This is a genomic window from Pinirhizobacter soli (assembly GCF_015905305.1).
GTDB classification, from domain to species: Bacteria; Pseudomonadota; Gammaproteobacteria; order Xanthomonadales; family Rhodanobacteraceae; genus Pinirhizobacter; species Pinirhizobacter soli.
The window spans coordinates 1,220,209-1,274,828 of record NZ_JADZLQ010000001.1 but is presented as its reverse complement, the minus strand read 5'-3'; the positions used below and the strand labels follow the sequence as shown (position 1 = coordinate 1,274,828).

At 65.5% G+C, this 54,620-nt stretch carries 60 protein-coding genes and 5 tRNA genes (1 of these 65 running past the window's edge); 45 read left to right on the top strand and 20 right to left on the bottom strand.

All coding sequences use genetic code 11. The features are described 5' to 3' along the window. The first annotated feature begins 55 nt into the window (after positions 1 to 55). Positions 56 to 1,051 (top strand): JmjC domain-containing protein, encoded by a 996-nt coding sequence (locus tag NDK18_RS05410; protein WP_250625328.1) that lies wholly within the window; start codon positions 56 to 58, stop codon positions 1,049 to 1,051. Here the strand turns inward: NDK18_RS05410 and NDK18_RS05405 are convergent. The 4 genes from NDK18_RS05405 to fliK all read right to left on the bottom strand — a co-directional run bounded on the left by NDK18_RS05405 (position 1,048) and on the right by fliK (position 4,707). Beyond that, positions 1,048 to 2,124 carry an alpha/beta hydrolase family protein gene (locus NDK18_RS05405; protein ID WP_250627263.1) on the bottom strand — a complete coding sequence of 359 codons (1,077 nt, stop codon included), beginning with the start codon at positions 2,122 to 2,124 and terminating at the stop codon, positions 1,048 to 1,050. The genes NDK18_RS05410 and NDK18_RS05405 overlap by 4 nt on opposite strands. A gap of 35 nt (positions 2,125 to 2,159) precedes the next feature. Then, positions 2,160 to 2,975, bottom strand: a complete 816-nt coding sequence (locus tag NDK18_RS05400; RefSeq protein ID WP_250627262.1) for an AraC family transcriptional regulator — start codon at positions 2,973 to 2,975, stop codon at positions 2,160 to 2,162. A gap of 83 nt (positions 2,976 to 3,058) precedes the next feature. Continuing rightward, positions 3,059 to 3,322, bottom strand: coding sequence for a flagellar biosynthesis protein (locus NDK18_RS05395; RefSeq protein WP_250625331.1), 264 nt, complete (start codon positions 3,320 to 3,322; stop codon positions 3,059 to 3,061). Continuing rightward, entirely contained in the window at positions 3,319 to 4,707 is a 1,389-nt protein-coding gene (gene fliK, locus NDK18_RS19400) for a flagellar hook-length control protein FliK (RefSeq protein ID WP_250625332.1), read from the bottom strand. Before fliK ends, NDK18_RS05395 begins: the two co-directional genes overlap by 4 nt. A 155-nt stretch (positions 4,708 to 4,862) precedes the next feature. On the opposite strand from fliK, the gene NDK18_RS05385 reads away from it, so the two are divergent. The 15 genes from NDK18_RS05385 to NDK18_RS05315 all read left to right on the top strand — a co-directional run bounded on the left by NDK18_RS05385 (position 4,863) and on the right by NDK18_RS05315 (position 18,002). Further along, on the top strand, positions 4,863 to 5,156 hold the full coding sequence (locus NDK18_RS05385) for an STAS domain-containing protein (RefSeq protein ID WP_250627261.1): 294 nt from the start codon (positions 4,863 to 4,865) through the stop codon (positions 5,154 to 5,156). A gap of 24 nt (positions 5,157 to 5,180) precedes the next feature. Then, positions 5,181 to 5,543, top strand: coding sequence for a response regulator (locus NDK18_RS05380; protein ID WP_250625334.1), 363 nt, complete (start codon positions 5,181 to 5,183; stop codon positions 5,541 to 5,543). A 4-nt stretch (positions 5,544 to 5,547) separates the two neighbouring features. After that, on the top strand, positions 5,548 to 7,527 hold the full coding sequence (locus tag NDK18_RS05375; protein WP_250625335.1) for a chemotaxis protein CheA: 1,980 nt from the start codon (positions 5,548 to 5,550) through the stop codon (positions 7,525 to 7,527). 83 nt (positions 7,528 to 7,610) lie between these two features. After that, entirely contained in the window at positions 7,611 to 8,117 is a 507-nt protein-coding gene (locus NDK18_RS05370) for a chemotaxis protein CheW (protein WP_250625336.1), read from the top strand. A gap of 11 nt (positions 8,118 to 8,128) precedes the next feature. Continuing rightward, on the top strand, positions 8,129 to 9,853 hold the full coding sequence (locus NDK18_RS05365; protein ID WP_250625337.1) for a methyl-accepting chemotaxis protein: 1,725 nt from the start codon (positions 8,129 to 8,131) through the stop codon (positions 9,851 to 9,853). After that, the gene (locus NDK18_RS05360) at positions 9,854 to 10,732 is read left to right on the top strand and encodes a CheR family methyltransferase (protein WP_250625338.1); all 879 of its coding nucleotides are present in this window, start codon (positions 9,854 to 9,856) and stop codon (positions 10,730 to 10,732) included. It abuts the gene before it with no gap. Further along, positions 10,729 to 11,388, top strand: a complete 660-nt coding sequence (cheD, locus tag NDK18_RS05355) for a chemoreceptor glutamine deamidase CheD (protein WP_250625339.1) — start codon at positions 10,729 to 10,731, stop codon at positions 11,386 to 11,388. Before NDK18_RS05360 ends, cheD begins: the two co-directional genes overlap by 4 nt. 57 nt (positions 11,389 to 11,445) lie before the next feature. Beyond that, a complete protein-coding gene (locus NDK18_RS05350) occupies positions 11,446 to 12,549 on the top strand; it encodes a protein-glutamate methylesterase/protein-glutamine glutaminase (RefSeq protein WP_250625341.1) in 1,104 nt (367 codons plus the stop codon). 17 nt (positions 12,550 to 12,566) lie between these two features. Beyond that, positions 12,567 to 13,739 carry a methyl-accepting chemotaxis protein gene (locus NDK18_RS05345; RefSeq protein ID WP_250625343.1) on the top strand — a complete coding sequence of 391 codons (1,173 nt, stop codon included), beginning with the start codon at positions 12,567 to 12,569 and terminating at the stop codon, positions 13,737 to 13,739. 16 nt (positions 13,740 to 13,755) lie between these two features. Further along, entirely contained in the window at positions 13,756 to 14,061 is a 306-nt protein-coding gene (locus tag NDK18_RS05340) for an STAS domain-containing protein (RefSeq protein WP_250625344.1), read from the top strand. A 62-nt stretch (positions 14,062 to 14,123) separates the two neighbouring features. Further along, positions 14,124 to 15,110, top strand: a complete 987-nt coding sequence (moaA, locus tag NDK18_RS05335) for a GTP 3',8-cyclase MoaA (protein WP_250627260.1) — start codon at positions 14,124 to 14,126, stop codon at positions 15,108 to 15,110. A gap of 21 nt (positions 15,111 to 15,131) precedes the next feature. Continuing rightward, on the top strand, positions 15,132 to 15,380 hold the full coding sequence (locus NDK18_RS05330) for a MoaD/ThiS family protein (protein ID WP_250625346.1): 249 nt from the start codon (positions 15,132 to 15,134) through the stop codon (positions 15,378 to 15,380). Positions 15,381 to 15,383: 3 nt separating this feature from the next. Beyond that, entirely contained in the window at positions 15,384 to 15,866 is a 483-nt protein-coding gene (locus NDK18_RS05325) for a molybdenum cofactor biosynthesis protein MoaE (protein WP_250625347.1), read from the top strand. Beyond that, positions 15,863 to 16,792, top strand: a complete 930-nt coding sequence (moaCB, locus tag NDK18_RS05320; RefSeq protein ID WP_250627259.1) for a bifunctional molybdenum cofactor biosynthesis protein MoaC/MoaB — start codon at positions 15,863 to 15,865, stop codon at positions 16,790 to 16,792. Before NDK18_RS05325 ends, moaCB begins: the two co-directional genes overlap by 4 nt. Beyond that, entirely contained in the window at positions 16,785 to 18,002 is a 1,218-nt protein-coding gene (locus NDK18_RS05315; RefSeq protein ID WP_250627258.1) for a molybdopterin molybdotransferase MoeA, read from the top strand. The genes moaCB and NDK18_RS05315 overlap by 8 nt, the downstream gene beginning before the upstream one ends. Before the next feature lie 4 nt (positions 18,003 to 18,006). Here the strand turns inward: NDK18_RS05315 and NDK18_RS05310 are convergent, their stop codons facing one another. The 4 genes from NDK18_RS05310 to NDK18_RS05295 form a co-directional block, all read right to left on the bottom strand. Beyond that, positions 18,007 to 18,369: a hypothetical protein gene (locus tag NDK18_RS05310; RefSeq protein WP_250625350.1), complete on the bottom strand. Its 363-nt coding sequence runs from the start codon at positions 18,367 to 18,369 to the stop codon at positions 18,007 to 18,009. A gap of 89 nt (positions 18,370 to 18,458) precedes the next feature. After that, a complete protein-coding gene (locus NDK18_RS05305) occupies positions 18,459 to 19,040 on the bottom strand; it encodes an NUDIX hydrolase (protein WP_250625351.1) in 582 nt (193 codons plus the stop codon). Positions 19,041 to 19,083: 43 nt separating this feature from the next. After that, a complete protein-coding gene (locus NDK18_RS05300; RefSeq protein ID WP_250625352.1) occupies positions 19,084 to 19,986 on the bottom strand; it encodes a 5'-3' exonuclease in 903 nt (300 codons plus the stop codon). After that, the gene (locus NDK18_RS05295; protein WP_250625353.1) at positions 19,974 to 20,543 is read right to left on the bottom strand and encodes a nitroreductase family protein; all 570 of its coding nucleotides are present in this window, start codon (positions 20,541 to 20,543) and stop codon (positions 19,974 to 19,976) included. Before NDK18_RS05295 ends, NDK18_RS05300 begins: the two co-directional genes overlap by 13 nt. A gap of 61 nt (positions 20,544 to 20,604) precedes the next feature. On the opposite strand from NDK18_RS05295, the gene NDK18_RS05290 reads away from it, so the two are divergent. Then, positions 20,605 to 21,699 (top strand): NAD(P) transhydrogenase subunit alpha, encoded by a 1,095-nt coding sequence (locus tag NDK18_RS05290; protein ID WP_250627257.1) that lies wholly within the window; start codon positions 20,605 to 20,607, stop codon positions 21,697 to 21,699. A gap of 45 nt (positions 21,700 to 21,744) precedes the next feature. Here NDK18_RS05290 and NDK18_RS05285 read toward each other — a convergent pair whose 3' ends face one another. From NDK18_RS05285 to NDK18_RS05275, 3 genes are read right to left on the bottom strand one after another with little or no spacing between them, the layout of a single operon-like run. Then, positions 21,745 to 22,380 (bottom strand): DUF3106 domain-containing protein, encoded by a 636-nt coding sequence (locus NDK18_RS05285; RefSeq protein WP_250627256.1) that lies wholly within the window; start codon positions 22,378 to 22,380, stop codon positions 21,745 to 21,747. Continuing rightward, the gene (locus tag NDK18_RS05280) at positions 22,380 to 22,757 is read right to left on the bottom strand and encodes a hypothetical protein (protein WP_250625358.1); all 378 of its coding nucleotides are present in this window, start codon (positions 22,755 to 22,757) and stop codon (positions 22,380 to 22,382) included. Before NDK18_RS05280 ends, NDK18_RS05285 begins: the two co-directional genes overlap by 1 nt. After that, complete coding sequence (locus tag NDK18_RS05275) at positions 22,754 to 23,392, bottom strand: RNA polymerase sigma factor (protein WP_250625359.1); 639 nt, start codon at positions 23,390 to 23,392, stop codon at positions 22,754 to 22,756. The genes NDK18_RS05280 and NDK18_RS05275 overlap by 4 nt, the downstream gene beginning before the upstream one ends. A 95-nt stretch (positions 23,393 to 23,487) precedes the next feature. On the opposite strand from NDK18_RS05275, the gene NDK18_RS05270 reads away from it, so the two are divergent. Together NDK18_RS05270 and NDK18_RS05265 are read left to right on the top strand one after the other, a co-directional pair. Continuing rightward, positions 23,488 to 23,787, top strand: coding sequence for an NAD(P) transhydrogenase subunit alpha part 2 (locus tag NDK18_RS05270; RefSeq protein WP_250625361.1), 300 nt, complete (start codon positions 23,488 to 23,490; stop codon positions 23,785 to 23,787). Then, positions 23,787 to 25,217, top strand: a complete 1,431-nt coding sequence (locus NDK18_RS05265; protein WP_250627255.1) for an NAD(P)(+) transhydrogenase (Re/Si-specific) subunit beta — start codon at positions 23,787 to 23,789, stop codon at positions 25,215 to 25,217. The genes NDK18_RS05270 and NDK18_RS05265 overlap by 1 nt, the downstream gene beginning before the upstream one ends. On the opposite strand, the gene NDK18_RS05260 is transcribed toward NDK18_RS05265, so the two are convergent. Continuing rightward, on the bottom strand, positions 25,198 to 25,671 hold the full coding sequence (locus NDK18_RS05260; RefSeq protein ID WP_250627254.1) for a hypothetical protein: 474 nt from the start codon (positions 25,669 to 25,671) through the stop codon (positions 25,198 to 25,200). The genes NDK18_RS05265 and NDK18_RS05260 overlap by 20 nt on opposite strands. A 174-nt stretch (positions 25,672 to 25,845) precedes the next feature. Between NDK18_RS05260 and sufT the strand changes: the two genes are divergently transcribed. The 3 genes from sufT (at position 25,846) to NDK18_RS05245 (ending at position 30,372) form a co-directional block, all read left to right on the top strand. Next, positions 25,846 to 26,403 (top strand): putative Fe-S cluster assembly protein SufT, encoded by a 558-nt coding sequence (gene sufT / locus NDK18_RS05255; protein ID WP_250627654.1) that lies wholly within the window; start codon positions 25,846 to 25,848, stop codon positions 26,401 to 26,403. 178 nt (positions 26,404 to 26,581) lie between these two features. Continuing rightward, the gene (locus tag NDK18_RS05250) at positions 26,582 to 28,102 is read left to right on the top strand and encodes a M4 family metallopeptidase (protein WP_250627253.1); all 1,521 of its coding nucleotides are present in this window, start codon (positions 26,582 to 26,584) and stop codon (positions 28,100 to 28,102) included. A gap of 431 nt (positions 28,103 to 28,533) precedes the next feature. Then, entirely contained in the window at positions 28,534 to 30,372 is a 1,839-nt protein-coding gene (locus NDK18_RS05245) for a M4 family metallopeptidase (protein WP_250627252.1), read from the top strand. 49 nt (positions 30,373 to 30,421) lie between these two features. Here NDK18_RS05245 and NDK18_RS05240 read toward each other — a convergent pair whose 3' ends face one another. The 4 genes from NDK18_RS05240 to wrbA all read right to left on the bottom strand — a co-directional run bounded on the left by NDK18_RS05240 (position 30,422) and on the right by wrbA (position 33,604). Next, on the bottom strand, positions 30,422 to 30,910 hold the full coding sequence (locus tag NDK18_RS05240; RefSeq protein WP_250625369.1) for an asparaginase domain-containing protein: 489 nt from the start codon (positions 30,908 to 30,910) through the stop codon (positions 30,422 to 30,424). An 89-nt stretch (positions 30,911 to 30,999) separates the two neighbouring features. Beyond that, complete coding sequence (locus NDK18_RS05235) at positions 31,000 to 32,607, bottom strand: acyl-CoA dehydrogenase family protein (RefSeq protein WP_250627251.1); 1,608 nt, start codon at positions 32,605 to 32,607, stop codon at positions 31,000 to 31,002. Between the two features lie 47 nt (positions 32,608 to 32,654). Further along, positions 32,655 to 33,005, bottom strand: coding sequence for a DUF2069 domain-containing protein (locus NDK18_RS05230; protein WP_250625371.1), 351 nt, complete (start codon positions 33,003 to 33,005; stop codon positions 32,655 to 32,657). Continuing rightward, a complete protein-coding gene (wrbA, locus tag NDK18_RS05225) occupies positions 33,002 to 33,604 on the bottom strand; it encodes an NAD(P)H:quinone oxidoreductase (protein WP_250625372.1) in 603 nt (200 codons plus the stop codon). Before wrbA ends, NDK18_RS05230 begins: the two co-directional genes overlap by 4 nt. 106 nt (positions 33,605 to 33,710) lie before the next feature. On the opposite strand from wrbA, the gene NDK18_RS05220 reads away from it, so the two are divergent. Further along, positions 33,711 to 34,997, top strand: coding sequence for a YihY family inner membrane protein (locus NDK18_RS05220; RefSeq protein ID WP_250625373.1), 1,287 nt, complete (start codon positions 33,711 to 33,713; stop codon positions 34,995 to 34,997). Beyond that, positions 34,994 to 35,467: a TlpA family protein disulfide reductase gene (locus NDK18_RS05215; protein ID WP_250627250.1), complete on the top strand. Its 474-nt coding sequence runs from the start codon at positions 34,994 to 34,996 to the stop codon at positions 35,465 to 35,467. Before NDK18_RS05220 ends, NDK18_RS05215 begins: the two co-directional genes overlap by 4 nt. Here the strand turns inward: NDK18_RS05215 and prfA are convergent. Beyond that, positions 35,464 to 36,543, bottom strand: a complete 1,080-nt coding sequence (prfA, locus tag NDK18_RS05210; RefSeq protein ID WP_250625376.1) for a peptide chain release factor 1 — start codon at positions 36,541 to 36,543, stop codon at positions 35,464 to 35,466. The two genes, NDK18_RS05215 and prfA, sit on opposite strands and share 4 nt — an antisense overlap. 31 nt (positions 36,544 to 36,574) lie before the next feature. Next, on the bottom strand, positions 36,575 to 37,846 hold the full coding sequence (gene hemA / locus NDK18_RS05205) for a glutamyl-tRNA reductase (RefSeq protein WP_250625377.1): 1,272 nt from the start codon (positions 37,844 to 37,846) through the stop codon (positions 36,575 to 36,577). A gap of 265 nt (positions 37,847 to 38,111) precedes the next feature. Here hemA and NDK18_RS05200 point away from each other — a divergent pair, with 265 nt between their 5' ends. The 8 genes from NDK18_RS05200 to ychF all read left to right on the top strand — a co-directional run bounded on the left by NDK18_RS05200 (position 38,112) and on the right by ychF (position 45,453). Then, complete coding sequence (locus NDK18_RS05200; protein WP_343219679.1) at positions 38,112 to 39,704, top strand: tetratricopeptide repeat protein; 1,593 nt, start codon at positions 38,112 to 38,114, stop codon at positions 39,702 to 39,704. Next, a complete protein-coding gene (locus NDK18_RS05195; protein WP_250627249.1) occupies positions 39,701 to 40,300 on the top strand; it encodes an outer membrane lipoprotein LolB in 600 nt (199 codons plus the stop codon). The genes NDK18_RS05200 and NDK18_RS05195 overlap by 4 nt, the downstream gene beginning before the upstream one ends. Positions 40,301 to 40,335: 35 nt before the next feature. After that, positions 40,336 to 41,787, top strand: a complete 1,452-nt coding sequence (gene ispE, locus NDK18_RS05190) for a 4-(cytidine 5'-diphospho)-2-C-methyl-D-erythritol kinase (RefSeq protein WP_250627248.1) — start codon at positions 40,336 to 40,338, stop codon at positions 41,785 to 41,787. 9 nt (positions 41,788 to 41,796) lie between these two features. Then, positions 41,797 to 41,873 (top strand) — tRNA-Gln (locus tag NDK18_RS05185). A gap of 125 nt (positions 41,874 to 41,998) precedes the next feature. Then, positions 41,999 to 42,937, top strand: a complete 939-nt coding sequence (locus tag NDK18_RS05180) for a ribose-phosphate diphosphokinase (RefSeq protein ID WP_250625900.1) — start codon at positions 41,999 to 42,001, stop codon at positions 42,935 to 42,937. A 73-nt stretch (positions 42,938 to 43,010) separates the two neighbouring features. Beyond that, a complete protein-coding gene (locus NDK18_RS05175; protein ID WP_250625381.1) occupies positions 43,011 to 43,667 on the top strand; it encodes a 50S ribosomal protein L25/general stress protein Ctc in 657 nt (218 codons plus the stop codon). 51 nt (positions 43,668 to 43,718) lie between these two features. Further along, positions 43,719 to 44,309, top strand: coding sequence for an aminoacyl-tRNA hydrolase (gene pth / locus NDK18_RS05170; protein WP_250625901.1), 591 nt, complete (start codon positions 43,719 to 43,721; stop codon positions 44,307 to 44,309). 55 nt (positions 44,310 to 44,364) lie between these two features. Further along, the gene (gene ychF / locus NDK18_RS05165; protein WP_250625383.1) at positions 44,365 to 45,453 is read left to right on the top strand and encodes a redox-regulated ATPase YchF; all 1,089 of its coding nucleotides are present in this window, start codon (positions 44,365 to 44,367) and stop codon (positions 45,451 to 45,453) included. A gap of 63 nt (positions 45,454 to 45,516) precedes the next feature. Here ychF and NDK18_RS05160 read toward each other — a convergent pair whose 3' ends face one another. Further along, on the bottom strand, positions 45,517 to 45,906 hold the full coding sequence (locus NDK18_RS05160) for an STAS domain-containing protein (RefSeq protein WP_250627247.1): 390 nt from the start codon (positions 45,904 to 45,906) through the stop codon (positions 45,517 to 45,519). A gap of 10 nt (positions 45,907 to 45,916) precedes the next feature. After that, complete coding sequence (locus NDK18_RS05155) at positions 45,917 to 48,148, bottom strand: SpoIIE family protein phosphatase (protein ID WP_250627246.1); 2,232 nt, start codon at positions 48,146 to 48,148, stop codon at positions 45,917 to 45,919. Positions 48,149 to 48,279: 131 nt separating this feature from the next. On the opposite strand from NDK18_RS05155, the gene NDK18_RS05150 reads away from it, so the two are divergent. From NDK18_RS05150 to rpoB, 13 genes are all read left to right on the top strand, one after another. After that, positions 48,280 to 48,783: an acyl-CoA thioesterase gene (locus NDK18_RS05150; protein ID WP_250625392.1), complete on the top strand. Its 504-nt coding sequence runs from the start codon at positions 48,280 to 48,282 to the stop codon at positions 48,781 to 48,783. Between the two features lie 58 nt (positions 48,784 to 48,841). Next, positions 48,842 to 48,927: transfer RNA gene (locus NDK18_RS05145), tRNA-Tyr, on the top strand. 40 nt (positions 48,928 to 48,967) lie between these two features. Then, a tRNA-Gly gene (locus NDK18_RS05140) sits at positions 48,968 to 49,041 on the top strand. A gap of 22 nt (positions 49,042 to 49,063) precedes the next feature. Continuing rightward, positions 49,064 to 49,139 (top strand) — tRNA-Thr (locus NDK18_RS05135). Positions 49,140 to 49,190: 51 nt separating this feature from the next. Beyond that, complete coding sequence (gene tuf / locus NDK18_RS05130; protein ID WP_250625393.1) at positions 49,191 to 50,381, top strand: elongation factor Tu; 1,191 nt, start codon at positions 49,191 to 49,193, stop codon at positions 50,379 to 50,381. 97 nt (positions 50,382 to 50,478) lie between these two features. Further along, a tRNA-Trp gene (locus NDK18_RS05125) sits at positions 50,479 to 50,554 on the top strand. Between the two features lie 61 nt (positions 50,555 to 50,615). Continuing rightward, a complete protein-coding gene (secE, locus tag NDK18_RS05120) occupies positions 50,616 to 51,002 on the top strand; it encodes a preprotein translocase subunit SecE (protein ID WP_250625394.1) in 387 nt (128 codons plus the stop codon). A gap of 8 nt (positions 51,003 to 51,010) precedes the next feature. After that, complete coding sequence (gene nusG / locus NDK18_RS05115; RefSeq protein WP_250625395.1) at positions 51,011 to 51,571, top strand: transcription termination/antitermination protein NusG; 561 nt, start codon at positions 51,011 to 51,013, stop codon at positions 51,569 to 51,571. Between the two features lie 213 nt (positions 51,572 to 51,784). After that, complete coding sequence (gene rplK / locus NDK18_RS05110; RefSeq protein WP_250625396.1) at positions 51,785 to 52,213, top strand: 50S ribosomal protein L11; 429 nt, start codon at positions 51,785 to 51,787, stop codon at positions 52,211 to 52,213. Positions 52,214 to 52,216: 3 nt separating this feature from the next. Next, positions 52,217 to 52,924, top strand: coding sequence for a 50S ribosomal protein L1 (gene rplA / locus NDK18_RS05105; protein WP_250625397.1), 708 nt, complete (start codon positions 52,217 to 52,219; stop codon positions 52,922 to 52,924). 284 nt (positions 52,925 to 53,208) lie between these two features. After that, positions 53,209 to 53,736, top strand: coding sequence for a 50S ribosomal protein L10 (gene rplJ / locus NDK18_RS05100; RefSeq protein ID WP_284691513.1), 528 nt, complete (start codon positions 53,209 to 53,211; stop codon positions 53,734 to 53,736). Positions 53,737 to 53,797: 61 nt separating this feature from the next. Next, positions 53,798 to 54,166, top strand: a complete 369-nt coding sequence (gene rplL / locus NDK18_RS05095) for a 50S ribosomal protein L7/L12 (protein ID WP_250625398.1) — start codon at positions 53,798 to 53,800, stop codon at positions 54,164 to 54,166. A 244-nt stretch (positions 54,167 to 54,410) separates the two neighbouring features. Next, positions 54,411 to 54,620, top strand: partial view of a DNA-directed RNA polymerase subunit beta gene (gene rpoB / locus NDK18_RS05090; RefSeq protein WP_250625399.1) — the beginning only. 3,960 nt of this gene lie beyond the right edge of the window; only the first 210 of its 4,170 coding nucleotides appear in the window; it begins with the start codon at positions 54,411 to 54,413; its stop codon lies beyond the right edge, outside the window.

Here is a 54,620-nt window from a genome sequence, read left to right as displayed (position 1 = left end):
CCCAATCATGTCCACGCGGCCCGGGGAGGGTCGGGCAACGGCGGGGTCAAAAGTCTTGAATATCCAGCGTTCGGGTGCCGTGGAACTTCCGGCCCATCGCGTGCAGCCGATGGACGGGAAGGCATTCTCGACTTTCCGCATTAACCGGCTTCGCCACGACTTCCACCAGCATCCCCTGTTGCAACTGCCCGAACTTGCCAACCTGGCCCGCGAAATGATGCCCATGGGCAAGTGCCGTTTCGTTCGGCCGGGCATGCAGCAGGATTCGAAGTTCGACCATGCCGGCGAGCATCCCGACGGCCGGGGCATCGACGAGGTGTTCAGCCGCATCGAAGAGACAGGCTCCTGGATCGCGCTATACAACATCGAGTCGGTGCCGCGTTACGCGGCGTTGCTTGATCAGATCCTCGACACCGTGCGCGAGATCGTCGAGCGCGAGCAACCGGGCGTGTTCAACCTTTCCGGTTTCCTGTTCATTTCCGCGCCGCCGTCGGTGACGCCGTTCCATATCGACCGCGAGAATAATTTCTGGCTGCAGCTGCACGGACGCAAGGTTCTGTCGGTGTGGGATGACTACGACCGCGTGGCGGTACCAGCTGATTCGGTCGAGGATTTCATCGTCAACCACACGTTGAAGAAAGTGAAGTTGACCGATGCCAGCCGGCATTCGGCGCATGAATTCGACAGTGGCCCGGGTGATGGCGTGTATTTCCCCAGCACCTCGCCCCATGCCACGCGCACGGACAACTCATGGGTGACGGCGGGCGACGGCGTCTCGGTGTCGCTGGGCGTGACCTTCTACACCAGCCACACGCGGCGCATGGCCCGGGTTCACCAGGTCAACCGCGCATGCAGGAAATACCTGCACATGGATCCGGCATATCCCGGCACCGCACCGGTCCGCGACCGGATCAAGGCGCCACTGGGGTTTGGCCTGGCCATGGCCAGGCAGTTCGCACTGCGCCAGCTGCACGCCCTGCGCGCGCTGCGCGAAGGCGTGCGGCCCGCCGAAGGCTGGTGGGGCGAGAAGGCCCCACCCGGTTCCTATTAGCGAAGGTTCGCGGCGAAGAAGTCCGACGCCTGCTTGATGGCGGCGGCGTGCGTCTTGTCCTGCGCTACCGCATGCTTGCACAAGGGCCCCAGTTGCTCGCGGCCTGCCTGGGTGCAGGTGGCCAGGAAATCGTAGTGCCCGACCTTGTCCAGTTCATGGATGGATGCATGCGGCAGTAGCTTGGCCGCCAGCTCGCCGTTGGTGGCCGGCTGCGCCACGTCGTCTGCCTTGCCCAGCAGGATCGATACCGGTTGCTGCACGTTCTTCAATCCTTCCGGATCGAAGGCTTCGATGATCCCCGGGGCCATCACGAATATCGCGCGGACACCCGGTACCGCGTGGTTGTCTTTCGCCTGGCGCATGAACGGGGCAAGCTCCGGCGTGGACGCGGCCTTCAGGTGGTCTTCGAAGGTTATCCCTGGCGACTCCTTCTGAGGCTTGCAGGTGCTGTCGTCGGGATGGGCGCGGCAGAAGGCGATGAAGTGGTTGATGTCCACTTGCGCGCCCAGGGCGGCAAGGGCTGCAAATCCCCCGGCCGAGAAGCCGGTGGCGCCCAGTCGCGCGGTGTCCACGTGAGGTGCCAGGTCGCCATCATCCAACACGGCTTTCAATGCGGCCTTGAGGTCTTCAGCACGTTCCCAGATCAACGTGCCTCCCGCTACCGTCATGGGATCCATGCCGTTGTTGCCCGGATGGTCCACCGCGATCACCACATAGCCTGCGCGTGCCATGGCGATACCGAACCAGCCCATCATCCGCGCACTGCCGCCGTTGCCGTGCGACAGCAGCAAGGTGGGAAACCTGCCGAGGGCTATGGCAGCGTCCGCAGCCGCGGAACCGATATTGAACAGCGGTGCGTCGGGTGGTCCGACGGTGATCGGTGTTTCTTTTGAGCCCGCGGCCGCCGGGTACCACACGGTATAGCGCACGACATCGCGGTGCGCGTTATCGCGTGCGGCGGCGCCGGGCGTGTGCGCGGCGCCGTGGCGTTCGCCAACCGGCGTTGAAGCCTGTGCACAGGTGGCCATCGGAACGCCTGCAACGAAGATCGCCAGGGCCAGCCATCGAATCATTGATCGCATCATTTTTACCTTCGATTTGGATTAAATCAGACCAGCGGCAGCCAGATCTCGACGCCGCCGTTGCCCGTGGTGTCGTTAAAGCGCTCGTCGTAGCGCTCGAATTCCGGCGCATCGGCCAGAGCGAAGCCCGAGTTGGGCAGGTAGTCGTTCAACAGCCAGTACCAGGTAGAACGGATGCTGCTGATGTGCCCCTCGTGCCAGCCCACCAAATAGCGCCGCGCCGGTATGCGCACGGTTTGCCATCCGGCGCGGATATTCGAGAACGACGGCACGGAGAAACCGGCGATGTAGTCGAAATTGCCGTCCTCGTCGCTGTTGCAGCACACGCCATAGGCGATGGGGCCGGCACCCTGGCATTCGCCAAGCAGCCGCTGCCATTGCGAAGGTATCGACGCTACCGACGGACCCCGGTGGCGCGCGCCGATGCCCGCGATCAGCAAAGTATCGGCGTCGGCCACGCGCGGGTCGCGGGCACAGGCGGTGGATGGATCGTCGAGCTTGACCGCCTCCACCAGCCGCAGGCCATCCAGGCCGCGCTCGCGCACATCGTCGGGGGTACGGCCGAACTGTTCGCCGAAGGCACGGGTAAATGCGCCGTGGGAGGAATACCCCGCGGCAAGCGCTACATCAAGGATGTCGCTGGCCCCGCCAGCAAGCTTGCGCGCAGCCTCGCTCAGCCGGCGCCCGCGCAGGTAGCGCACGATCGGGCTGCCGGTGCTCGCCTGGAACAGGCGCGACAGATGGAAAGGCGAAACGCCGACCACCTGAGCGATGTCCGCCAGGGCCAGGTCCTGCTCGTAGTGGCTTTCGATGTACCAGAGGGCTTTACCGGCGGCACCCATGCTTTGGTCTTTTTTCGCGTTGGCCAGGATTCGGGCGAAGGTTAGCCCAGGGTCAGCCATCGGCGTTTGACTGTTCTTGCTATCTAGCTTTCACCGGCGCCGTGGATGGCGCCAAGAACCGCGGCCAGCAACGTATAAAGCTGGTCGGGAATATCCTCGCGTAGCCGCACCGCGGCGAGCACGGCGGCCACCTGCGGATCGACGTTGGGTGCCAGCCCCCGGGCGTGGGCACGCGCCAGCAGGCCCTCGACGTCTTCCGGGCTGAGTTTCTGCGATGCGGCACTGCGCGCGGAGCTGGAAAGGCGAAGCGTTACCTTGCGCCGTGGCGAGGGCAGGGCCTGGGTCATGCCATGGCCTGCAGGAATACGGCGCTGCGCTGGCTTGTCACCTGGGGCAGGCCTTGCACGATGGCCAGGTGCTCCACCTGCATGCCGGCATCCTCGATCAGGCGGTGAAGCTTCGGTGCCTGCGCCTCGAGCTGGCGAACGGCCGGTTCGAACTGGGCATGCAATCGCACCGTCGCCCGCGAGCCACGCAAGTGAATGTCGCCCTGCAGGGGTCCGAGGCTGGGCAGGTCGATGGTGAAGCCCAGCGTCCAGCTGTCGCTGGAGGATTCGCCCGGTGCACCCGGTTCGCGCTCCAGTTTCAACTGCAGCACGTCGTAACCGCGCACGCCGCGAACCGGCAGTTCCAGCATCCACGCATTGGCTTGCGGTTGCGATTCGAGCTGGCTCACTTCCAGCCGGGCCACCGCGCCGCGCACGTTCGCACGCAGGTTCTCGACCAGGCTGTCGACGTCGGCCTCGGCATCGACCACCATCCGCGCCTGCGTCAGCAGCGCGCGCTGCCGCAGTGGCGGAGGCACCTCCTGCGAGTCCTGCGCGGCCACGCGGGTGCCGGGCACCGGTTGCCGTGCGAGCGCGGCAACGAGCTTGAGCAGGGCGGCCTTCCAGTCGTCGCCTTCTGCAGGTGCCGTCCCTTCCGGCAGTGGCAGCGGCGCCAGTCGCGGTACCGGCGTATCGGCCTGGCGGGGCGGTGTGCCGGTGGTCGTTCCTGGGCCCTGTCCCAGCAGCTGTCCAAGCGAACGGCCAAGGGACTGGCCGAGCGCCTGGCCGAAGCTTGGCGCGGGACTGGCATTGCCACCTGCGCCCTGCGGCGTGCCGGCCGGCGTTCCCGATGATGTCGGCCCGCTATTCACAGGCGCGCCGCCGTCCTGTCCGCGGGCTTCGTCAAGCAGGGTCGATTCGAAGAACAGGCCGCTGCGGGCGATGGCCTGCTGCAATTTGTCCGGCACGGAAAGCTCATCAGGCGTGGGGATGGCCTGTTCGAGGTTCGCCAGGGCCGTGCGTAGCTCCGGCGGCAAATTCCTTGAGGCGGGACGACGCGAGAGTGCATCGAGGGTACCGAGCAAGGGCGCGTAGCCTGCCTGTTGCGGCAGCCGGTCGCGCAGGGCCTGCATCAGTACCTCGTCGTTGGCGGCATCGAGCACCACTTCGAGCTGGGGCAGGGGGCCATTGCTTGCCACGCGCACGGTGAATTGCGAGGGCAGCGGCACGGACGTCGCATCAGCCTCCACCGTCATGCCGGCGATCTGCAGTACCAGCAGCCCCTCGTCGTTCAATCCCAGCAACTGCGCCTGCATCACGGCGCCAAGGCGCAGGGCTTCACCGACGCTGCTCGCGGCAGCGCCGGCCCAGACCTGGGCGGCGATCGTGGTGGGTTGGATGATCACCGTCGCAAGTTCCTGCATGGGGTGAAGGGTTGTCCCCCACGGTATCGGCGGACCGGTCGCGGTCTTTAGTGCTTGTCGGGGCTAAAGCTTCACCCCGGCGCGCCGATAAGCCCTCCAAGAGAAGCCCGGGTGCCGCCCGGGACGCACGGATTCCCATGGCCTCGCGCAAGTCCTTAGCCCCGATCGCCCTCGATGCCGACCTCCGCCTGTCCCAGGCGCCGGCCTTGCGCGAGCGTCTGCTCAAGGCGCTGGCGGCCCGAAGCCCCGTGACGATCGATGGCGGCGACGTGGCCCAGGTGGATACGGCGGCCCTGCAGGTGCTGTGTGCTTTCACGCGCGATGCCACCGGACAGGGCCTGTCGTTTAGCTGGGGCGGCGTAAGCGGAGTTCTGCGTGATGGCGCCGCGATGCTTGGGCTGGACAAGACAATGAACTTGCCGGTGGCTTGATGCCGGCTTTTGACGAGGTAGCAGATGGCTAGGATTCTTGCGGTAGACGATTCAGCTTCGATGCGCAGCATGGTGGCCTTCACCCTGCGTGGCGCTGGCCACGACGTGGAAGAAGCCGAGAACGGACAATTGGCCGTGGACGCGGCCAAAGGCCGCAAGTTCGACCTGGTACTGGCCGACGTCAACATGCCGGTGATGGATGGCATCGCCATGGTGCGTGAGCTGCGCAGTCTTGCCGAATACAAGGGAGTGCCGATCCTGATGCTCACCACCGAGTCGCATCCTGAGCGCAAGCAGGAAGGCAAGGCCGCCGGGGCCACCGGCTGGCTGGTCAAGCCGTTCGATCCCGACCAGCTGCTGGCCACCGTCGGCCGCGTGCTGGGCTGATCTCATGGCAAAGGTGGATCTGGCCCAGTTCCATCGGGCATTTTTCGACGAGAGCAATGAAGGCCTCGCGGCCATGGAAGCCGCGTTGCTGGCACTCGATGCCGGTTCCGATGACGGGGAGCTGATCCACACGATCTTCCGCGCCGCCCATTCGATCAAGGGCGGCGCTGCCACGTTCGGCTTCGCGGACGTGGCCGCCTTCACCCACGTGGCCGAATCGCTGCTCGAGGAAGTACGCTCGGGCCGTCGGGCTATCGATGCCGCCACGGTGGAATTGCTGCTGCGCTCGGTGGACGTGGTGCGCGTGATGCTGGAGCGCTCGGCCGCCGGCGTACCTGCCGCCGATGCCGAGAGCGAGGCACTGCGATCCGCCCTGGCTGCCATGGTCGGGGGCGCCGTTGCCGCCACCGCGGGCCCGGCCAAGGCGGCCGCCGCGGGCGTCGCCGGCTGGGACATCGCGTTTCGCCCCTTCGATTACCTGCTCAAGACCGGCAACGAGCCGCTGCGCATGTTCCGCGAACTGGCGGCCTTGGGAAGCTTCGAAAGCGTTGCTGGTCTCGACGCCCTGCCGACGCTTGCCGCGATGGATGCCGAATCGGCTTACGTATCGTGGCAGCTCACCCTGCACGGGGATATTCCCCGCGCCAAGGTCGATGCCGTGTTCGACTGGGTCGATGGCGACTGCGAGCTCACCGTCACCGAGCGCAAGAATGAATTGCCAGCCGCGCCCCCCGTGGCGCAGCCGGCTCCTGCTGCCGGAACGCCAGACGCGCCGCGCGCCGTGCGTGAGGTGGCTTCCAATCCCGATGCCCAGTCCATCCGCGTGGGCACGGAAAAGATCGACCTGTTGATCAACATGGTCGGCGAGCTGGTGATCACCCAGTCGATGCTCAGCCAGTTTGCCGACGGCGTGGATGCATCTGGGCTCGAGCAGTTCCGCGCGGGACTTGCCATGCTGGCGCGCAACACGCGCGAGCTGCAGGAGAGCGTGATGGGCATCCGCATGCTGCCCATCAGCCATGTCTTCAACCGCTTCCCGCGACTGGTCCGCGATCTGTCGCAGAAGCTGGACAAGAAAGTAAGCCTGGACCTCCGCGGCGAAACCACGGAGCTGGACAAGAGCGTGCTGGAGAAGATCGGCGATCCGCTGGTGCACCTGGTGCGCAATGCGATCGACCACGGCCTTGAATCCACCACGCGCCGCCGCGAGGCGGGCAAGAACGAAACCGGCACGTTGCGCCTGGAAGCCTTCCACCGCGGTGGTTCGATCGTGGTGGAAGTAGCCGACGATGGCGCCGGACTCAACCGCGCGGCGATCGTTGGCAAGGCCATCGAACGCGGCTTGCTGACCTCCGGTGAAGGCCTTTCCGACGATGATGTCTCCGAGCTGATCTTCGCCCCCGGATTCTCCACCGCTGCCGCCACCACCGATCTTTCCGGTCGCGGCGTGGGCATGGACGTGGTGCGCCGGAACGTCAACGACCTGGGCGGATCGGTGGCGATCCGCAGCGTGGCTGGGAAGGGAACCACCTTCACCATCACCTTGCCGCTGACCCTTGCCATCATCGATGGCCTTACCGCCAGCGTCGCAGGCGAGACGTACATCGTGCCGCTGGTGTCGATCGTCGAATCGGTGCAGGTGCAGGCGGAAAGCGTGAAGTCCGTGGCCGGCGGTGGTGAATTGTTCCGCTTCCGCGATGCATGGCTGCCGATCGTGCGTATCTCCGACGCCTTCGGCTGCGCTGGCGCACGCCGTGGCATCGGCGAGGGCATCGTGATCGTGGTCGAGGGCGAAGGTGCGCGCCTGGGCTTGTTCGTCGACGAACTGATCGGCCAGCAGCAGGCGGTGGTGAAGTCGCTGGAAGCCAACTACCGGCGCGTGTCGGGCATTTCCGGCGCCACCATCCTCGCCGATGGCTCGGTGGCACTGATCGTGGATATCGCGGGGCTGGTTCGCCAGCAGTCGCGGCGCAAGGCGGCATGAATATTCAAGGGCAGCCCTTAGGCTGCCGATAGCTCGATGGACGAACTAGGGGCGGGGCAAACAGCTTCCGCAGGTGACGAACGATGAACGATGCAGCAAACCAGGCCATGGATGCCACGCAATACCTCACCGTGAACCTTGCCAACGAGGAATACGGCGTGGACATCCTGGCCGTGCGCGAAATCCGCGGATGGACACCCGTCACGCGCATCCCGCAGGCCCCGTCGTACGTGCTTGGCGTGCTGAACCTGCGCGGCGCCATCGTGCCCGTGCTTGACCTGCGTCTGCGCTTCGGCCTGGTGCGCGAGGAATACACCGCCACCACCGTCACCGTGATCGTCACCGTCGCCGGCAAGAATTTCGGCGTGGTGGTGGATGCGGTGTCCGATGTGGTCGACGTCGACGCTGCCGCGATTCGCCCGGTGCCCGACATGGGTACGGCGGTGGATACCGAATACCTCAAGGGATTGACCTCCGTCGGCGAGCGCATGGTGTTGCTGCTCGACGTGGACCGCTTGTTGCAACCGCAGGATGCACAGATGCTCGAGGCCGCGCTGCCCGCGTTGGCCGACGTGAAAGCAGTGGCATAACAGGATCCATCATGAAGAAGCCGAAGTTCAAGTTGAAGATGCCCGCGTTGTCCGTGCGTAACCGCCTGATCGGCGTGCTCGGCTTGCTGGTGGTGATGCTCGTCGGTGGCGCTGCCATCGGCCTTGGCTCGATGTACCGCCAGAACGAAGGCACGCGGCAGATCTACGAGGAAGAACTCGAGCCCGCGCAGCTGGTAAGCCAGATCAATACCGCCACGTTGCAGGAATTCATCGTGCTGGGCGAGGCCGCCGTCGTGGTCGCCAAGCCCGACCAGGTCAAGCAGAAACTGGCCGAATTCGAAAAGCTGCAGGCGAAGCAGGCCGACCTCAAGAAGAAGTTCGAGACCTATCCCAAGTCGACGACGGTTGCCGCGGCGCTGAAGGAATGGCATTCCACCGACCAGGACTACGCCCAGGCCAAGTCGGATGTCGTCGATGCGCTCAAGCAGGGCGATGCCGGTGCCAGCGACTCGCTGGAACTGGAAATGCGTCCCCTGCTGATGCAGCGCCAGGAAACGCTGGCCAAGCTGGTCGAGGCGCAGCGCGCCGATGCCCAGGCGATCTTCGATGCCCAGGTGGCGACCTACAAGAAGATCCGCGTGGTTTCCATCGCCGCCCTGGCGCTGGGCCTGTTGGTGTCGCTGCTGGTGGCGGGCCTGTTGATCCGCTCCATCGTGCGTACGCTTGGCTACGCGGTGAAGGTGGCCAACGAGATTGCCGAAGGCAAGCTCGGCCATGTCATCGAAACCCGACGTGATGATGAACTGGGCCGCCTGCTCGAGGCCTTCCGCAGCATGGACCAGCGCCTGGTGGGTATCGTTGGCGAAGTGCGTCATGGTTCCACCGCCGTCTCCAGCGCTTCGCAGCAGATCGCCCGTGGCAATGACGACCTTTCCCAGCGCACGCAGGAACAGGCTTCCAGCCTCGAAGAAACGGCCTCTTCCATGGAGGAAATGACCTCCACCGTGAAGCAGAACGCCGAGAACGCCAGCCACGCCAACCAGTTGGCCCGCGGTGCCCGTGAACAGGCCGAGCGCGGCGGCGAAGTGGTGGCCCAGGCTGTCACCGCCATGCGCGAGATCAATACCTCCAGCCGCAAGATCGCTGACATTGTGAGCCTGATCGACGAGATCGCCTTCCAGACCAACCTCCTGGCGCTCAATGCCGCCGTGGAAGCGGCGCGTGCCGGCGAGCAGGGCCGCGGCTTCGCCGTAGTGGCCACGGAAGTGCGCAACCTCGCCGGACGCAGCGCCGGCGCGGCCAAGGAAATCAAGGGCCTGATCAACGACAGCGCCGAGAAGGTGCGTACCGGCTCGGAACTGGTGGACCAGTCGGGCAAGGCACTGGCCGAGATCGTCGACAGCGTGAAGAAGGTCACCGACATCGTTGCCGAGATCGCCGCGGCCAGCCACGAACAGTCCGCGGGCATCGACCAGGTCAACCACGCCGTGCTGCAGATGGACGAAATGACCCAGCAGAACGCAGCCCTGGTGGAAGAAGCTGCCGCCGCCGCCCGTGCGATGCAGGAACAGGCCGGCGAGCTTTCCCGCCAGGTCGGTTTCTTCCGCTTCGGCAACGAGGCCGAGGCCGCCGTGGCGGTGAGGAGCCCCGTGGTGCGTGCGAACGCCCAGGCCAACGAAGTCAGCGCCATCCTCGAAGCAGTACGGCAGTCGCAGCCGACCCGTGCCACGCGCGCGGCCGAGACGGCCGACAGCGGCGCCTGGAAGGAATTCTAAGTGAGTGCCCGCCCCGTGGATGACGGCGATTTCGCCGCGCCCCCGGGCGTGGGCGGCCCCGTGCTGGGCGATGCCGAGTTCGAGTTCCTGCGTCAGTTCGTGCATACCCATTGCGGCATCAGCCTGGGCGACCACAAGCGCCAGTTGGTGCAGGGCCGCCTGTTGCGCCGCCTGCGAGCACTGAAGCTCGATGGCTTCGCCGCGTACTGCCAACTGTTGCGTTCGGATCCCGATGCGGAAATGGGCGAACTGGCAAGCGCGATCAGCACCAACGTCACCTCGTTCTTCCGCGAGGTGCACCACTACGACTTCATTGCCAACGAGCTGTTGCCCCGTTGGCTGAAGGAAAAGCGCAACGGTCGCCTGCGCATCTGGTCGGCCGGCTGTTCCACCGGCGAGGAGCCCTACGCCATGGCGATGGTGCTGGCCGAGGCGCTGGAAAAATTCGACGGCCCCATCGACGCCAAGATCCTTGCCACGGACCTTTCGCCCCAAGCCCTGCGCACCGCGCGGGAGGGCGTGTACCCGATCGATCGCCTGGCGGGTGTCGAAGAAGCGCGCCGCCAGCGCTGGTTCCAGCGCGGCGAAGGCAGCTACGCCGGGCTCGCCCGCGTGCACCCGCGGCTGCGCGAACTGGTGACGATACTTCCACTGAACCTCTTGCATGAGTGGCCGATGCAGCATCGCTTCGATGCGATCTTCTGCCGCAACGTGGTGATCTATTTCGACAAGCCGACCAAGCAGCGGTTGTTCGCGCGCTATGCGCAGCAGCTGGTGGACGACGGTTACCTTTTCCTCGGGCATTCCGAATCCATGTATGGCCTCTCCGAGGACTTCGACCTGGTGGGACGCACCATCTACCGGAAGCGCACCGCATGACCACCGTGCCCCAGTCGCCGCCCCGCACGTTCGTCGGTTTCGACCCACAACGGGTGCTGCCCGGTTTCGAGCACGTGCGGCGGTTCTGGGACCCGGCGCAGGACTGCGTGACGGTGAAGATCCTTCCCGGCGAGTTTTATGTCAGCGCCCAGCAGGAGATGGTCTCCACCGTGCTGGGTTCGTGTGTCTCCGCCTGCGTGCGCGACAAGCGCCGCGGGATCGGCGGCATGAACCATTTCATGCTGCCCGAGCCCACCGGCCCGCGCGATGGCTGGACGGCGACCGTCAGCCGCGGCGCCCGCTACGGCAACGACGCCATGGAACAGCTGATCAACGCCATCCTGCGGGCCGGCGGCCAGCGCCAGGACCTGGAAGTGAAGATCTTCGGCGGCGCCCGCGTGCTTGCCGCGATGACCGACATCGGCCAGCGCAACATCGATTTCGTCCGCAAGTACGTGGCGGCCGAGGGGCTGGACCTGTGCGCCTCGGACCTGGGCGACGTCTATCCCCGCCAGGTGCAGTTTTTCCCCCATTCGGGAAAAGCCAGGGTCCGGCACCTGCGGGCAGTCCACGACACCACCCTGGTCGAGCGCGAGCGGCGTTACCTCAAGCGTTTGGCCAACGATCCGATAAAGGGGGAAGTGGAGCTTTTCTAAGAGCTCCCTTCGCCAGGGCAATCCATAAGCTGCAACAGGCACAGGCACCGGTAACCCATGCAAAAAGTCCGCGTCCTCATCGTCGACGACTCCGCCCTGGTGCGGCAGTTGCTGACGACCATGCTCTCCTCCGATCCCGCGATCGAGGTGGTGGGCGTGGCTGCCGATCCGTTGATCGCACGCGACAAGATCAAGGCACTTTCGCCGGACGTTCTGACCCTGGACGTGGAAATGCCGCGCATGGACGGCCTGACCTTCCTTGAGAACCTCATGCGGCTGCGGCCGATGCCCGTGGTGATGGTGTCCAGCCTCACCACGGCCGGTGCCGATGTCACCCTGCGCGCGCTGGAGCTGGGCGCGGTGGACTTCTTCGCCAAGCCTGACAACGACCTGGCCAACAACCTGCCCGAGAACACCCAGGCGATCTGCCAGAAAGTCCGGCTGGCAGCCGCCTCGCGGCCCAAGGCCCGTTCGACGGACGTGGCCAGGCTCGAGGTGCCGCCGCGCCTCTCCGCCGATGCGGTATTGCCGATGACCCAGGCCGCCGGCAGCCGCGGTGGCCAGCGAATCATCGCCATCGGTGCATCCACCGGCGGTACCGAAGCGATCCGCGTGGTGCTGGAGGCGATGCCGCCGGATGCTCCGCCCATCGTCATCACCCAACATATTCCCGCGGCGTTCTCAGGCCCCTTCGCCGAACGCATGGACAAGTGCTCGGCCATGCGCGTGGTGGAAGCCCGCGATGGCCAGCCCGTGCAGCCGGGCCACGCGTATATCGCGCCAGGCAGCCACCACCTCCTGGTGGTGTGGAACGGCGCGAGCTACGTCTGCCGCCTGCACGATGGCCCGCCGGTGAACCGGCACAAGCCAAGCGTGGATGTGCTGTTCCGCTCGGTGGCCGCCGGCGTCGGCGCCGCCGCCATCGGCGTGCTCTTGACCGGCATGGGCGACGACGGTGCCCGCGGCCTGGGCGAGCTGCGCCAGGGCGGCGCGCCGACCCTGGTACAGGACGAGGCATCCTCGGTGGTCTGGGGCATGCCCGGCGCCGCTTTCAAGGCGGGTGCCGCCGACCAGGTACTGCCGCTGGACCAGATCGCCTCGCGAATCCTGGCGCTCTCCCATCTTCCCATTGCCGCCGCGCCCACGCGCGTGGCGAGCTGAACTGCAAAGGCAACATCATGGACGTCAATCATTCCCGCGACAGGCTGGTTGGCCTTGTCATCAGCGCCCTGGCCATGGTGGCCGTGCTGGCCTTCCACGGCGCCTGGGTGGCGCCGCTGGCGGTGGCCGTGCTGGCCGGCTGCTGGATCGTGCTCTTCCACCGTCGCGGGGCCGCCGTAGAGGTCGTTGAAGCTTCCTCCAACGACCCGGTTGCCGTGCGCGAGGCCATGGAAGAAGTGCGCAGCGCCATCGTCGACGAACTGGGCCACGCCAGCCGCGAGCTGCACCAGGCGCTGGATCTGCTGCGTGACGCCGTGGCGGAACTAGGCGGTGGCTTCGACGGCCTTTCCCGCAAGACCGGCATGCAGCAGGCGTTGCTGCGCCAGATCATCGAAGCCTCGGGCAAGGGCATTTCAGTCCAGGACTTCGCTTCCCACACGGGCGACCTGCTCGAGCACTTCGTCGGCCTGATCGTGCAGCTGTCGCGCGAGAGCCTGCGCATCGTCTACCGCATCGACGGCATGAGCCGCGAGATGGACGCCGTCTTCGCGCTGCTGAAGAACGTCAACACCATCGCCGAGGAAACCAACCTGCTGGCGCTCAACGCCGCCATCGAGGCCGCGCGCGCCGGTGAGTCCGGCCGCGGCTTCGCCGTGGTTGCCGGCGAGATCCGCAACCTCGCCCAGCATTCGAATCAGTTCAACGAGAAGATCGGCACCCACGTCGAGCGTTCGCGCAAGTCCATGGAACAGCTGCGCGAGCTGGTTGGCGCCATGGCCTCGCAGGACATGAGCGTGGCCCTGGCAGCCAAGGGCGGCATCGACGGCATGATGGTGCACCTGACCGAGAGCGATGCGCGCACCAATGCCGCCGCCGACGAGGCCGCCACCATCAACCGCGGCCTGGGCGCCGACGTATCGACCACCATCCGCTCGCTGCAGTTCGAAGACATCCTCAGCCAGCTCCTGCACCAGACGCGCACGCGCCTGGTGGAACTGCAGGAGATCACCGCCGACTGCACCCGCGACATCGAGGAGCTCGCCTGCGCGTCCACCGATGCCTCCGAGCTTGGCGCCCGTGCCCAGAAGATGCGCGCCCGCCTGGCCGAACAGCGCGAGAAGGCCCGCCTTCGTTCGCGCGGCCCGGCGCTGCAAACCTCGATGAGCGCCGGCGACATCGACCTGTTCTAGACATTAGGAGAACCCCATGTCGCTCGACGTCCACCACGATCCGGAACACAACTGCCTCACCCTGCACCTGGGCGAGCGCTTCGATTTCTCCATGCACCGCGCCTTCCACGACGCCTGCCTTGCCGAGGGCAGCAGCGCCCGCAGCTACGTGGTGGACCTGGGCGAAGTGGGGACGATGGATTCCTCGGCCTTAGGGATGCTGATGCTGCTGCGCGAACACGCCGGGGGCGACCAGGCCGAGATCCGCATCGTCAATGCAAGCTCGGACCTGCGCAACACCCTGCGCATCGCCGGCTTCGACCGGCTGTTTACCGTCCACTGAGCCCTTAAACGGCCAGCCTTACCCCACGGCGATCATGTCGCCGTGACCGAAGTTGTGCGTTAATGAACGCGATGAACGCCCAGCTGCCCGACCAACACGGCCGCATCAAGCGCAAGTTGCGGATTTCCCTGACGGACCGCTGCAACTTCCGCTGCACCTATTGCATGCCTGAACACCCGGCATGGCTGCCCAGGGCGCAACTTCTTTCCGGGCCGGAACTGCTGCGGCTGGCGGGCCTCTTCGTCGACCAGGGCATTACCCAGATCCGCCTCACCGGCGGCGAGCCCCTGCTGCGGCCGGACCTCATGGCCGTGGTGGATCAATTGCAGGATCTGAAATCCCGTGGACTGAAGCGGATTTCCATGACCACCAACGCCTCGCGCATGGCGCCGGTGGCGTCGCGCCTGGTCCAGGCCGGCATCGACGATTTCAATGTCAGCCTGGACGCCATCGACGGCGATACGTTCGCGCGCATGACCGGCCGCGGCATCGCGCCGGTATTGAAGGGCATCGCGGCACTGCAGGACGCCGGCGCCCCGGTGAAGATCAACGCCGTGGTGGTGCGCGGGCAGAACGAACACCAGGTGCTGCCCCTGCTTCAGTGGTGCATGCAACGCGGCCTGTCCCTGCGTTATATCGAATACATGCCGCTGGACGCGCCCGGCCATTGGCAGCGCCAGAACGTGGTGGGCGAGGACGATATCCTCGCCGCCATCGGCGCAGCGCATACAGTGGAAAAACTCCCGCGCGGGCCAGATCCGGCAAGTCCCTACTTGGTGGACGGCCATTTCCCCATGGGCATCATTTCAACCGTGACGCATCCATTCTGTGCATCGTGCGACCGGCTGCGCATCACCGCCACGGGTGAGCTTTATACCTGCCTGTTCTCCCGAACCGGTACCCCGCTCGGCGCGAGCCTGCGCGCAGGCGACGACGACCCTGCGATCGTCCACCTGCTTCGCCGCGCGGTATGGAACAAGGAGCCCGGCTACGCGTCGACGCCAGGGCCGGTGGAGCGGCCCTTGCTGATGCATGCGATGGGTGGCTGACGAACGCAACATGGAACACGCATGACTGCCGTGACCTTCGAATTCTTCGCCAACGTGGCCCGCCTGGCGGGCACGTCCGAGCTGGCCGTGGAGACGGGCGCCGCCGCCACGGTGGGCGAGGCCATTGCGGCGCTTGGCGCCTTGCGCCCGGACCTGGCTGGTGCCGTGGATGCCTGCGCCTGCGTCAGTGGCGATGCCATCGTGCGCCGCCGCGATCCACTACCGGCCGATCGGCGCATCGCCCTGTTGCCGCCCGTGGCGGGAGGCTAGGCCATGGCCTTCCTTTCCCACCAGCCGCTGTCCATCGATGTCCTGCTGGAACTGGACGACCACCCTGAATGTGGCGGCCTGGCCCTGTTCGTCGGCACCGTGCGCGACGAACACCTGGGACGTAAGGTCACCGGCCTTACCTACACCGCGCATGAAGCCGTGGCGGCTCGCCTGATCGGCGAGATCGAAGAGCGCACGCGGGAAAAATTCGGCGTGCCTTACTGCCGCATCCAGCACCGGCTGGGCAAGCTTGCCATTGGCGACCTGGCAATCATCTGCGTGGTGCGCGCGCCGCATCGCGCCGAGGCGTTCGAGGCATGCCGGTGGGCCGTGGATGCGGTCAAGCATGACGTGCCGGTCTGGAAGGAAGAATTCTATGCCGATGGCAGCAGCGCCTTTGTCGAAGGCTGTTGCATCCGCGACGATTTCGACGACGACCCGGCGCATCGCCATGGGCATCCCCACGAGGATCTGAAAACAGCATGAAAGACGTCGGCATGAAGCCCGATTCGCTGCGCCTGGCGCAGGCGACCGCCACCCTGCATGCGCCGGCGCACTGTATCGAGTTGCTCAGAAGCGGCAACACGGAAAAGGGCGATGCCCTGAAGACCGCGCGCGTGGCAGGCATCCTTGCCGCCAAGCGTACCGATGAACTCATCCCACTTTGCCATCCGCTGCCGATCCATCGCGCGGAGGTGACCTTCGAACTGGGTGACGGGCACGTGGTGGTCACTGCCGAAGTGCAAACCATCGGGCCGACGGGCGTGGAGATGGAGGCGCTGACCGCGGCAAGCCTGGCGGCGCTCACGCTGTACGACATGTTGAAGCCCTACGCCGAAGCCGAGCAATTGCACATCGAGGCATGCCGGTTGCTTCAGAAGAAGGGCGGCAAATCGCACTACCGTCGCCGCCTGCGTGCACCGAAGGCGGCCGCCATCGTGGTGCTTTCCGATACCGTGGCGCGGGGTGACAAGCCCGACACGGCCGGTGTGGCGGCGCGGCAGGTGCTGCAGGATGCCGGCTTCGATCCCATCGACTACCGGCTGCTTGCCGACGACGCCACCGCACTGGGCTCGGTCCTGGCCGAACTGACCGGCGCGGGTGTACCGCTGGTACTGACCGTGGGCGGCACCGGTGCGGGCACCCGCGACATCACCGTGGACGTGGTCGCGCGCATGCTCACCATGGAGCTCCCCGGCATCATGGAAGCCGCCCGTGCCTTCGGCCAACAGCGCATGCCCTTCGCCATGCTCTCGCGCGGTACGGCGGGCTATGTCGGTGAGACCCTGGTGGCCACCCTGCCTGGCAGCCGTGGCGGAACGGAACAATCGCTGGCGGCGATCCTGCCTGGCCTCGTACACCTGCTCGACGACGCCCGCGCCGGCCATGCCCACCCCGGCGGCTATGCCTGAGCATCGCCTGCTATCCCTGGCCGATGCGCTGGCCATGTATGAGGGCGTCGGCGCGTTGCCTGCGTTCGAGCTCGACCTTGCCCGTGCCCTGGGCCGCGTACTGGCCGCGCCATGCCTGGCGGCGGTCGACCTTCCCGCGTTCACCCAGAGCGCCATGGATGGTTATGCCATCCGTGGCGGCGAGACCGGTGGCGCCAGCGCGACGCACCCGGTGGTCATGCCGGTGGCAGGCATCATGGCTGCGGGCGAAGCCACCATTCCACCGATGCTCCCGGGCACCGCTTTCCGCATCTTTACCGGTGCAGCATTGCCCGTGGGCGCGGACGCCGTTGTACGGCAGGAAATCGTCGAGCGCGTGGGCAACGACATGCTGCTTCGCGAACCCGTGCCGCCGGGCAACGACGTGCGTTACCGTGGCGAGGAATTGCAACGTGGCGACACCGTCGCCGGTCCCGGGCAGCGCATCAACGCCGGATTGCTCGGTGCATTGGCAATGGCAGGGATACATGCCGTCAAGGTGCGCCCGGCCCCCCGGGTGACAGTGCTTGTGACCGGCGATGAGGTAGCCCGTGAAACCGGCGACACGACTACTGGCCGCATCCACGATGCCAATGGCCCCCTGGTCACCGCGTGGTTGCTCGAGAGAGGCTATCCGGCGCCGGCACGCGTCTACGTGGCCGACGATCCGGACGCCGTCCGCGATGCCCTGGCGCAGGCGCTGGACGGATCGGACCTGGTCATCACCACAGGCGGTGTATCCGTGGGCGACCGCGACTACATACCGTCGACGGCCCAGGCGCTCGGCGTGGAACGTATCTTCTGGAAAGTGGCGCAGAAGCCGGGCAAGCCGCTGTGGTTTGGCCGCCGGGGTTCAAGCTGGCTGATGGGCATGCCGGGGAACCCGGGCGCCGTGTTGGTGTGCCTGGCGGTACATGCGGCAGCCGTGCTTGCACGCCTTGAAGGCGAGGCTGCGGCGATGCCGGCCTGGCGTATCGGTGAGCTTGTACAGGGCGTGGAAAGCGATGCCGGGCGTGATCGCCTGCTTCGCATGGAAATCAGGGCCGACGATGGCCGGCTTCGCCTCGTGCCGCTGCCGCGGCAGGAGTCGCACATGCTTTCCAACCTGGCCAGCGCCTCGGCGCTGGTGTGGTTGCCGCGCCGCGACCAAGCGTACGCGGCGGGTGAGTTGCTGCGCTATATCGCGCTGTAGTGCCTTACCAGGTGCGGACGTCGGTCACCGTCACCGTGTAGTTGGCCATTTCGGACTGATAGCGGAACAGGCGGCCGAGGTCGAAGTCGACGCTCTGGCCCGGGGCGATGTTCGAGGTGCCGGCGGGCCAGCCCTGCTTGGTCTGCAGGACGTTGCCGGCGGCATCCTTGGCCTCGATCTTCACCTGGGCGGCGGCGGCTTCCGGGCACTTGTTGACCAGCTGGCCCTTCATGTTGAAGCGCGGCGTGCCCGCACCGGCTACCAGCTTGACGGCGAAGCCGTCGACGGTGAAATCCTTCGCTGCGCAAGCAGCGTTGGCGGCAACCGGGGCCAGGAACAGCAGGGCGGCAATGGCGGCGATTTTCATGGTTGGAACCTTGAGCGATGGGGAAACGGCGGCGGGCACATGCCCTCCGTAGCCTCCTCATCGGCAAGTTCGGCCAGACCTTTAGGCCTCTAGTTGCAAGGGGCGCCGGTATCGGCGCAGTGGTCGATGAACCAGAGGCCCGCAAACAGCTTCGGGTCGATCGAATACCCCTCCGCGGCCCGGGCGAACAGCCAGGCGCCGGCTTCGGCCCTGGGTACCTCGTGCACGAGGATGTTCTCCGTCTCGTCGCCACCCCCGTGGCCGACCTTTTCCAGGTCATAGGCGCGGACGAAGGCAATCATCTCGGTGCTCATGCCCGACGAAGAAGGCCCGGCGTGGATGAATTCGAGGCGACCGCAGCGATAGCCGGTTTCTTCCTCCAGTTCCCGGCGGGCCGCGTCCATGGCGTCTTCGGTGTCATGGGCCTCCAGGTCGCCGACCAGGCCCGCGGGCATCTCGATCGTGTTGGCGAGGATCGACACCCGGTATTGCTCGACGAACAGGACGTTGTCGTTGGGGGTGACGGCAACGATGATTACCGCGCCGCCCTCGTTGTTGCGCTCGACGTATTCCCAGCGGCCGCGCCGGCGCATGGACAACCAGCGGCCCTCGAACAGCGTTTCAACAGGGGCCCGGGCGTCGTCGGGTGCGCGGGGATGGTCGATCGTCATGCGAGTCTCCTGGAACGTTCGGCTGCCGCCCATGATGGATGTTTCACGTGACGGCGAGATCACGCAAACGTGCCCGCGTCAGCGGACCAAAACGCAGTTGCTGGCACAAGGCCTCGATGCCGGCGAGGTCGCCGGCCTGGCGACGCAGGGCTTCGGCGTGGCTGGCAACCTCGACATCGAGCGCGATGCGGGTAAGGCGCCGGTAGAGCCGGGCAAGTTCGGCATGTTCCTTCAGCCGTGCGGCGCAGGCCGCTGCGCCGCGCAGGCGCAGGTACGGCACTTCGTCGACACGCTCGAGCAGGCTGTCCAGGTCGCCGAAATGGGCCAGCAGGGCGGCAGCCGTCTTCGCGCCGACGCCGGGCACGCCGGGAATGTTGTCCACAGCATCACCGCACAATGCCAGGTAATCGGCCACCTGATGCGGATGCACGCCGATCCGCTCGAATACGCCGGCGGCGCCCCAGCGGAGGTTCTTGGCGAAATCCCATTGCTCGTCGTGCTCGCCCAGAAGCTGGCCGAAGTCTTTGTCGGCCGAGACGATGACGCTGCGGAAACCATGTGCGCGCAGCGAGAAATGCGCGCTGCCGATGAGGTCGTCCGCTTCGTATTCGTGGTCGTTCATCACTACCAGGCCCAGAGACTCGGATACGCGCCGGCACCATTCGAACTGCCGCACCAATGCTGGCGGCGGCAATTCACGGTTCGCCTTGTACGCTGGATAGATGGCATTGCGGAACGACGTAGTCAGGGAGGCATCAAACGCCACGGCCACGTGTTCGGCGCGGGTGCGCTCCAGTAGCTCGCACAGGAAACGGGTAAAGCCGTGCACGGCGTTGACTGGTTCGCCGTCGACGTCGTGAAATTCATCGGGCATCGAATGCCAGGCGCGGAAGACGTACAGGCTTCCATCCACCAGGTGGGCAACGGGGCGGCTTACGGCGTCCACGACGACACCACTTCGTCCACGGCCGGGCGCTCGCGTTCGGGGGCTTCCATGACGGGCGTGCCGACATGCACGAAACCGATGATGCCCTCATTGGCGCCGAGGCCGAGCAACGCGGCCACGTCTTCGTCGTAGGCCGCCCAGCCGGTGAGCCATTGCGCGCCGAAACCCAGCGCCTGGGCACCAAGCAACAGGTTATGGGCCACGTTGCCGGCAGCAAGCTGTTGTTCGATGGCGGGCACGCTGCTGCCGGTGTCGATACGACTGACCACGGCTATCACCAGCGGGGCGTATTCATACCGGCGGCGTTCCTTTTCGCGCTTGGCGTCGGAAAGGTTGGGCCGGCTTTCCAGGAGGGCCGACAGTCGCGCGCCGAAGGCAAGCTTGGCCTCGCCTTCAAGCAGGATCATGCGGAAGGGCGCCAGTTTGCCGTGGTCGGGCACGCGCACGGCGACCTCCAGGAGCTGGCGCAACGCCCGGGCATCGGGGCCGGGCGCGCCAAGCTGGCTGGCGGGAACGGAGCGGCGGTCCCGCAGGGCACGCAAGGGTTCATGGTTCATCCGTCGATTTTAGCAACCTCCTGTACGATGCGCGGGGTACCTCTTCACGGGAGTGTGGTCCATGGCCTTTACCGTTGCCGCCCTTCGCGAAACCGCCGCGGGCGAACGCCGGGTGGCGATCACCCCTGAAACGGCGCGCAAATGGCAGGCGGCGGGTGCATCGGTACTGCTGGAGACCGCGGCCGGACTGGCTGCCGGATTCCCCGATGAGGCCTATCCGGACGTCACCTTCGTAGACGCACAGGCGGTCGCGGCGCGCGCCGATATCCTCTTGTGCGTACAGCCGCCGTCGCCGGCCAGCCTTGCGGCCTTGCGATCGGGTTCCGTGCTGGTTGGTGCGCTGCGTTCGCATACCAGGCCCGCGTGGCTGGAGGAACTCGGCGCCCGGGGCGTGCGTGCGCATTCGCTGGAGCTGTTGCCGCGGACCACGCGCGCGCAGGCCATGGATATCTTGAGCTCCCAGGCCGCGGTGGCGGGCTACCGGGCGATGCTGATAGCCGCTACCTCGGCACCAAAATTTTTCCCCATGCTTACCACCGCGGCCGGCACCATCCGTCCCAGCCGCGTGCTGGTGATTGGTGCAGGCGTGGCGGGTTTGCAGGCGATCGCTACCGCGCGGCGCCTGGGCGCACAGACCGAAGGCTACGACGTTCGTCCGGAAACACGCGAGCAGGTGGAATCACTGGGCGCGAAATTCCTCGACCTGGGTGTCACCGCCAGCGGTACCGGCGGCTACGCACGCGAACTGTCGGCCGAGGAACGCGCGGCGCAACAGCAGGCCTTGTCCGACCACTTGCGCCAGGTGGACGTGGTGGTGACCACTGCCGCCGTGCCCGGCCGACCGGCGCCGAAGATCATCACCCGGGCCATGCTTTCGGGCATGAAAGCAGGCGCGGTGGTGGTGGATCTGGCGGCCGAGAGCGGCGGCAACTGCGAGGCCACCGAAGCCGGGCGCGAGATACACGTGGGCGCTGTGACGGTGATCGGGCCGACGGACCTGGCGGCGGGTGCACCGCTGCATGCTTCGGAAATGCTCTCGCGCAACTACCTCAATTTCGGCGTGCTGCTGATCAAGGACGGTGCGCTGCTGGAAAGCCCCGACGATGAATTGGCCACCGCGACCCAGGTAGCTGGGCAGGTAACGTCGGCTGCTTGAATCCGTTCCATGCGGGCGGCCTGCATGGGCCGCCCGAAGTTCCCGCTAGAACGGCTCATCGCCGGGCGGTGGAGGCGGAGGCCGGTGTCCATCCGGACCGTGCGGCGGACCGCCATCGGGCGGGGGGCCCATGTCGCGCGGCGGCGGCACGACGGCATCGGGGCCGATGTTCTCCAGGCCGTTGCGCCTCTGTTCGGGTGACTGCGCCCGCCAGCGCGCTACGAGGGCCGCCTGCTGGTCGGGCGGGAGATTGCGGAAGCGTTCGAAGGCCGCATGCAGGCGTTGCCGCTGCTCGGGCGTGAGCTCCTTGAAGCGGTCCATGTTCTGCCGCGCCGCGGCCCGCTGCTCAGGTGTCATCGCCTGCCACCGCTCAACCCGCTCGCGGATCGCTGCCTGGCGGTCGGGCGGCAGGTGAGTCCATTGGTCCGCCCGCTCGAGAAGGTGTTGCTGCCGGCCAGCGGGCAAGGTGTCCCACTTCTCCTGGAAAGGCGCCAGCAGGCCGCGTTGGGCAGGGCTCAGGCTCGACCATGGCCGTGCCGGCACGTTGGCGTCCGGCACGGCCATCGATGCCCTTGGCGGTGGACCGGGCGGTGGCGTCTGGGCGTGTACGGCCAGGGCCGGTATAGCCAGCAGCACGGCGGCCACGAGGCTACGCAGGCAGGAAGGGGCAGGGCGGTGCATCACCGTTGCGCTGCCTTGCCGGAGTCGTCGGCGAGCCAGGCATAGAACTGCAGATGCTCGACCATCGCCGGGTCCGCACTATCGGCATCCGGCGGCAGGTCGCCATCGGCATCGCCAAGGGTGGCCGTGGCCATGGTGGGTGCCATGGCGCTGTTCGGGCGCGGCGCCTGGGGCCAGATCAGCAGCGCGGCCAGCGCCAGCACGGCGAAGGCGCCGGCTGGCAGCAGCAGGCGGCTGGCCGTGGAAGTCGACGGACCTGCCATCGCTTCGCGGCGGGCCGCGCGCAACCGGCCGGCAATCACCGGGTCGATGTCGTGGCTGGCACGCCGGTAAAGGTCGCGGGCACGGCGTGCAATGTCTTCGGAGCGATCGTTCATCGCCATTCCTCGAGTTGGTCGCGCAGGCTTTGCATCGCACGCGACAGATGTGTCTTGACGCTTCCCTGCGAGCAGTCCATGGCGGCCGCTGTTTCAGCAACGTCCAGCCCTTCGAGCACGCGCAGCATGAATGCTTCGCGCTGGCGGCGCGGCAGCTTGCGTACGGCCTGGCTTATATGCGCGTAAGCCTGGCTGTCTTCCAGTCTTGCCGCCGGGCCAGGCCCGGTATCGGCCGGTTCCCAAGCGGGTAGTTCATCGCCGTCGTCGTCCTTGCCGCCGCCCAGCCATCCGACCACGACCGAGCGCACCTTGCGGCGGCGCTGCAGGTCGACGATGCGCCGGCGCAGGATGCCCCAGAACAGCGGCGACCACTCCGCGGCAGGCTTGTCGCGGTAGTGCCGCACCAGCCGCAGCATGGCGTCCTGCACGGCGTCCATGGCGTCCTCGCGGTTGCCAAGGTTCATTTCCGCCATTCGCCACGCGCGCCGCTCTACCTGGGCCAGGAAGGCCTCCAGGGTGGCAGGGGCCCCGGCGATATGCTCCTCGAACCCGGCGTCGATGACGGCACCGGTGGCATTCAAGGCTGTCTCGTCCTTCGCAGAGGGCACCCGCGGCGGCGCATGTTTTTGCTCCATGGCGTCTACCGGGGAAATAACGCAGTACCCAGTGTAAGCGTTGACAGGGAAGTCCGTATGATGGGTGGGACTTGAGCCACTGCGGATGGGGATCGATGGACGGTTTCGTGGCGCTTTACGTGTTCATGCTGGCGGCTTTTACCGGGTATGAAATCATCGGCAGGGTCCCGGTGATCCTCCACACCCCCCTGATGTCCGGCTCCAATTTCATCCACGGCATCGTGCTGGTGGGCGCCATGATCGCCCTGGGGCATGCCACCACGCCGCTGGAAACGGCCATCGGCTTCATCGGCGTGCTGCTGGGCGCCGGCAACGCCGCCGGTGGCTACGTGGCCACGGCGCGCATGCTGGAGATGTTCAAGTCCAGTACCCCGGCCGGCGGGGGCAAGCACTGATGGCCTGGCTCGGGATGGCCATCAAGGCCTGCTATTTTCTCGCCGCGCTCCTTTTCATCCTTGGTCTCAAACGCATGAGTTCCCCGCGCACCGCTCGCGGGGGCATCGGCTGGGCCGGCGTGGGCATGGTGCTGGCGGTGCTTGCCACCTTCTGCCTGCCGGACCTCGCCAACCGCTGGCTGATGGTGGTGGCCGTGGTGCTGGGCACCCTGGGCGCCTGGTGGTCGGGGCGCCGCGTGGCGATGACCGCGATGCCGCAGATGGTGGCCCTGTACAACGGCATGGGCGGCGGCGCTGCCGCGGCGATCGGCGCGGCGGAACTGCTCGCCGTGAGCGGCCATGTGGTGGAACTGATGGGCGGCGGCACGTTTGTAGCGGCCAATTACACGCCGCCATCGATGCCGCAGCTGGTGCTGGCCCTGTTGGGCGGCCTGATCGGCGCGGTGAGTTTTTCAGGTTCGCTGATCGCCTTCGGCAAGCTGCAGGGATGGATCGACCGTCGCTACGTGTTCCCTGGCCAGCGCACGGTCAATGCGCTGGTGCTGCTGGCGGCACTGGCGCTGGCGGGCTTCATGACCATCTCCGGCCCGACCATGCCGCTGGTGTGCGCGTTCTTTGCCCTTGCCCTTATCCTGGGCGTGATGATGACGCTGCCGATCGGCGGCGCCGACATGCCGGTGGTGATCTCGCTGTACAACGCGCTCACGGGCCTGGCGGTGGCCTTCGAGGGCTACGTGCTGGGGAATGAGGCGATGGTGATCGCAGGCACCGTGGTGGGCGCGGCCGGTACGCTGTTGACGCAGTTGATGGCGCGGGCGATGAACCGCTCGTTGGGTAACGTGCTATTCGGTAGCTTCGGTGCAGCGTCGGGCCCCGCCACGGCGCTTGCCGGTGCGCAGAAACCGATCGATGCCGCGGACGCGGCGGTAATGCTCGCTTACGCCGAGCGCGTGGTGATCGTGCCCGGTTACGGCATGGCGGTGGCCCAGGCCCAGCACAAGGTATGGGAGTTCTCGCAGCTGCTGATCGCCCGGGGGGTAAAGGTACGTTTTGCCATCCATCCGGTGGCCGGACGCATGCCCGGGCATATGAATGTGCTGTTGGCGGAAGCCGGCGTTCCGTATGACCTTATCGTGGACATGGACGATGTGAATCCGGAACTACCCACCACCGATGTCGCCGTGGTGATCGGCGCCAACGACGTGGTCAATCCCCTGGCAAAGACCGATCCCACCTCGCCGATCTACGGCATGCCGATCCTGGACGTGGCGCAGTGCCGGCAGGTGATCGTGGTCAAGCGCGGGCAGGGCACGGGTTTCGCCGGGATCGAGAACGCGCTGTTCTATGCCGACAACGCCCGCATGCTCTATGGCGACGGCCAGGCCGTGGCCGGCCAGCTGGTGGCCGGTATCAAGGCGCTGGACGACTGACCACCGGCCGCCGGGCGCGGCCAGCGGCCCAGGCGGCCAGGGCGAGCGCCAGCGCGTAGAGCAGGTGGTCGCCGGCAGTCAGGCCAAGCCTTGCCATGCCCACGGTATTGGCAAGGCCCGCATCGCGCATGGCCTGGACGAAACCGATGCCGAAGGCGCTGGCGATCCTTCCCCAGGTCACCAGGCAGTTGGCATAGAGGGCAGCGATCACCAGGGACGCTGCGCCAAGTGCCGCGCGGGTAACGGCACCCAATTGCACCCAATGCCGCAAGCCTGTGCCCAGGAGCCATCCCGCGGGCAGGACAAGCCATGCCAGCGGATGCGCCGCGAAGCCCGCGGGAAGGCCCAGCAGCCGGCCCAGGGGCTGGGCGAACATGGCAAGCACCGATAGCGCCGCGCCGCCCGCCAGGGCGAACAATACGCAGCAGAGCATTCCGTAGAACAGGCGACTCACGCCGGCACGATCCAGCGGGAAGGGGTCGGCATGGGGCGATATCCTTATGCTTGGCGGCAAACGGACATGATACCGGGCCGGGTTGAGATCGGTGCCTTGCGGCCCGATTTTCAGGTGAGTAGCGTCATAATGGGCGACTTTGCCGTCGCTGGTCTGGTGGCTTTCGAGAATTCCATGAGCGGTTTCAGTCTTAGCAGCGAGCCTTTCACCCTCGAGCGCGATTGCGTGGCGGTGATGGTTCCCCAGGGTGAGCAGGTGACCCTGCCCGCCGGCCAGATCGGGTACATCACCCAGGCCCTCGGCGGCAGCTTCACGGTGTATGTCGAGGGCAATTTATTCCGCATCGCGGGCCAGGACGCCGACGCCCTGGGCAAGGACGCACCCCCAGCCATCGAGCTTCCGGCCGATGCCGGCGATGAAGACGTCGAAAAACTCGTGTGGCAACAGCTTCGCACCTGCTTCGATCCGGAAATCCCCATCAACGTGGTGGAGCTTGGCCTGGTCTACGACGCCACTCTCGAGCGCACCGATGCCGGCGAGCGCAAGGTGTACGTGAAGATGACCCTGACCGCGCCCGGTTGCGGCATGGGCGACATCCTGGTCGATGACGTACGCACCAAGCTTGAACTGATCCCCACGGTCAGTGAGGCGGATGTCGACCTCGTCTTCGATCCGCCGTGGAATCATTCGATGATGTCGGATGCGGCCAAGCTCGAAACCGGCATGCTTTGACAACCTCGGGGCTTAGGCTTACCCGGTATTTCCTGTACGTGTACGCCGGACGACGTCATTCCCGACGGCGGCAAAGGGCTGTGCACGGCTGCATCGGCCCGTAGCGGAAGTCCAGAGTTTCCAGGCGGGCAACGTCGCCCGCAGGCGCCGACGTGGCGCCGTTACCTGGAGCCTTCCCATGCATGTGAACTATCCGCGCGGCCCCCTTGGCCGCCTTTCCCTTTGTGCGTGCGCCATCGCTCTGGCGCTGCCGGCGTCCATGTTGCACGCTGCCCAGTCCCAACGCATCGACGGCGACTCGCTACAGGGCAGTCAGTTGGCCGGCATGTCACGGATCATCGATGCAGACCTGGGGACCGACTGGCGGGTCGAGGCTTCGGCGGCCACGGTTCATGGCACCCGCACAGTCAAACTGCAGCAGCTGAAGAACGGCGTGCCGATCCTGGGAAGCATCGCCACGGTCGAAGTGGCGAACGGCGATGAAATCATCGTCAGTGCCACGGGGACCTTCACCCGCGATGTGGCAGCGCTTGCCTCGCCGCGGCCGCAGCTTGATGCCGCGGCTGCGCGCGGCATGCTACTGGGCGGGATGTCATTGGCGGGCGGCGCGGAAATCACCGAGGGCGCCAGTGACCTTTTTTATCACGTCGGCCAGGACAACATCGCGCGGCTGGCATGGCGGGTATCGGTGGGTATCGGTGGCGAGCATCCCTCGGTGCCGGCCGGAATCGTCGATGCCAGCGATGGCACGGTGCTTGAGCGCTGGGACGAACTGATGCACGCCAGTGACGTGGCTAACGGCCCGGGCGGCAACGCCAAGATCGGCACCGTGACTTATGGCGTGGACAAACCCCTGCTGCGGGTGACCTCGAACAACGGCACCTGCGCGCTGCAGAACGAAAGCGTCATCACGGTCAACCTTCGGCAGACCACCAATACCGGCAACCGCACGCCATGGTCGTTCGTCTGCCCGACCAACATCGGCGATGGCATCAACGGCGGCTATGGCCCTCTCAATGACGCCCACCACTACGGTTCGGCGGTGTTCGCCATGTATCGCGAACTCACCGGACAGCCGCCGATATCCACGCCGCTCATTGCGCAGGTCCACTATGCGCGGAACTACGACAACGCATCCTGGAATCCCGCCAGCCGCACCATGCAGTTTGGTGACGGCAACACCGTGTTCTATCCCCTGGTCGCCCTGGACGTGATCGCCCATGAGGTAAGTCATGGCTATACAACGGATAACTCGAATCTTATCTACAACAGCAATCATTCCGGCGGCATGAACGAGGCATTCTCCGACATGGCCGGCGAGGCGGCGAAGTTTTACGCCAATGGTTCGAATGATTTCCTCGTGGGCGCCGAGATCACCAAGACCACGCCTGCCTTGCGATACATGTGCGAACCCAGGCGCGATGGTCGATCCATCGATCATCAGCGCGATTTCAAACCCATGGAAAACCATTTTTCCAGCGGCGTATACAACAAGGCGTTCTGCACGCTGGCCAAAACCGAAGGATGGAACGCGCTTTCCGCTTTCGAGGCTTTCGCCCGGGCCAACAAGCTGTACTGGACGGCCAATAGCACGTTCAACCAGGGCGCGTGCGGCGTAGTGGCCGCGGCCAACGACCTTGGCTCTTCCGTCGATGATGTCGTTGACGCATTCGACGCGGTCGGCGTGCGTTGCAACTAGTTTTCCCTTGTAAGCGGGCACGCGCATGCCGCGTGTCCGCTTTTTCTTTCGCTTCGGTTTGCCTCGTGGCAATGGAGCAAACATGCTTCAATACAACTGCTTGGCTGCACCATGAAAACGATTTCGCAAGGAATTGCCGAATAAGCAAGAGCTTGCGAACATGAGAACTGCCTCACAGTACACCTTGGTCAACCTGCTAGTTTCAATTGCGTCGACAGGCGGGGAGCCTGCGCGACACTCCGTGGCGCCGGTGGAGGCCGGTGACGCAACTTGAAGGATCCGCGCTATCCCGGAAGGAGAGGGGCCGGGCAGCGTCGTTGATCCTCTCGGAGGTCATAAAAAAACCACCGGAGCCGCTTCATGCGGCATGTCGAGATGTGGCCGTCGCGGTCGCAACAGGCGAGTGCGCGCGCTACCTTGGGAGGAAACACATGGCAAGTTCATTTCGTTCGAATGCACTGGTCGTTGCGCTGGCACTGGCCGCCGCATCGCAAGTGCATGCCGCGACCGAGCAGAAGATGGTCGCCCAAAGCTTGAATGCAACACCCGTGGCAAGCCTCGCCGGCCAGCTGGGCCTGGACAACCGGTCGGGCCTGGTCGAGAAAAACTCGTCGCCTACTGCGCATGGCACGCGCACGGTGCGCATGCAACAGACCTACATGGGGGTACCCGTGTATGGGAAAACCGTCGCCGTCGAGCAGGACGACCGTGGCAATGCGCTGCGGGCGACGGGCGTGGTCGCGACCAGCCTGACCGTGGAGCTTGCGTCGGTGACGCCGAAGCTCGACCAGGCGGCCGCACTGGCTGTGTTGCAGCGACGAAATGCCTCGCTCGTAGCGCTGGGGGCGAAGCCCGAGAACACTCGCGCCGACCTCTATGTCTATCCCCAGGACAACGCGCCCGCGCGCCTGGTGTACCTCACTTCGTACGTGCTCAACGGCGATCGTCCATCACGGCCCACGGCCATCATCGATGCCAATACCGGGGAGGTGATCGCGCAGTGGGAGGGCCTTGCCAATGCCGAGGTCGATGCCACCGGTCCGGGCGGCAATGCCAAGACAGGCCAATACACCTACGGCACGGACTATCCCGCGTTGCGCGTGACGCAGTCGGGCAGCACGTGCACGGCGCAGAACGCCAACGTCAAGACCTATAACCTCAATCACAAGACCAGCGGCGGCACGCTGTGGAGCTTTACCTGCCCGACCAGCCAGGGCGATGCCATCAATGGTGCGTACTCGCCGATCAACGATGCCCACCATTTTGGTGGAGTCGTACATGACATGTACGTCGCCTACACCGGCGCCGCGCCGCTGAACCAGGTGCTGCTGATGAAGGTGCACTACGGCAACAGCTACGAAAACGCATTCTGGGACGGCACCCAGATGAGCTTCGGCGATGGCGCCAGCACGTTCTACCCGCTGGTGGCGATCGACGTTACCGGCCATGAGATCAGCCATGGTTATACCGAGCAGCATTCCAACCTCGCCTATACCGGTCAATCCGGTGGCATGAACGAGGCGTACTCGGATATCGCCGGTGAGGCGACGGAATACTTCGACCGTGGAAGCAACGACTTCCTGGTCGGCGCCGACATCGTCAAGACCAGCGCAGGCATCGGCAATGCCCTGCGCTACATGTGCAACCCGCCGCAGGATGGTGGCTCCATCGACAACGCCGCTGACTACACCTCCAGCCTTGACGTTCACTATTCCAGTGGCGTCTACAACAAGGCGTTCTGCCTGCTGGCAAAGACCAGCGGCTGGGATACCCAGAAGGCCTTCAAGGTGTTCGCGCGCGCCAACGCGCTTTACTGGGGTGCGAACGAGACCTTCAACAACGGCGCATGCGGCGTGGCCAGTGCCGCGACGGATCTTGGCTTTTCCGCGGCCAACGTAGCCACTGCCTTCCAGGGTGTGGGCGTGACCTGCGGTAGTGGTGGCGGTGGCGGTGGCGGTACGGCGCTGTCCAATGGCGTAGCCAAGACGGGCCTGTCCGGTGCCAAGGGAAGCGAAACGACATACACCGTGGTTATCGCGGCCGGCGCCAGGAATCTCACCATCGCCATGTCCGGTGGCACGGGTGATGCCGACCTGTACACCCGTTTCGGAGCGGCGCCCACCACCACGACCTACGATTGCCGTCCGTACAAGACGGGCAATGCCGAGACGTGCACCGTGGCGGCGCCCAAGGCCGGGACTTACTACGTCAAGATTCGCGGCTATGCCGCTTACTCAGGCGTCAGCATCAAGGCGTCCTGGACGCCGTAGGGTCGATCGGTGAAATCCCGCCGGCGTGATGCCGGCGGGATTTCAATGCTCAGGCGTTCGACTCGAACCGATTGGCGTCGCGATTCTTGCGAACCTTGGCCGGGTCCCAGATGCGTCCGTTCATGGCGATGTACACGCCATCGGCGAGTGTCTGCACCGCGCCCACCGCGCAGCCCACGTTGAACACGGCATCGGACCCCTGGAACCGGGCCGGGTTCAGGGCGCCGGTAAGAACGATCACCTTGTCCGGAATGCCGGCAAGCTGGGCGGCCGTCTCGACCATGGTGTCGGTGCCATGCGTCACCAGCACGTGGCGGTGCGGTTGTGCCTCGATGGTGCTGCGCATAAGCGCGCGATCTTCATCGGTGACGTGCAGGCTGTCCTTGCGCAGGATGGGGATGACCTCAAAGCGAAAACCCACGCCCAGTTGGGTAAGGATCTCGCCGATCTGCGGGGCACCGATCTGATAGTCCGACTTGTCGTCGAAATAGATCTTGTCGATGGTGCCGCCGGTGGTGACGATGGTGAGATGCTGCATGGGCGTGGTTTCCTGGCCAAGGGCACAAGTTTAGCCCGTGCCGGATGTGCTCGCTGAAGGTCCGGTGCCGCATAGGGGGCACCGGCAACTCAAGGGTGCAGCAGGGCTGCATCTTCGGCGGACTCTCCCACCGGATCGTGCACCAGCCCCAGGCCAAGGAATCGGGTCAGCGCCGCATTTCCGTGGTCGTCGTCGGCGTCCAGTTGACTGGCCAGGGCCGCGGCGGCTGCGGCCTGTCCAAGGGTGAAAATTGCAGCGCGAGCCGCGGCTTCGGATCCCGCCTCCAGCATGGCCGCCATCGACAGCACGGCCTCGTGCACGGGCGAGCTGGCTCTCGCCCCGGCACCTTGGCAAAGGGCGGCCAGTGTTTCGGCAAGTTCCCCTGCGTCCACGCCGCGCAGTGCGCGCATGAGATCCAGCGCCAGGACGTTGGTCGTGCCTTCCCAGATGGGATAAACCTGCGCATCACGAAGCAGCTGTGGCAGCCCCGTATCCTCGATGTAACCCGCACCGCCAAAACACTCCAGTGCTTCGGAGGCCACGCGTACGGCAAGCTTGCCGGTCCATGCCTTGGCCGCGGGCGTCAGTACCCGCAGCAGCACGCGTTCCTGGGCGGATGCCTCCTGGTGCTCTACCTTGCCCAGCAGTTCGGCTATCAGGAAGGCGAGTGCGAATGCCGCCGCGCCCTCGGACTGCATGGTCGCCAGCGTGCGCGCGTGCAGGGGTTGCTCGATCAGCGGCCGTCCGAACGCCTCGCGACGCCGTGCGTAGTCCAGCGCCAGTGCATTGGCGCGCGCGATGGTCGCCACCGCGCAGATGGCGTTCCAGGTGCGCGTGACATTGAGCATCGGCGCCACCAGCTTCACGCCGTGGTCGAGGCCGCCCACCGGGTGGGCAGGTATGCCGTCCAGTTCCACCTCGGCGGTCGGCAGTTCGCGCGTGCCGAGCTTGTCCTTCAGGCGGTTGATGGTAAGCCCCTGCCAGCGGCCTTCGGCATCGCGGGTCTCGACGTAGAACAGGGCGAGGGCGGATGTCCCGGCGGCGGCGCCCTCGGGTCGTGCCAGCGCCAGCGCGGCCTCACCGACCACCGCTGAGCTGAACCATTTGCGCCCATGGAGCCGCCACTCACCATCGCTGCCTTGCCGTGCCACCGTTTCGGTGCGGCCCACATCCGAACCGCCCGGGGTTTCGGTCATCCATTGTCCTGAAAGCCAGAGGCTGCCGGCGTCGCGGCTCAGGAAGTGACCCACGGCGCGGTCGATCAGTGCCTGGTTGCCCGAGGCCTTCAAGGCCGTGGCCGCGCCATCGGTCATCGCCAGGGGGCACGTATAGAACTCGCTGGCCACGTGGTACAGGTAGACGCGTGCGAACTGTCCAACGCGTGCCAGTGCATCGGCTTCATGGCCGGCGGCAAGCACGCCGTAGCGCGTGGTGATATCGGGACCTGCCTTCCAGGCCGGGGTCAGTTCGATACGGTCCACGCGTGAGCCCCAGGCATCGAACGCGGTCAATATCGGTTCGGAGCGCGACGACTCCCGTGCCGTGGAATAAGCCTGCATGGCATGCGTGGCCAATGCCCGCAGGTCCGGCAGCATGGCGTCGCGAAAGCGCGCCGGCAGCCGGCGCAGCAACCGCTGCAGGTTCGGATCGTCCAGCAACGGATCGGGCAGGGTGGGCGCATCCTGGCGAAACGTCATGCGTACAGACTCCCATTGACGATGGAGTCCAGTATAGGCACCGCCCGTTATCCCGGCGTGGGTGTTTTCGGCCGGCGCACGCCTGCGCCAAGCGTGCCGATCAGGAGCAGTGTCAGGCCGATTTCCAGCAAGGCCGGCACGCGTTCGGCAGGTGACGACCACGCTTCGGCGATGCCATGGCAGAAGTAGAACAGGCTGAGGATGCCCACCCACAGCAAGGCACGGCGTTTATCCGGTAACGAGAACACCGGCAGCAGCAGGGGTACGAGCGTGATTCCCAACACCAGCCATAGCGACACCTGGCTCGGGGGAAACATGACGCCGTGCCACGCCAGCTGCAGCAGCACCAGCGCCGCCCATGCCACCAGGCCCGTCACCTGTTCGCGGGGCGTGCTCATGGCGTTCCGGCCAGGCGTCGCGCCACGTCGGCCAGGCGCCGGCCCAGGGCGCGGGCCAATTCACGTTCATGCTCGGTGATGGTGTTGTCGCCACCGGCACCGGAGACATGGCTGGCGCCGTAAGGCGTACCGCCAGAGGCCGTACTGGTGAGGGCGGGCTCCGTATACGGCAGTCCGACCAGCAGCATGCCGTGGTGCAGGAGCGGTAGCGCCATCGACAGCAAGGTCGACTCCTGGCCGCCATGCATGGTGCTGGTGGAGGTGAACACGGCCGCCGGTTTGCCGGCCAGGGCTCCGGAGGCCCAGTGCGCACCGGTGGAGTCGATGAAGTGCTTCAGGGGAGCTGCCATGTTGCCGAAGCGGGTGGGGCTGCCCATGGCCAGGCCAGCGCATTGGGCAAGGTCGTCCAGTGATACGTAAGGTGCGCCTTCCTCCGGCTCCGGCGGCTGGGCAAGCGCGGTGACCGGTGCCACCGGCGGTACCTGGCGCAGGCGCGCCTGCATCCCCGGGATTTCCTCCACGCCACGCGCCACCAGGCGTGCCAGCTGGGCGGTATGGCCATTTCGGCTGTAGTAGAGGACAAGGATGTCAGCGGGCATGGGCGGACCTTGGGACAGGCGATACATGATGCAAACTGCGGTAGTCTGGCAGATGTAGCGCCCAGGTTGTCATGGGCGCGGCATTGCGTGCCCGATGGAATAACGGATGCTCCCGCGCTACAACCGCGACCGCATATTCAGCTTCGCCCGGTTCACCTGGTTGCGCTTCGTCGATGACAAGTGCTTCGAGACGGCCGGCGCCCTGTCGTACACCACGCTGGTGTCGCTGGTGCCGCTTACCGTCGCCGTGTTCGCCATCCTGTCGGCCTTCCCGGTATTCGCACCCTGGCGCCAGGCCATCAGCGATTTCGTCTTCCATAATTTCGTGCCCGAAGCCGGGTTCAAGGTGCAGGAATACATGCTGGCCTTCGCCGACAAGGCGAGCCAGCTCACCGGCATCAGCGTGCTGGTGATGCTGTTCAGCGCCGTGACCATGATGATCAGCATCGAGGACCGGCTCAACCGCATCTGGCGCGTGCACAAGGCGCGCGGATGGGGTGCCCGCCTGCTGCTGTATTGGGCGGCGCTCACGCTCGGCCCGATCCTGGTGGTGGGCGGCCTTATCGTCTCGTCCTATATGTCGGCGCTGCCGCTGGTGTCGGAGGCCGCGCAGACCCTGGGCCTGAGCCAGCTGCTGTTCCGCACGCTGCCGTTTTTCATCACGGGGCTCACGCTCTGGCTGATGTACACGATGATCCCCAATCGCCGCGTGCGCTTCCGGCACACCGCCATTGGTGCCTTGATCGGCGCGGTGTGTTTCGAGGTCGCCCGCTGGGGGTTCACCGTGTTCGTGCGCAACGCGCACACTTATGACGAGATCTACGGCACGCTGGCGGCGATACCGATCTTCCTCCTATGGATTTACCTGTCCTGGATCATCGTGATCCTCGGCGCATCGATCGCGGCGTCAATCTCGGCGTTCGAGTACCACGCGCCATCGTCGATGCTGCCGGAGGGTGCGGAATTCCTTGGACTGCTGGTGGTGCTGCGGCACTTCATCGAAGCGCAGCGCTGCGGTGAAAGCATCGACCCGGCCGCCGTGCGCGATGCCGAGCCCTACCTGCAAACGCACGCGGTCATCCGGTATTTCGACGACCTTGCCCGCGCCGACATGGTCCAGCGTGGTGAGGGCGGCGGCTGGATGCTCACCCGGAGCCTGGACAGTACCGAACTGTTGCGCGTGTATCGCTGCACGCACTACCGCTTGCCGCTGCGGCCGCGCGAACAGGCCGCCGCGCTGCGTATCGACCTGCCGCCACGGCTGCTGGCCATGCTCGACGCCCTGGCCGAGGCGCTGGACGCCACCCTGGGCGCGCGCCTTGATACCGTGTATCCGGCACCCGACATCCATCCGATACCCGAATCCACCGTCCCCACGGAGAAAGCTTCATGAAGTTGCCGTACCTTGCCGCAGGAATTGCCCTGCTTGCGGCCGCCGCCCCTGCCCTTGCGGCCATGCCGGAAAAACCCACCCTGCAGGTGAAGACCCTCGACGGCAAGCCATTTGATCTCGCCCAGCACCGTGGCAAGTGGGTGATCGTGAATTACTGGGCTACCTGGTGCGCCCCGTGCATCAAGGAAATGCCCGAGATTTCCGATTTCGTGAAGACCCACAAGAATGTCGAGGCGATTGGCCTGGCCTTCGAGGACACCGACAAGGCGGAAGTGGCAGCGTTCGTGCAGAAGCACCCGGTGTCCTATCCGATCGCCCAGGTCGATGTGATCGACCCGCCGAAGGATTTCGATCCGCCCAAGGGCTTGCCCACCACTTACCTGATCAAACCTGACGGCACGCTTGCGGCGCCGATCGTCGGCGGCGTGGACAAGGCAAAGCTGGCGAAGCTGATTCCCGCCAGCCCTTAGGCTGCCGTCAGCGACTGCAATTCATCCGCCTGGTGTTCGCGGGTGAGCGTATCGACCAGTTCATCCATGTCGCCGGCGAGCGTTTCGGGCAGGCGGTAGATGGTGAGGTTGATGCGGTGGTCGGTGATGCGGCCCTGCGGATAGTTGTAGGTGCGGATGCGCTGGCTGCGGTCACCGCTACCCACCTGCAGCCGGCGTGACTCAGCTTGGGCGGCGCTCTGCTTGCTGCGTTCCTCGTCCAGCAGGCGCGCCTTGAGCAGGCTCATGGCGCGGGCACGGTTCTTGTGCTGGCTGCGCTCATCCTGGCATTCGACCACGGTGCCGGTGGGCAAATGGGTGATGCGGATGGCCGAGTCCGTCTTGTTCACGTGCTGGCCACCCGCGCCAGAGGCACGGAAGGTATCGACTTTCAGGTCCCCATCGCGGATCTCGATGTCGTTGATCTCGTCGATCTCGGGAAGGATCGCTACGGTCGCCGCCGACGTATGGATGCGACCTTGCGATTCGGTCTCCGGAACGCGTTGCACGCGGTGCGTGCCCGATTCGAACTTCAGCCGTGAATAGGCCCCGCGGCCTTCCACCCGGGCTACCACTTCCTTGAAACCGCCGTGCTCGCCTTCGCTGGCGGAGAGGATCTCCACCGTCCAGCGCTGGCGCTCGGCATAGCGGGTGTACATGCGGAAGAGGTCGCCGGCGAAGATCGCCGCCTCGTCGCCGCCGGTGCCCGCGCGAACTTCCAGGAACAGGTTGCCCTCGTCGCGCGGATCCTTCGGCAGCAACAGCACCTGCAGCTGGGCATCGAGTTCCACCAGGTGGGTTTCCAGCCGGCCGATGTCCTCGACGGCCATGTCACGGAAATCAGGGTCATCGAGCATGCCGCGGGTCTGGGCCAGTTCTTTCTCGGCCGCATCGTGCGCGGCAAGCGAGGCGGCCACCGGTTCCAGCTGGGCATATTCGCGCGACAGTTCGCGAAAGCGCGTGTTGTCGGCCATGACGTCGGGCTGCGACAGCAGGATGCCCACCTCTTCATGGCGTTCGGCGAGGGCTTCGAGTTTGCGGCGAATCGAGGGTGTCATGCGGGGCTATCGAAAGACGTGCAGCCATCCATCATGCGGAAGGTGCCTCGTCCGCGTCCAGTCCGTAGAGGCGCCCGGCGGCATGCAGGAGGTCAAGATCGCCTGCAAGCGCCGCATCGCGCAGGCGTGCGCTGGGCGCGTGCAGCAATTTGTTGGTGAGCGTATTGGCCAGGTACGCCAGGGCTTCTTCCGGCGACTTGCCGTTGCGGAGCATGGCCTGGGCACGCAACAGCACTTCGTCGCGATGGGCTTCGGCGGCGCTTCGCATGTCCAGCGCGGGGTTGCGCACGCTCAGGGCCCGGCGCCACGACATGTAGCGCTGCACCTGCAGTTCGATGATGGCCTCGGCGTCGAGCGCGGCGCTGGCGCGCGACTTGCGGTTCTCGTCGATCACCTGGCGAAGGTCGTCGATACCGTAAAGATAGACGTCGTCGAGCGTGGCGACGCCAGGGTCGATGTCGCGCGGCACGGCGATGTCCACCATGAACATCGGGCGGCGGCGGCGCTGGCCGATGGCGGCGGCCACCATGTCCCGCGTAACCACTGGCTGGCGCGAGGCGGTGGAGGTGATCACGATGTCGGCTTCGGCCAGGTGCCGGGGCAGGTCGTGCAGGGCAATGGCATAACCGCTGTGCTGGCTGGCCAGCGCCTGGGCGTTCTCGAGCGTGCGGTTGGCCACCAGCAGGCGGCGTACTTTCTTGTCCGCCAGGTGGCGGGCGGCCAGTTCAATGGTTTCGCCAGCACCGATCAACAGGACACAGGCCTGGCGCAGGTCCGTGAACACCTGCTCGGCCAGGCGCACCGCGGTGTATGCCACCGACACCGTATGCGCACCGATACGCGTATCGGTGCGCACGCGCTTGGCCACCGCGAACGTGTGCTGCAGCAGGCGGTCCATGGGAGCCCGCAGCGACTGGGCCTCCCTGGCTATCTGGTAGGCATCCTTCACCTGGCCAAGGATCTGGGGTTCGCCCAGTACCAGGGAATCCAGCCCCGTCGCCACGCGGAACATGTGGCGTACGGCTTCATCCTCGAAGTGCGTGTAAAGGAACTCATCGAGCCGTTGCGGGGTCATACGTTGCTGGTGCGACAGCCACGACTGCGGTACGTGCTCCGCGCCTGGTGTCACGGAACAGTAAAGCTCGGTCCGGTTGCAGGTGGACAGGATCATCGCCTCTTCCACGCCGGGTTGGCGCTTGAGGTCGTCCAGGGCTTGCGAGGACAGCGCGCCATCGAATGCCACCTGCTCGCGCAAGGCCACCGGCGCGGTGAGGTGGTTGAGCCCGAGAGCGATCAGCGGCATGGCGTGGTGGTTGCGTCCGTGGGAATCATGGCGTGTTGCAAGGCGTAGGCTAAGCTGTGCCCGCGGGCGGCAACACCTGCCCCCGGCAACGAGAACCGATGGCAACTGGAGAGCAATTGTGGGGAGCGGCAAGGCCAGATTCAAGCAACTGCGGCAACGTGTGACCACCGCCAGCGGTATTTTGCTCCTTGTTGGGTGCGCAAATACCGCCACCCGGTTGCCTCCCCCCAAGCCCGCGCCGCCCCAGCCGCTGGACCACCTTACCGTGGCCACCCTGCCGCCGGAGCGTGACGTCATGGCGCAGTTGCTGGAAGGCGATTTTGCCCTTTCCCGCACCGATCTGCCCGCCGCCTCGGCCGCCTATGGCCGGGCAGCTGAGCTTTCCGATAACCCGGCGGTGGCCGAACGCGCCGCCCAGCTGGCGCTGGCCACCCACGATACCGCCGCCAGTGACCGGGCCCTGTCCCGCTGGCAACAGCTTGGCGCAAAGCCCGCCCAACTTGCGGCGATGCGGGCGGAATTGGCCCTGGACCGCGGTCAGGGCGAGGAGGCCCGCAAGCAGCTTCAGCTGTTGGTGGACACCCATGATGCCGATGCATGGCGCGATTTCGGCCGGGTGCTGGTGAATGCCCGCGACTCCGCCCAGGCCGCGCGGATGCTGGAGGCGGTGGCCACGCCCGACCGCTTGCCGAACGATTCAGAAGCCTGGCTTGCGATGAGCGAGCTGGGTGACCGGCTAGGCCGCCACGACTACGCGCAGAAGATCGCCGACGGTGCGCTTGCGAAGTTCCACGATGCCCGCAGTTACGCCTGGGCCGGCCAGATGCGCTTCAAGGCGGGCGACAAGGCTGGCGCCAAGGCCTATTTCGGCAAGGCCCTGGCCAAGAGCCCGAAGGATGTCCACCTGCGCCTGGCCTATGCCACGCTGCTGGGACAGTCCGGCGAGGAAGCCGCCGCCACCAAGCTGCTCAAGGACGGCCCGCAAAGCCCGGAAACCTTCGCCATCCGCACCGCCCTTGCGGCCAAGCGCAATGACCGCACGGAACTGGCCCTGATCTACGCCCAGATCAAGCGCGCCCCGGATGAAACCCAGGCCAATACCGCCTACCTCGCCGGTCAGCTGGCGGAACTGCTTGGCAAGCCGGACGAAGCCCTGGACTGGTACGACCAGGTGGCCGACGGCGACTCGCACGCCTTCGATGCCGATGCCCGCTCTGCCGTGGTGCTGCTGCAGCAGGGTCGTTCCGAGGAAGCCCACGCGGCTGCCCAGCAGATGCAGATGGATTACGCCGACCAGCCAGAGCAACTGCGCCGCGCCATCGTGGTCGATGCCGAGCTCTACATGCGTGAGCGCCGCTTCACCGACGCCGCTGATGCCTATGGCCGCGCGCTGCGGGTGACCCCGGATGATCCGGAACTGGTGTATTCGCGCGGCCTGGCTTACGCCGAGGCCGGCAAGGTGGATGCCGCGGTGGCCGACCTTCGCCATGTCCTGGATCTGAAGCCCGGCGACGTGGACGCCAGCAATGCACTCGGTTACACGCTGGCCGATGCCAACCGCGATCTGCCCGAGGCCGAGCAGCTGGTGAAGGCCGCACGCGATGCCCATCCAGACGACCCCGCCATCGCCGATTCATGGGGCTGGGTGCAATACCGCCTCGGTCACCTCGATGTAGCCGCGCAGACCCTGCGTGGCTCGTGGGCTGCCCGGAAGGATGGCGACGTCGGCGCGCACCTGGGCGAGGTGCTGTGGAAGCTCGGCAACAAGGACGAAGCCCGCCGTGTCTTCGACCAGGTACGCAAGCTCGACCCGAAGAACACCGCCCTGATCGACGCGGAAAAAAGGCTTCATCCGTGAAGGTGAGATTGACCGCCCTGGCCGGCATGCTTCTGCTGGCCGGCTGCGCTACCACGCGCCCGGTGCGGATGGTCGGCGACCCTGCCACGGTAGCCGCCCAGGAAACCCGCGAAACCGCCCTCTCCGGACGAGACCACTGGACGCTCACCGCCCGCATGTACGTGGGTAACGGCAAGGATGGCGGCAGCGGCGACCTTACCTGGGTGCAGGACGGCGACCGCTACGACTTCACCGTGGCCTTCCCCGGTCGCCAGGTACGGCTGTCGGGCGATGCCGGCGGCGCGCTGCTGGAAGGGGCCGACAAATCCGGCCCCCTGCATGGTCCGGATGCCGAAAGCTTGATGGACAAGGCACTGGGATTTCGTGTGCCCCTGGCGGACCTCAAGGCCTGGGTGATGGCGGTGCGCGCCGCCGGCAAAACGGCGGACGTCCATTTTGGCGCTGACGGCCTGCCCAGCGAACTGGTCCAAGACGGCTGGACCATCGTTTATCCCGAGTGGGATCCGGCCGCCCAGCCTCGTCTGCCGATGAAGGTCTACGCCACGCGTGCGCCCTATACGGTGAAGCTGGCCCGGATGGGGTGGGAGTTTCGCTAGACTTGGCGGTCTTTCCGCCTGCCTGGCTCCCCCGCATGCCTTCATCCCACGCGCCCGCCCCGGACGCGCCCTGGACCATCGTCCGCGCCGTCTATGACGATATCGACGCCCTTTGCGCGATCGAGCGAGCGGCCGTGGAGCTCTTCCGCAGCCACGCGGCTTGGCCGTTCTATGCGGCAATGAGCATTCCGCCGGATGTGCTTCATGAAGCCATCGGCAAGGGACTGGTCTGGGTGGCGCGCCTGGCCGACCGTACACCGGTGGGTTTCGTCTGGCTGGATGCGGAGGAGGGTGGCTCTACCATCGGCCTGGCCGAGATTGACGTGCTGCCTGGCCATGCCCGCCAGGGCATCGGCTCAGGCTTGCTCGAGCACGCCTGTGCCTGGGCCCGGTCGGCCGGCTACCACTCGGTTGACCTTGGCACCCTGGCAGACGTCAGCTGGAACGGCCCGTTCTACGCCCGCCATGGCTTCGTGCCGGTCGACAAGAATCACCCGGAATTCGCCTTTGCCCTGGAGCGCGACCGCGACAACGGCTTTCCAGACGGCTTGCGTGTCTTCATGCGCCGGGAGCTGGCGCCGCTGGGCCCGGGCGACTGGATGTCGCTGCCGGCGCCGGCGAAGCTGAACCTGTTTCTGCGCCTGACCGGTCGCCGGCCCGATGGTTACCACGAACTGCAGACGGTCTTCCGCCTGCTCGAATGGGGCGATGAGGTCCGTTTGCGCGTCCGCGACGATGGCCGCATCGAGCGCGGGGCAGGCGCACCGGGGGTGGAGCCTGAGGCCGATCTGGCGGTGCGCGCAGCGCGCCTGCTCGCCGAGCACACCGGTTGCCGCCTGGGTGTGGATATCGAAGTGGAAAAGCGCATTCCCGCCGGCGGCGGACTGGGCGGCGGCAGTTCCGATGCCGCCACCGTGCTTGTGAGCCTGAACCGGCTGTGGAACCTGTCCTTAAGCGAGGACGAACTGGCCGCCCTGGGCTTGAAGCTCGGCGCCGATGTCCCGGTATTCGTCCGTGGCCGTTCGGCCTGGGCGGCAGGGGTGGGCGAGCGCGTGCGGCCGATCAAGCTGCCCCAGCGCTGGTATGTGGTGGTCGATCCGGGCGAACAGGTGCCTACGGCAGCGCTGTTCCAGGCTCCCGAATTGACACGGGAGGCCCCGGAAGCGACAATTTCGGCCTTTGTTTCAGGGCAAGTAGGCGAAAATGCCTTCGAGCCGGTCGTTCGCGCGCGCTACCCCCGGGTGGCCGCCGCGCTGGACTGGCTCTCGGGCTTCGGCCGCGCGCAGTTGTCAGGAAGTGGTGCTTGCGTCTTCCTCGAGACGAGGACCTACGACGCGGCACTGGCCGTGGCCCGGCAGGTTGATCCCTCGATGAACGCGTGGGTCAGCGCCGGCCTGGGTCGCTCGCCGCTGCGGATGACGCTCGAACGCTTCGATACGCCCCGGCGCAAGCCGGGTCACAAGAGTCACAAGAAAAAGAAACATTGAACACGCTGTTGGGGCGTCGCCAAGCTGGTTAAGGCACGGGATTTTGATTCCCGCATGCGCAGGTTCGAATCCTGCCGCCCCAGCCATCCCGAAAGGGCTGGTCGTTGGTTATCAGGCATCACGCAATCAAGGTCGCGCGGCGCCCCGCTTCAAGCGGGATGTCCTGGGCAATGAATCACTCACGAGGTCTCAAGTGGACACGTCCACCCCGATGCTCTTCACCGGTAATGCCCACCGCGCCCTGTCCGAGGACGTTTGCACGCGCCTGAACGTTCCGCTGGGCAAGGCCCAGATCGGCCGCTTCAGCGATGGCGAGGCACAGATCGAGATCGAAGAGAACGTCCGCCGGCAGGAAGTGTTCGTCATCCAGCCCACGGGCGCGCCCAGCGCGGAGAACCTCTTCGAGTTGCTGGTGCTGGTCGATGCGCTCAAGCGCGCCTCGGCGGCCTCGGTGACGGCGGTGATGCCCTATTTCGGCTATGCCCGCCAGGACCGCCGGCCGCGTTCGGCTCGCGTGCCCATCACCGCCAAGCTGGTGGCCAAGATGATCGCCACCGCCGGCGTCGACCGCGTGCTCACGGTCGATTTGCACGCCGACCAGATCCAGGGTTTCTTCGATATCCCGGTCGACAACGTCTACGCATCACCCGTGCTGCTGGCTGACATCTGGCGCCACCACAGCATGGACGACATCATCGTGGTCAGCCCGGATGTGGGCGGCGTGGTGCGCGCCCGTGCGCTGGCCAAGCGCCTGGACGACGCGGACCTGGCCATCATCGACAAGCGCCGGCCCAAGGCCAATGTCGCTACGGTGATGAACATCATCGGCGACGTCGAAGGCAAGACCTGCGTGCTGGTGGACGACATCGTCGACACCGCCGGCACGTTGTGTGCGGCCGCCGCCGCGCTGAAGGAAAAGGGCGCGCGCAAGGTCGTGGCCTATTGCGTGCACCCGGTGCTCTCGGGAGCGGCCATCGCCAACATCGAAGGCTCGCAGCTGGATCAGCTGGTCGTCACCAATACCTTGCCGCTGCGCGCCGATGCACTGCGCTGCGCCAAGATCCGCCAGCTCTCGGTCGCCGAGCTCCTGGCCGAAACCATTCGCCGCATCGCCTTTGGCGAGTCGGTAAGTTCGCTGTACATCGATTAACCACTCACCTGGTCGCGGGTGAGTGTCTTGGCCACCGCGAGGTGGCTTCTTGTGAAAACTGAAGGTAACAACCATGGCAACCCAACATGTAATCTCGGCCCAGGGCCGCAAGGACGAGGGGAAAGGTGCGAGCCGCCGCCTGCGTCGTGCGGGCTTTGTGCCGGCCGTCGTCTACGGTGCCGGCCAGGAGCCGGAAAGCATCCAGATCGAGCACAATACCGTTCTGCTGGCCTCGCGCCACGAGTGGTTCTTCTCCTCCGTGCTCGACCTCAACGTCGACGGCAAGACCCAGAAGGTGCTGGTGCGTGACTGGCAGAAGCATCCGTTCAAGATGTTGATGCTGCACATGGACTTCCTGCGCATCAACGAGAACGAACTGGTCCGCGTCGCGGTGCCCATCCACTTCCTGAACCAGGAAAAGTCGCCTGCCGCGAAGACCGCTGGCCTGGTGATCTCGCACAACCTGACGGAAGTCACCGTGTCGTGCCTGCCGGGCAACCTGCCGGAGTACCTGGAGCTTGACCTCACCAGCCTGACCGAAGGCGACATCATCCACCTGTCCGAGATCAAGCTTCCGGCCAACGTGGAGATCCCGGAGCTGGCCCTGGGCAAGGAACACGACGTCGCCGTCGTGACCGTCGCCTCGGTCCGCGAAGAAGTGGACGAGACCCCGGCCGTCGAAGGCGACGCCGCGGCCCCGGCCGCCGCCCCGGCGCCCGAGAAGAAGTAATCGGCCGCACCCTGTCCGCTTCGTGCGGGCAGGGTGCGTTCGTTTGCACGCATGGAAGGCCTGCGCCTTATCGTCGGCCTCGGTAACCCCGGGGCCGAATACCTCCGGACGCGGCACAACGCCGGGTTCTGGTTTGCCGATGCGCTGGCAGCGCTTCATGGCGAGCGATTCGGTTTCGACGGCAAGCTGCACGGCGAGGCCTGCAGGGTGCGTATCGCCGGCGAGGCGATCTGGCTGCTCAAGCCCGCCACCTTCATGAACAAGAGCGGCATCGCCGTGGCTTCGGCGCTGCACTACTACAAGATTCCTCCCGAACATTGCCTGGTGGTGCACGACGAGCTCGACTTGGAGCCCGGCACCGTGCGGCTGAAGTTCGACGGAGGCCATGGTGGCCAGAACGGCCTGCGTGACATCGCAGCCCACCTGGGCCATGGCAAATACCACCGCCTGAGGGTTGGCATCGGCCATCCCGGGCACAAGGACAAGGTCACCCCGTGGGTGCTCGGACGCCCCTCGGCAGCCGACGAGGACGCCATCATGGATGGCATCGGTCGCGCCTTCGACGTGTTGCCGCTTGCCGTGGCCGGCAATTTCCACGAGGCGATGAAGCGGCTGCACACGGCTGCGGATAAACTTCCCTAGATTTCGCGACGGCGCGCAGGCGCTTCGCCCCCACTTCACCTTGGCGGTTCCTTCCATGGGTATCAAATGCGGCATCGTCGGCTTGCCCAACGTCGGCAAGTCCACCCTGTTCAACGCGCTCACCAAGGCGGGCATCGCCGCGGCGAACTTCCCGTTCTGCACCATTGAACCCAACGTAGGCGTGGTGCCGGTGCCCGATCCGCGCCTGGCCGCGCTGTCGGCGATCGTCAAGCCGCAGAAGATCCTGCCCACGACCATGGAGTTCGTCGATATCGCGGGCCTGGTGGCCGGCGCATCGAAGGGCGAGGGCCTGGGCAACAAGTTCCTGGCCCACATCCGCGAGGTCGACGCCATCGCCCACGTGGTGCGTTGCTTCGAGGGTGATGTCATCCACGTCGCCAACAAGGTCGATCCGATCGCCGATATCGAGACCATCGATACCGAACTTGCGCTGGCCGATCTGGAATCGGTAGAGAAAGCCCTGAACCGCGCCGAGCGCGCCGCCAAGGCCAACGACAAGGAAGCGCTGGCGCGCAAGCCCGTGCTGGCCAAGCTGTTCGCCGCCTTGAGCGAAGGCAAGGCGGCGCGTGTCGCGGGCCTGGATGAAGAGGAACGCGCCCTGGTGCGCGACATGTTCCTGATCACCATGAAACCGCTGATGTACATCGCCAACGTGCTCGAGGACGGTTTCCAGGACAACCCGCACCTGGACCGCGTACGCGCCCACGCCGCGGAAGAGGGCGCAGAAGTCGTGCCGGTGTGCGCCGCCATCGAGGAAGAACTTTCCCAGATGGACGATGCCGACCGCGACGAATTCCTTGCCGACCTCGGCCTCTCCGAGCCTGGCCTGAACCGCGTGATCAACGCCGGCTACAAGCTCCTGGGCCTGCAAACCTATTTCACTGCCGGCGAGAAGGAAGTGCGCGCGTGGCAGCTCAAGCGCGGCTCTACAGCGCCGCAGGCCGCAGGCGTCATCCACACCGATTTCGAGCGCGGCTTCATCCGCGCCGAGACGGTCGCCTATGACGATTTCATCAAGTACAACGGCGAATCCGGCGCGAAGGAAGCTGGTCGCCTGCGCCTGGAAGGCAAGGATTACATCGTGAAGGAAGGCGACGTGCTGCACTTCCGGTTCAACGTGTAACTGCCCTGGTGTCATGGCCTCAAGACGCGGGCGCCTTCATGGCGCCCGCTTCGCATTGGTGATCTACGAATCCTTGCTCTCGGCGATCACCTTGCGCTGCATCGTGTCCAGGTAGGCATCAAGTTCCGCGATCGAGGTGAACACCTCGTTCACCGGTACAGCCTTGACGATATCGAACACCTTGCGCACCTGCGGCTGCGGGTTCACCAGCAAGACCGTGCCGCCGCGCGCCTGCATGGCACGGCGCATCTTGGCAATGCTGCGCAGGCCCGCACTCGAGATGTAATCCAGCCCCTTCATGTCCAGCACGAGGGTGGCGTTGTCGTTGACACCCTCACCAGCGGTGACGGCGGCCGCATCGAGTTCGGGAGCGGTCTGTGCATCCAGGCGGCCGCCGATGGCAAGCGTGGCCAGTCCGCGGTCCTGCTGTTGGTGATCAATGGTGAGGCTCATGCGCCGTTCCTCATGATGTGGATGGTGAAGCAAAGCGAAGGCTCACCACATTACCGCCTGGCTCGCGCTGGCAATGCGCCGTGTCGGCCAGCTGGCGCGCCAGCTGGATGCCAAGGCCGCCTACCTGCCCGTGATCGGTGGGCTCGGGGTGGGCGAAGGGGTCGAACGGCGGTCCATCGTCGCGGATGCACAGGTCGAAGCCGTCGTTCACCGCCTCGAGCGAGAGGTCGATGTTGGTGGCACTGGAATGGTCGACGATGTTCACCAGCAGTTCTTCCGCCGCCAGGCGAATGTCGGCCCTGGTTTCCTCGGCGGCGCCGGCGTCCCTCGTAAACGCCTCGGCGGCATCGAGCAGGGCATACACGGCATCGCGCTGAGGCGCTATGCGTTGGGAGAATCGTGTGCGCATGCCCCTACCTTGCCAGTTCAGTGCCAGCAAGGCGATATCGTCGGACTGGTGGAAGTGGCCGGCGTGCGCTGAAACGGCGGCCAGCAGCCGCTCGATGCGGATGCGGCTACCCGCTTCGTGCGTGCCCGACATGGCTGCAATAAGGCGCGATTCGCCAAAAAGTTCGTGGAAGCCATTGTCAGCTTCGGTGATGCCGTCGGAATACATCAGCAGCTCGTCGCCGGGCAGAAGCCTTGTACTGACCAGCGGAAAGTCGGCGTCCTTCTGCAGGCCGAGCGCCGGCCCGCTTTCCAAGGCAACGGGCACGCAGGTATCGCCCCGGCACAACACCGGTGCGTCGTGGCCGGCACTGGCCACGAAGAGCTTGCCGCTGGAGCGATCCACCGTCGCACAGACCAGGGTAACGAACATGCAGGCATCGTTATCCGGTTCCAGTTCCGCGTTGAGCTCGGCCAGCAATTGGTCGGGCGCGGCGGCGTCGCGGGCCAGGTTGCGGGCAAGGGTGACGGTGCGGGCCATGAACAGCGCCGCCGCCACGCCCTTGTCGGATACGTCGCCCACCATCAGCCACAGGCGATCGGGCTGCACCAGGTAGAAGTACAGGTCGCCTCCGACCGCCTGGGCCGGTTGCAGGTGGGCATGCAGCTCGAAGTCGGCATCGGCGTGCCTGGGTGGCGGCAGCATCGAGGTCTGGATCAACCGCGCGATGTCCAGTTCGCTGGCCAGGCGCTCGCTGGCCCGGCTGCCCTCGGCGACGGCCTCGATCTGGGCGGCCAATTCCACGCGCATGCCCTCGAAGCTCCGCGTCAGCCGCCCCACCTCGTCGCTTGACGGGCTGGGCGGCAGGGCATGGCCACGGTCGCCGGCGGCGATCCGCTCCGCCTGCAAGGTCAGGGCCGACAGAGGTGCCAGCAATCGTCGGCTGATGGTCAGGATCAGCGCCGAGATCGCCAGCAACCCGAACAGGCCCAGGGCGAGGTCGGTCAGGAAGGTGCGGCGCATGTCGGCGTAGATGCGTGATTCGGGGATGACCAGGCCGAACTGCCAGGGCGTGCCCGCCACGGGCGTGACGTAAGCCCAGCTCGGTTCATTGACCCGGGCACCATTTTCCGCCGTAAGGCGCATGGGGGCGCCTTTGCTGCGGATGATTGAGCTCGTCAGGAACGCACTGGCCCGCGTACCGACGAAGCCCGGACGCTCATGGGCCAGCATCAGCTGGTTCTCGTCCATCACGAAGGCATAGCCGCCAGCAGGTTCCGGAAGGCTGCCCAGCAGGGCCTGGAGCCAGTTGAGGGTCAGTTCGGAGGCCACCACGCCGGCGTTGCGTTCCATCGGCTGGATGAAGCCGACGACGCTGCCGCCTCGCGTATCAGCCATGAAGGAGCGCTGCCAGCAGCCGTCGGCGCACGACAGGCCCTGGGCGTACCAGGCGTCGGTCTTGTCCTGGGGAAGCTCCAGGCTGCGGATGGCGCCGCCAGGGTCGCGAATGACCAGCAGGGTAGAGCGGGGCAGGTGGGTGGCGGGCTTGAAGGACACGGCAATGCCCGAGAGATCCGGATGTCCACGCATGACGTCAGGCAACATGGTGGCGGCATCCGCTGCCTGGCCGGGCAGCACCGTATGCAGCACGCGGGTGATGGCCATCGCGTCGCTTACCCGTGCCGCGATCCGAGCCGCCGTGCCATTGGCCAGCGCCAGCGCCTCACGATGGGTCTGGGCCAGCACCTGGCGGCGGGTATGCTCAAGCAGGGCCGCGCCAGTGACGCCCAGCACCAAGGCAGACCCCAACAGCATCCAGGTCGCGAGCCTTGCCGAGACACTGCGAAAAATCATCCTGATCCTCCCCCGGGGCGGTGGCCGTCATGGCCCGGGCTGCGCGCCCGTTTCCTGTCTCGAGGAACCTTACATCGGGCCGGCGGCCGCTGTCGCATAATGTAGGCATCCCGATACGGCATTTGAGAGTCATGGCTGGCACACAACCCGACGTCAATTTTCGTTTCCTGGCCCAGCCCACCGACGTCAACTTCGGCGGGAAGGTCCACGGCGGCATGGCCATGAAGTGGATCGACCAGGCCGGATATGCCTGCGCCGTGGGCTGGAGCGGCGCCTACTGCGTCACCGTGTCCGTCAGCGGCATCCAGTTCATCGCCCCGATCCTGATCGGCGATCTGGTCACCGTCAAAGCCCGGCTGATCCACACCGGCACGTCCAGCATGCACTTGCTGGTGGATGTCTTCGCCCGGGATCTGAAAGCCTCCGATGAGCGCTTGTGCACCAGTTGCGTGATGGTTTTCGTCGCCCTGGACGCGCCCGACGGCAGGCCCACGCCGGTTCCCGCCTGGACTCCGCAATCCGAAGAAGCGCGCCAGTTGCAGATTTACGCGCGGAAACTGGCCGAAATGACCCGTGAAATGGAGCGCGAAGTCGCTGCCCACCGGCCGCCGGCAACCACCGATATCTCCGCCTGAAACGTCCACGAGATGTTGACAGCCCCGCACCCCCGCCACACAATAGGCGTTCTTTGTTGGAGGGATACCCAAGCGGCCAACGGGGGCAGACTGTAAATCTGCTGGCTTACGCCTTCGGTGGTTCGAATCCACCTCCCTCCACCAGACATTCCTGCAGTTGAAGGAATGCGGGTTTTCCGCTTAGGCGGGAGTAGTTCAATGGTAGAACTTCAGCCTTCCAAGCTGATTGTGCGGGTTCGATTCCCGTCTCCCGCTCCATTGCTGCTTCGGTTTTTGCATTGCTCATGTAGCTCAGTCGGTAGAGCACTTCCTTGGTAAGGAAGAGGTCGCTGGTTCGATTCCAGTCATGAGCACCATCTTGGCTTTACTACCACTTCTATCATCGACTCCATCGGGGTTTAGCGCGCATGGCAAAGGGTAAATTCGAACGCACCAAGCCGCACGTCAACGTCGGCACCATCGGTCACGTGGACCATGGCAAGACGACCTTGACGGCAGCGCTGACGAAGGTTGGCGCCGAGCGCTTCGGTGGAGAATTCAAGGGTTACGACCAGATCGACGCGGCGCCGGAAGAGAAGGCGCGCGGCATCACGATCTCGACGGCCCACGTGGAATATGAATCCGCGGTGCGTCACTACGCGCACGTGGATTGCCCGGGCCACGCCGACTACGTGAAGAACATGATCACGGGTGCGGCGCAGATGGACGGCGCGATCCTGGTCTGCTCGGCCGCCGACGGCCCGATGCCGCAGACGCGCGAGCACATCCTGCTGTCGCGCCAGGTGGGCGTGCCGTACATCGTGGTCTTCCTGAACAAGGCGGACATGGTGGACGACGCCGAGCTCCTGGAGCTGGTGGAAATGGAAGTGCGCGAGCTGCTGTCGAAGTACGAGTTCCCGGGCGACGACACCCCGATCATCCACGGCTCGGCCAAGCTGGCGCTGGAAGGCGACCAGTCGGAAATCGGCGTGCCGGCGATCATCAAGCTGGTCGATGCGCTGGACACCTACATTCCGGAGCCGGTGCGTGACATCGACAAGAGCTTCCTGATGCCGGTGGAAGACGTGTTCTCGATCTCCGGTCGCGGCACGGTGGTCACCGGTCGTATCGAGCGCGGCATCATCAAGGTCGGCGACGAAGTGGAAGTGGTCGGCATCATCGACACGGTCAAGACCACGGTCACGGGCGTGGAGATGTTCCGCAAGCTGCTCGACCAGGGCCAGGCGGGCGATAACGCCGGTCTGCTGCTGCGCGGTCTCAAGCGTGACGACGTGCAGCGCGGCCAGGTGCTGGCCAAGCCGGGTTCGATCAAGCCGCACACGACCTTCGAGGCCGAGGTGTACGTGCTGTCGAAGGACGAGGGTGGCCGTCATACGCCGTTCTTCAAGGGCTACCGTCCGCAGTTCTACTTCCGCACCACCGACGTCACCGGCGCTTGCGAGCTGCCCGAGGGCGTGGAAATGGTGATGCCGGGTGACAACGTGAAGATGGTGGTCACCCTGATCCACCCGATCGCGATGGACGACGGCCTGCGTTTTGCCATCCGTGAGGGCGGTCGTACCGTCGGCGCGGGTGTCGTGGCCAAGATCATCAAGTAAGCTATAGGGCTCCGGGGTGTGTCCCCGGGGTCGGAAAAGGTCGATCGGCGAGCGGTGCAAAGCATCGCTCGCCGTCGCGTTACAGGTTTATAGACGTACGCCAGTAGCTCAATTGGCAGAGCAGCGGTCTCCAAAACCGCAGGTTGGGGGTTCGAGTCCCTCCTGGCGTGCCATATCGAGGAATGAAGGCGGGCGATTCGTGGCCAACAAGGCACGGTTCGGCAGCCCAAGCGCATGAATACCAAGGCCGAACAAGCCCGGGGCGTGGGTGCCGCCGATGCCGCCAAGCTGGTGCTTGCCGCCATCGTGCTGGTCGCCGGCATCGTCGGGTTCTACTATTACGGGCAGGCGCCGCAGCTGACCCGCGTGGTTGGCGTGCTGGCCGCGATCGTCATTTCCGGCGCCATCGTGGCTTTCACCGGCCCGGGCCGCAGGCTCCGTCATTTTCTTTCCGAGTCGCAGTTCGAACTTCGCAAGGTCGTCTGGCCGACGAAGGAAGAAACGCTCAAGACTACTGGTGTGATCATCGTCGTGGTGATCATCCTGTCGCTGCTGGTGGGCCTGATCGACTGGTTGTTTAAGGCGATCGTGCTCGACTGGCTGCTCAAACTCGGACATTGAGGTAAGGCATGAGCCTCCGCTGGTACGTTGTTCACGCCTATTCCGGTTTCGAACACCAGGTCAAGCGCGCCCTTGACGAGCGCATCAAGCGCGAGTCGATGGAAGAGCGATTCGGCGAAGTCCTGGTACCGACCGAAGAAGTCATCGAAATGCGCGGCGGCCAGAAGCGCCGCAGCGAGCGCAAGTTCTTCCCGGGTTATGTCCTGGTGCAGATCGAAACCGATACCGAGGGCAAGGGCCCGCGCATCGACGACGAATGCTGGCACCTGGTGAAGGAAACCCCGAAGGTCATGGGCTTCATCGGCGGCACCGCCGACCGTCCACTGCCCATCAAGGATACCGAGGCCGAGGCCATCCTCAGCCGCGTCCGCGAAGGCGTTGAAAAGCCCCGTCCCAAGGTGCTGTTCGAGCCGGGCGAAATGGTCCGCGTCACCGAAGGCCCCTTCAACGACTTCAACGGCGTCGTCGAGGAAGTCAACTACGAGAAGAGCCGCCTGCGCGTGGCCGTGCTCATTTTCGGTCGTTCTACCCCGGTAGAACTGGAATTCGGTCAGGTCGAGAAAGCCTGACTTTCGCCGCCTTTTCGGCGGCGAATCACGTATCCGGCACGCGATTTGCACTAAGGCCGCCGGATGCCTATAATGCCCGGTTCACGCTGGCGGCTCATGCCCCGGCGTGTCCGTGTTTAGAGGCCCCGTCATGGATGCGGGCCCTTGTCCTGCCAGGAATGGCCTAAAAGCGAGGAGCCTTCATCGGCGCCTGCACTCGCGAGGAAACTAAAGATGGCAAAGAAAGTCACCGGTTACATCAAGCTGCAGGTCAAGGCCGGCCAGGCCAACCCGTCGCCGCCCGTGGGTCCGGCCCTCGGCCAGCGCGGCCTGAACATCATGGAATTCTGCAAGGCCTTCAATGCCGCCACGCAGAAGATGGAGCCCGGCGCGCCGGTCCCCGTGGTGATCACCGCCTATTCCGATCGCAGCTTCACCTTCGCCATGAAGACTTCCCCGGCCACCTATTGGCTGAAGAAGCTCACCGGCACCGCCAAGGGTTCGTCCAAGCCGAACACCGACAAGGTGGGCAAGGTCACCCGCGCCCAGCTCGAAGAAATCGCCAAGAACAAGGACGCCGACCTCACGGCCGCCGACCTGGATGCCGCCGTGCGCACGATCGCCGGCAGCGCGCGTTCCATGGGCCTGGTAGTGGAGGGTTAAGACATGGCAAAGATCACCAAGCGCATGAAGGCCGCAACGGCCGCTGTCCAGCCGGGCAAGAACTACTCCCTCGACGAAGCCCTGAAGATCGTCAAGGACAACGCCAAGGCCAAGTTCGCCGAGTCCGTGGACGTTGCCGTCCGCCTGGGCATCGACGCGAAGAAGTCCGACCAGGGCGTCCGCGGTTCCTCGCTGCTGCCGCACGGCACCGGCAAGACCGTCCGCGTGGCCGTGTTCGTGCCGCCGGGCGAGAAGGCTGACGCGGCCCTGGCCGCCGGCGCCGACGCCGTGGGCATGGACGACCTCGCCGAGAAGATGCAGGCGGGCGACCTCAACTACGGCCGCGTCATCGCCACCCCCGACGCCATGCGCGTCGTCGGCAAGCTCGGCCAGGTGCTCGGTCCCCGTGGCCTGATGCCGAATCCGAAGGACGGCTCGGTTACCGCCGACGTCGCCACGGCGGTCAAGAATGCCAAGGCCGGCCAGGTCAAGTTCCGCAACGACAAGGGCGGCATCATCCACGCCACCATCGGCAAGTCCACGTTCGAGGCCGCGCAGCTGGCCGACAACCTGAACGCGCTGATCGCGGATCTGCTCAAGGCCAAGCCCGCCGCGGCCAAGGGTCAGTACGTGCAGAGGGTTGCGCTCAGCAGCACGATGGGCGTTGGCGTGCCGGTGGATCCGTCCACTCTGGCCGCCGCTGCCAAGTAATTCGCTTTATGCCGCAGCGCCGATGTCGGCGTTGCGGCCCATTTGAGGGCAGTCCCGAAAGGGGCCGCCGTCAAAGACCGCAGGTTGGGGCTTGCCCCTGTAATTGACGTTCGCTTGGAAAGGAACAACGGCCTGCGCAGATGGTGTCGCCCGGACAGGTTTACCTGGAACGGCCACCAAGGCGGCATCGAAAGATGCCGGCGGATCCGGCAAGGATGCATGGATTCGTTTAACGCTAGGAACGTAATGCCCGGACGGCATTGCATTCCGGTTCGGAGAAAGCAATGGCGCTCAATCTTGCGCAAAAGAAAGAGGTCGTTGCCGAACTGGCGAACGTGGCTGCCACGGCACATTCCCTGGTTGCTGCCGAGTACGCGGGTATCACCGTTGCACAGCTCACCGAGCTGCGCAAAAAGGCTCGCGAGTCGGGCGTGTTCTTGAAAGTAGCCAAGAACACCCTGGTTCGCCGTGCCGTCGAAGGCACGGATTACGCTGCCGCGACCGACAAGCTCGTCGGTCCGCTGGTGTATGCCTTCTCGGTGGAAGACCCGGGTGCCGCTGGCCGCCTGATCAAGGAATTCGCCAAAGGCAACGACAAGCTGAAAGCCAAGCTCGTAGCGATCGGTGGCCAGATTTACCCTGGCACCCACGTCGACGTGCTGGCCTCGCTGCCTACCCGCGAACAGGCACTGGCGATGCTCGCCGGTGTGCTCGCTCAGCCCGCCACCATGCTCGCGCGCGTTCTGGCCGAGCCGGCGTCGCAGATGGCCCGCGCGATCGGTGCGGTCCGCGACCAGAAGCAGGCGGCCTGAAGGCACTTCGCCAACGGCAATTCGTAAAAATATCCAGTTAGAAAATTCCAGGAGTTAACCCATGTCCGCTGCAGAAATCGTAGAAAAGATTGCCGCCATGTCCCTCGTTGAGGTCATGGAACTGGTCAAGTCCATTGAAGACAAGTTCGGCGTTTCCGCCGCTGCCCCGGTTGCCGTGGCCGCTGGCCCCGCCGCCGCCGCTGGCCCGGCCGCTGAAGAGCAGACCGAGTTCAACGTCGTGCTGGTCAGCGCCGGCGCGAAGAAGATCGACGTCATCAAGGTTGTCCGCGCCATCACCGGCCTGGGCCTGAAGGAAGCGAAGGACCTCACCGAGGCTGGTGGCGTTCTGAAGGAAGGCGTTTCGAAGGAAGATTCGGCCAAGTTCAAGAAGGACCTGGAAGAAGTCGGCGCCACCGTCGAACTGAAGTAACCGGCGCCTTGCGCGCCGTCAGTTCGCTTTAGCGTCAAGCGGAGCCTGGGGGTGAAAACCCCCGGGCTTTGCCCGTTGTCCGTGCCGTGAAGTTGTACCCGTACCAAACCATCCCCATGTTGTCGGGCATGGGACATCGCCAATAGGCCGCAACGGCCTTCTTATTGCCGATCTCCGATGTCCGATTTCATCATTTGCCGGTGTCCACCCACCGGCGTCACAGCGAACCGAGGCGGTACCCACCATGACCTACTCGTTTACCGAGAAGAAGCGCATCCGCAAGGATTTCGGCAAGCGTCCCCCCGTACTTGGGGTGCCGAACCTGCTGACCATCCAGACCGACTCCTACAAGGAGTTCCTGCAGGACGAGGTCGCGCCCAAGCAGCGTCATGACCGCGGCCTGCACGCCGCGCTCAAGTCGGTATTCCCGATCGTCAGCTATTCGGGCAATGCT

Coding starts and splice junctions, on each gene's coding strand:
- NDK18_RS05315 (WP_250627258.1), top strand. CDS start 16,785: ATGCCTGAGCATCGCCTGCTATCCCTGGCCGATGCGCTGGCCATGTAT.
- NDK18_RS05180 (WP_250625900.1), top strand. CDS start 41,999: ATGCTCTTCACCGGTAATGCCCACCGCGCCCTGTCCGAGGACGTTTGC.
- prfA (WP_250625376.1), bottom strand. CDS start 36,543: ATGACACCCTCGATTCGCCGCAAACTCGAAGCCCTCGCCGAACGCCAT.
- ychF (WP_250625383.1), top strand. CDS start 44,365: ATGGGTATCAAATGCGGCATCGTCGGCTTGCCCAACGTCGGCAAGTCC.
- ispE (WP_250627248.1), top strand. CDS start 40,336: ATGCCTTCATCCCACGCGCCCGCCCCGGACGCGCCCTGGACCATCGTC.
- NDK18_RS05365 (WP_250625337.1), top strand. CDS start 8,129: ATGAAGAAGCCGAAGTTCAAGTTGAAGATGCCCGCGTTGTCCGTGCGT.
- NDK18_RS05160 (WP_250627247.1), bottom strand. CDS start 45,906: ATGAGCCTCACCATTGATCACCAACAGCAGGACCGCGGACTGGCCACG.
- NDK18_RS05405 (WP_250627263.1), bottom strand. CDS start 2,124: ATGATTCGATGGCTGGCCCTGGCGATCTTCGTTGCAGGCGTTCCGATG.
- NDK18_RS05270 (WP_250625361.1), top strand. CDS start 23,488: ATGGACGGTTTCGTGGCGCTTTACGTGTTCATGCTGGCGGCTTTTACC.
- NDK18_RS05275 (WP_250625359.1), bottom strand. CDS start 23,392: ATGGAGCAAAAACATGCGCCGCCGCGGGTGCCCTCTGCGAAGGACGAG.
- NDK18_RS05285 (WP_250627256.1), bottom strand. CDS start 22,380: ATGCACCGCCCTGCCCCTTCCTGCCTGCGTAGCCTCGTGGCCGCCGTG.
- NDK18_RS05155 (WP_250627246.1), bottom strand. CDS start 48,148: ATGATTTTTCGCAGTGTCTCGGCAAGGCTCGCGACCTGGATGCTGTTG.
- moaA (WP_250627260.1), top strand. CDS start 14,124: ATGAACGCGATGAACGCCCAGCTGCCCGACCAACACGGCCGCATCAAG.
- tuf (WP_250625393.1), top strand. CDS start 49,191: ATGGCAAAGGGTAAATTCGAACGCACCAAGCCGCACGTCAACGTCGGC.
- NDK18_RS05310 (WP_250625350.1), bottom strand. CDS start 18,369: ATGAAAATCGCCGCCATTGCCGCCCTGCTGTTCCTGGCCCCGGTTGCC.
- NDK18_RS05395 (WP_250625331.1), bottom strand. CDS start 3,322: ATGACCCAGGCCCTGCCCTCGCCACGGCGCAAGGTAACGCTTCGCCTT.
- NDK18_RS05175 (WP_250625381.1), top strand. CDS start 43,011: ATGGCAACCCAACATGTAATCTCGGCCCAGGGCCGCAAGGACGAGGGG.
- NDK18_RS05295 (WP_250625353.1), bottom strand. CDS start 20,543: ATGAACCATGAACCCTTGCGTGCCCTGCGGGACCGCCGCTCCGTTCCC.
- rplK (WP_250625396.1), top strand. CDS start 51,785: ATGGCAAAGAAAGTCACCGGTTACATCAAGCTGCAGGTCAAGGCCGGC.
- NDK18_RS05340 (WP_250625344.1), top strand. CDS start 13,756: ATGTCGCTCGACGTCCACCACGATCCGGAACACAACTGCCTCACCCTG.
- secE (WP_250625394.1), top strand. CDS start 50,616: ATGAATACCAAGGCCGAACAAGCCCGGGGCGTGGGTGCCGCCGATGCC.
- wrbA (WP_250625372.1), bottom strand. CDS start 33,604: ATGCCCGCTGACATCCTTGTCCTCTACTACAGCCGAAATGGCCATACC.
- NDK18_RS05330 (WP_250625346.1), top strand. CDS start 15,132: ATGACTGCCGTGACCTTCGAATTCTTCGCCAACGTGGCCCGCCTGGCG.
- moaCB (WP_250627259.1), top strand. CDS start 15,863: ATGAAAGACGTCGGCATGAAGCCCGATTCGCTGCGCCTGGCGCAGGCG.
- NDK18_RS05215 (WP_250627250.1), top strand. CDS start 34,994: ATGAAGTTGCCGTACCTTGCCGCAGGAATTGCCCTGCTTGCGGCCGCC.
- sufT (WP_250627654.1), top strand. CDS start 25,846: ATGAGCGGTTTCAGTCTTAGCAGCGAGCCTTTCACCCTCGAGCGCGAT.
- NDK18_RS05345 (WP_250625343.1), top strand. CDS start 12,567: ATGGACGTCAATCATTCCCGCGACAGGCTGGTTGGCCTTGTCATCAGC.
- NDK18_RS05150 (WP_250625392.1), top strand. CDS start 48,280: ATGGCTGGCACACAACCCGACGTCAATTTTCGTTTCCTGGCCCAGCCC.
- NDK18_RS05235 (WP_250627251.1), bottom strand. CDS start 32,607: ATGACGTTTCGCCAGGATGCGCCCACCCTGCCCGATCCGTTGCTGGAC.
- nusG (WP_250625395.1), top strand. CDS start 51,011: ATGAGCCTCCGCTGGTACGTTGTTCACGCCTATTCCGGTTTCGAACAC.
- NDK18_RS05245 (WP_250627252.1), top strand. CDS start 28,534: ATGGCAAGTTCATTTCGTTCGAATGCACTGGTCGTTGCGCTGGCACTG.
- NDK18_RS05375 (WP_250625335.1), top strand. CDS start 5,548: ATGGCAAAGGTGGATCTGGCCCAGTTCCATCGGGCATTTTTCGACGAG.
- NDK18_RS05350 (WP_250625341.1), top strand. CDS start 11,446: ATGCAAAAAGTCCGCGTCCTCATCGTCGACGACTCCGCCCTGGTGCGG.
- rplJ (WP_284691513.1), top strand. CDS start 53,209: ATGGCGCTCAATCTTGCGCAAAAGAAAGAGGTCGTTGCCGAACTGGCG.
- NDK18_RS05240 (WP_250625369.1), bottom strand. CDS start 30,910: ATGCAGCATCTCACCATCGTCACCACCGGCGGCACCATCGACAAGATC.
- NDK18_RS05305 (WP_250625351.1), bottom strand. CDS start 19,040: ATGACGATCGACCATCCCCGCGCACCCGACGACGCCCGGGCCCCTGTT.
- NDK18_RS05400 (WP_250627262.1), bottom strand. CDS start 2,975: ATGGGTGCCGCCGGTAAAGCCCTCTGGTACATCGAAAGCCACTACGAG.
- cheD (WP_250625339.1), top strand. CDS start 10,729: ATGACCACCGTGCCCCAGTCGCCGCCCCGCACGTTCGTCGGTTTCGAC.
- NDK18_RS05265 (WP_250627255.1), top strand. CDS start 23,787: ATGGCCTGGCTCGGGATGGCCATCAAGGCCTGCTATTTTCTCGCCGCG.
- NDK18_RS05250 (WP_250627253.1), top strand. CDS start 26,582: ATGCATGTGAACTATCCGCGCGGCCCCCTTGGCCGCCTTTCCCTTTGT.
- NDK18_RS05280 (WP_250625358.1), bottom strand. CDS start 22,757: ATGAACGATCGCTCCGAAGACATTGCACGCCGTGCCCGCGACCTTTAC.
- pth (WP_250625901.1), top strand. CDS start 43,719: ATGGAAGGCCTGCGCCTTATCGTCGGCCTCGGTAACCCCGGGGCCGAA.
- rplA (WP_250625397.1), top strand. CDS start 52,217: ATGGCAAAGATCACCAAGCGCATGAAGGCCGCAACGGCCGCTGTCCAG.
- NDK18_RS05370 (WP_250625336.1), top strand. CDS start 7,611: ATGAACGATGCAGCAAACCAGGCCATGGATGCCACGCAATACCTCACC.
- NDK18_RS05385 (WP_250627261.1), top strand. CDS start 4,863: ATGGCCTCGCGCAAGTCCTTAGCCCCGATCGCCCTCGATGCCGACCTC.
- NDK18_RS05230 (WP_250625371.1), bottom strand. CDS start 33,005: ATGAGCACGCCCCGCGAACAGGTGACGGGCCTGGTGGCATGGGCGGCG.
- NDK18_RS05290 (WP_250627257.1), top strand. CDS start 20,605: ATGGCCTTTACCGTTGCCGCCCTTCGCGAAACCGCCGCGGGCGAACGC.
- NDK18_RS05220 (WP_250625373.1), top strand. CDS start 33,711: ATGCTCCCGCGCTACAACCGCGACCGCATATTCAGCTTCGCCCGGTTC.
- rplL (WP_250625398.1), top strand. CDS start 53,798: ATGTCCGCTGCAGAAATCGTAGAAAAGATTGCCGCCATGTCCCTCGTT.
- NDK18_RS05325 (WP_250625347.1), top strand. CDS start 15,384: ATGGCCTTCCTTTCCCACCAGCCGCTGTCCATCGATGTCCTGCTGGAA.
- NDK18_RS05380 (WP_250625334.1), top strand. CDS start 5,181: ATGGCTAGGATTCTTGCGGTAGACGATTCAGCTTCGATGCGCAGCATG.
- hemA (WP_250625377.1), bottom strand. CDS start 37,846: ATGCCGCTGATCGCTCTCGGGCTCAACCACCTCACCGCGCCGGTGGCC.